58 protein-coding genes and 1 tRNA gene (2 of these 59 cut by a window edge) are annotated in these 56,614 nt (G+C 51.3%); 41 read left to right on the plus strand and 18 right to left on the minus strand.

Going from position 1 to position 56,614, the window contains the following annotated elements; all coding sequences use genetic code 11:
- From AC07N2_RS11335 to AC07N2_RS11345, 3 genes are all read left to right on the plus strand, one after another.
- On the plus strand, positions 1-86 hold the final stretch of the coding sequence (locus AC07N2_RS11335) for a hypothetical protein (RefSeq protein ID WP_076591820.1). 280 nt of this gene lie to the left of the window's left edge; only the last 86 of its 366 coding nucleotides appear in the window; its start codon lies beyond the left edge, outside the window; its stop codon occupies positions 84-86.
- Between the two features lie 419 nt (positions 87-505).
- Positions 506-1,843 carry a class I SAM-dependent methyltransferase gene (locus tag AC07N2_RS11340; protein WP_494778371.1) on the plus strand — a complete coding sequence of 446 codons (1,338 nt, stop codon included), beginning with the start codon at positions 506-508 and terminating at the stop codon, positions 1,841-1,843.
- A 217-nt stretch (positions 1,844-2,060) separates the two neighbouring features.
- Entirely contained in the window at positions 2,061-2,732 is a 672-nt protein-coding gene (locus tag AC07N2_RS11345) for a pseudouridine synthase (protein ID WP_494778372.1), read from the plus strand.
- Positions 2,733-2,833: 101 nt separating this feature from the next.
- On the opposite strand, the gene AC07N2_RS11350 is transcribed toward AC07N2_RS11345, so the two are convergent.
- Together AC07N2_RS11350 and AC07N2_RS11355 are read right to left on the minus strand one after the other, a co-directional pair.
- Positions 2,834-2,909, minus strand: a tRNA-Asn gene (locus AC07N2_RS11350).
- Between the two features lie 106 nt (positions 2,910-3,015).
- Positions 3,016-4,230: an amino acid aminotransferase gene (locus AC07N2_RS11355; protein WP_076591817.1), complete on the minus strand. Its 1,215-nt coding sequence runs from the start codon at positions 4,228-4,230 to the stop codon at positions 3,016-3,018.
- A gap of 117 nt (positions 4,231-4,347) precedes the next feature.
- Between AC07N2_RS11355 and uvrB the strand changes: the two genes are divergently transcribed.
- Together uvrB and AC07N2_RS11365 are read left to right on the plus strand one after the other, a co-directional pair.
- Complete coding sequence (gene uvrB, locus AC07N2_RS11360; RefSeq protein ID WP_494778373.1) at positions 4,348-6,432, plus strand: excinuclease ABC subunit UvrB; 2,085 nt, start codon at positions 4,348-4,350, stop codon at positions 6,430-6,432.
- A 112-nt stretch (positions 6,433-6,544) separates the two neighbouring features.
- Positions 6,545-7,327 carry a uracil-DNA glycosylase family protein gene (locus AC07N2_RS11365; protein ID WP_494778374.1) on the plus strand — a complete coding sequence of 261 codons (783 nt, stop codon included), beginning with the start codon at positions 6,545-6,547 and terminating at the stop codon, positions 7,325-7,327.
- A 3-nt stretch (positions 7,328-7,330) separates the two neighbouring features.
- Here AC07N2_RS11365 and AC07N2_RS11370 read toward each other — a convergent pair whose 3' ends face one another.
- On the minus strand, positions 7,331-8,059 hold the full coding sequence (locus AC07N2_RS11370; protein ID WP_494778375.1) for a TetR/AcrR family transcriptional regulator: 729 nt from the start codon (positions 8,057-8,059) through the stop codon (positions 7,331-7,333).
- 511 nt (positions 8,060-8,570) lie between these two features.
- On the opposite strand from AC07N2_RS11370, the gene iscR reads away from it, so the two are divergent.
- The 8 genes from iscR (at position 8,571) to iscX (ending at position 14,487) form a co-directional block, all read left to right on the plus strand.
- The gene (gene iscR / locus AC07N2_RS11375; protein WP_012079108.1) at positions 8,571-9,044 is read left to right on the plus strand and encodes a Fe-S cluster assembly transcriptional regulator IscR; all 474 of its coding nucleotides are present in this window, start codon (positions 8,571-8,573) and stop codon (positions 9,042-9,044) included.
- Positions 9,045-9,061: 17 nt separating this feature from the next.
- Positions 9,062-10,315, plus strand: coding sequence for an IscS subfamily cysteine desulfurase (locus AC07N2_RS11380; RefSeq protein WP_076593963.1), 1,254 nt, complete (start codon positions 9,062-9,064; stop codon positions 10,313-10,315).
- A 58-nt stretch (positions 10,316-10,373) separates the two neighbouring features.
- Positions 10,374-10,778: a Fe-S cluster assembly scaffold IscU gene (iscU, locus tag AC07N2_RS11385; protein WP_076591813.1), complete on the plus strand. Its 405-nt coding sequence runs from the start codon at positions 10,374-10,376 to the stop codon at positions 10,776-10,778.
- Positions 10,779-10,854: 76 nt separating this feature from the next.
- The gene (iscA, locus tag AC07N2_RS11390; RefSeq protein ID WP_494778376.1) at positions 10,855-11,178 is read left to right on the plus strand and encodes an iron-sulfur cluster assembly protein IscA; all 324 of its coding nucleotides are present in this window, start codon (positions 10,855-10,857) and stop codon (positions 11,176-11,178) included.
- Positions 11,179-11,334: 156 nt separating this feature from the next.
- Positions 11,335-11,850 (plus strand): Fe-S protein assembly co-chaperone HscB, encoded by a 516-nt coding sequence (gene hscB / locus AC07N2_RS11395; RefSeq protein WP_494778377.1) that lies wholly within the window; start codon positions 11,335-11,337, stop codon positions 11,848-11,850.
- Between the two features lie 114 nt (positions 11,851-11,964).
- Positions 11,965-13,827 (plus strand): Fe-S protein assembly chaperone HscA, encoded by a 1,863-nt coding sequence (gene hscA / locus AC07N2_RS11400; protein ID WP_494778378.1) that lies wholly within the window; start codon positions 11,965-11,967, stop codon positions 13,825-13,827.
- A 115-nt stretch (positions 13,828-13,942) separates the two neighbouring features.
- The gene (gene fdx / locus AC07N2_RS11405; protein WP_076591810.1) at positions 13,943-14,281 is read left to right on the plus strand and encodes an ISC system 2Fe-2S type ferredoxin; all 339 of its coding nucleotides are present in this window, start codon (positions 13,943-13,945) and stop codon (positions 14,279-14,281) included.
- Positions 14,282-14,292: 11 nt separating this feature from the next.
- The gene (gene iscX, locus AC07N2_RS11410) at positions 14,293-14,487 is read left to right on the plus strand and encodes a Fe-S cluster assembly protein IscX (RefSeq protein WP_076591809.1); all 195 of its coding nucleotides are present in this window, start codon (positions 14,293-14,295) and stop codon (positions 14,485-14,487) included.
- Between the two features lie 71 nt (positions 14,488-14,558).
- Here iscX and AC07N2_RS11415 read toward each other — a convergent pair whose 3' ends face one another.
- From AC07N2_RS11415 to prfB, 3 genes are all read right to left on the minus strand, one after another.
- Positions 14,559-15,221 (minus strand): glycine zipper 2TM domain-containing protein, encoded by a 663-nt coding sequence (locus AC07N2_RS11415; protein WP_494778379.1) that lies wholly within the window; start codon positions 15,219-15,221, stop codon positions 14,559-14,561.
- A 190-nt stretch (positions 15,222-15,411) separates the two neighbouring features.
- A complete protein-coding gene (gene lysS / locus AC07N2_RS11420; protein WP_494778380.1) occupies positions 15,412-16,947 on the minus strand; it encodes a lysine--tRNA ligase in 1,536 nt (511 codons plus the stop codon).
- 59 nt (positions 16,948-17,006) lie between these two features.
- A protein-coding gene (gene prfB, locus AC07N2_RS11425) for a peptide chain release factor 2 (RefSeq protein WP_494778381.1) occupies positions 17,007-18,111 on the minus strand; the annotation gives its coding sequence in 2 pieces (ribosomal slippage) (positions 17,007-18,029 and positions 18,031-18,111; 1,104 coding nt in all).
- A 140-nt stretch (positions 18,112-18,251) separates the two neighbouring features.
- On the opposite strand from prfB, the gene AC07N2_RS11430 reads away from it, so the two are divergent.
- Complete coding sequence (locus AC07N2_RS11430; protein WP_494778382.1) at positions 18,252-18,977, plus strand: hypothetical protein; 726 nt, start codon at positions 18,252-18,254, stop codon at positions 18,975-18,977.
- Positions 18,978-18,982: 5 nt separating this feature from the next.
- Here the strand turns inward: AC07N2_RS11430 and recJ are convergent, their stop codons facing one another.
- Positions 18,983-20,680 carry a single-stranded-DNA-specific exonuclease RecJ gene (recJ, locus tag AC07N2_RS11435; protein ID WP_494778383.1) on the minus strand — a complete coding sequence of 566 codons (1,698 nt, stop codon included), beginning with the start codon at positions 20,678-20,680 and terminating at the stop codon, positions 18,983-18,985.
- Positions 20,677-21,723, minus strand: coding sequence for a hypothetical protein (locus AC07N2_RS11440; protein WP_494778384.1), 1,047 nt, complete (start codon positions 21,721-21,723; stop codon positions 20,677-20,679). The genes recJ and AC07N2_RS11440 overlap by 4 nt, the downstream gene beginning before the upstream one ends.
- Before the next feature lie 184 nt (positions 21,724-21,907).
- Between AC07N2_RS11440 and AC07N2_RS11445 the strand changes: the two genes are divergently transcribed.
- From AC07N2_RS11445 to ftsB, 7 genes are all read left to right on the plus strand, one after another.
- Positions 21,908-23,173, plus strand: coding sequence for a lipoprotein-releasing ABC transporter permease subunit (locus AC07N2_RS11445; RefSeq protein ID WP_076591802.1), 1,266 nt, complete (start codon positions 21,908-21,910; stop codon positions 23,171-23,173).
- Positions 23,166-23,852 carry a lipoprotein-releasing ABC transporter ATP-binding protein LolD gene (gene lolD, locus AC07N2_RS11450; RefSeq protein WP_076591801.1) on the plus strand — a complete coding sequence of 229 codons (687 nt, stop codon included), beginning with the start codon at positions 23,166-23,168 and terminating at the stop codon, positions 23,850-23,852. The genes AC07N2_RS11445 and lolD overlap by 8 nt, the downstream gene beginning before the upstream one ends.
- Before the next feature lie 97 nt (positions 23,853-23,949).
- Positions 23,950-24,747, plus strand: coding sequence for a TatD family hydrolase (locus AC07N2_RS11455; RefSeq protein ID WP_494778385.1), 798 nt, complete (start codon positions 23,950-23,952; stop codon positions 24,745-24,747).
- Positions 24,748-24,755: 8 nt separating this feature from the next.
- Positions 24,756-27,170, plus strand: coding sequence for a DNA internalization-related competence protein ComEC/Rec2 (locus AC07N2_RS11460; protein ID WP_494778386.1), 2,415 nt, complete (start codon positions 24,756-24,758; stop codon positions 27,168-27,170).
- 232 nt (positions 27,171-27,402) lie between these two features.
- A complete protein-coding gene (pyrG, locus tag AC07N2_RS11465) occupies positions 27,403-29,061 on the plus strand; it encodes a CTP synthase (RefSeq protein WP_494778387.1) in 1,659 nt (552 codons plus the stop codon).
- Between the two features lie 78 nt (positions 29,062-29,139).
- Positions 29,140-30,423, plus strand: a complete 1,284-nt coding sequence (eno, locus tag AC07N2_RS11470; RefSeq protein WP_494778388.1) for a phosphopyruvate hydratase — start codon at positions 29,140-29,142, stop codon at positions 30,421-30,423.
- Between the two features lie 55 nt (positions 30,424-30,478).
- Complete coding sequence (gene ftsB / locus AC07N2_RS11475; protein WP_076591774.1) at positions 30,479-30,811, plus strand: cell division protein FtsB; 333 nt, start codon at positions 30,479-30,481, stop codon at positions 30,809-30,811.
- Positions 30,812-30,860: 49 nt separating this feature from the next.
- Here ftsB and hslO read toward each other — a convergent pair whose 3' ends face one another.
- Both hslO and AC07N2_RS11485 read right to left on the minus strand, forming a co-directional pair.
- Positions 30,861-31,787: an Hsp33 family molecular chaperone HslO gene (hslO, locus tag AC07N2_RS11480; protein ID WP_494778389.1), complete on the minus strand. Its 927-nt coding sequence runs from the start codon at positions 31,785-31,787 to the stop codon at positions 30,861-30,863.
- Between the two features lie 2 nt (positions 31,788-31,789).
- The gene (locus tag AC07N2_RS11485) at positions 31,790-32,314 is read right to left on the minus strand and encodes a gamma carbonic anhydrase family protein (protein WP_076593959.1); all 525 of its coding nucleotides are present in this window, start codon (positions 32,312-32,314) and stop codon (positions 31,790-31,792) included.
- Between the two features lie 240 nt (positions 32,315-32,554).
- On the opposite strand from AC07N2_RS11485, the gene AC07N2_RS11490 reads away from it, so the two are divergent.
- From AC07N2_RS11490 to AC07N2_RS11545, 12 genes are all read left to right on the plus strand, one after another.
- Positions 32,555-33,388, plus strand: a complete 834-nt coding sequence (locus AC07N2_RS11490) for a ferritin-like domain-containing protein (RefSeq protein WP_494778390.1) — start codon at positions 32,555-32,557, stop codon at positions 33,386-33,388.
- Between the two features lie 195 nt (positions 33,389-33,583).
- The gene (locus tag AC07N2_RS11495) at positions 33,584-33,889 is read left to right on the plus strand and encodes a hypothetical protein (protein WP_076591771.1); all 306 of its coding nucleotides are present in this window, start codon (positions 33,584-33,586) and stop codon (positions 33,887-33,889) included.
- Positions 33,890-34,133: 244 nt separating this feature from the next.
- A complete protein-coding gene (locus tag AC07N2_RS11500) occupies positions 34,134-35,006 on the plus strand; it encodes an alpha/beta fold hydrolase (protein ID WP_494778391.1) in 873 nt (290 codons plus the stop codon).
- A 93-nt stretch (positions 35,007-35,099) separates the two neighbouring features.
- The gene (locus tag AC07N2_RS11505) at positions 35,100-35,936 is read left to right on the plus strand and encodes a 3',5'-nucleoside bisphosphate phosphatase (RefSeq protein WP_494778392.1); all 837 of its coding nucleotides are present in this window, start codon (positions 35,100-35,102) and stop codon (positions 35,934-35,936) included.
- Positions 35,937-36,032: 96 nt separating this feature from the next.
- Positions 36,033-36,914 (plus strand): protease HtpX, encoded by an 882-nt coding sequence (gene htpX, locus AC07N2_RS11510; protein WP_494778393.1) that lies wholly within the window; start codon positions 36,033-36,035, stop codon positions 36,912-36,914.
- 59 nt (positions 36,915-36,973) lie between these two features.
- Positions 36,974-37,597, plus strand: coding sequence for an L-threonylcarbamoyladenylate synthase (locus AC07N2_RS11515; protein WP_494778394.1), 624 nt, complete (start codon positions 36,974-36,976; stop codon positions 37,595-37,597).
- A 142-nt stretch (positions 37,598-37,739) separates the two neighbouring features.
- A complete protein-coding gene (locus AC07N2_RS11520) occupies positions 37,740-38,396 on the plus strand; it encodes a site-2 protease family protein (protein ID WP_494778395.1) in 657 nt (218 codons plus the stop codon).
- Between the two features lie 6 nt (positions 38,397-38,402).
- On the plus strand, positions 38,403-39,608 hold the full coding sequence (locus AC07N2_RS11525) for a tryptophan--tRNA ligase (protein WP_494778396.1): 1,206 nt from the start codon (positions 38,403-38,405) through the stop codon (positions 39,606-39,608).
- Positions 39,608-40,192 carry a class I SAM-dependent methyltransferase gene (locus AC07N2_RS11530; protein ID WP_494778397.1) on the plus strand — a complete coding sequence of 195 codons (585 nt, stop codon included), beginning with the start codon at positions 39,608-39,610 and terminating at the stop codon, positions 40,190-40,192. Before AC07N2_RS11525 ends, AC07N2_RS11530 begins: the two co-directional genes overlap by 1 nt.
- Positions 40,193-40,278: 86 nt before the next feature.
- A complete protein-coding gene (dapA, locus tag AC07N2_RS11535; protein WP_494778398.1) occupies positions 40,279-41,157 on the plus strand; it encodes a 4-hydroxy-tetrahydrodipicolinate synthase in 879 nt (292 codons plus the stop codon).
- A gap of 116 nt (positions 41,158-41,273) precedes the next feature.
- Positions 41,274-42,401 (plus strand): NlpB/DapX family lipoprotein, encoded by a 1,128-nt coding sequence (gene bamC / locus AC07N2_RS11540; protein WP_494778399.1) that lies wholly within the window; start codon positions 41,274-41,276, stop codon positions 42,399-42,401.
- A 30-nt stretch (positions 42,402-42,431) separates the two neighbouring features.
- Positions 42,432-43,211 carry an MBL fold metallo-hydrolase gene (locus tag AC07N2_RS11545; RefSeq protein ID WP_494778400.1) on the plus strand — a complete coding sequence of 260 codons (780 nt, stop codon included), beginning with the start codon at positions 42,432-42,434 and terminating at the stop codon, positions 43,209-43,211.
- An 84-nt stretch (positions 43,212-43,295) separates the two neighbouring features.
- Here AC07N2_RS11545 and AC07N2_RS11550 read toward each other — a convergent pair whose 3' ends face one another.
- Together AC07N2_RS11550 and AC07N2_RS11555 are read right to left on the minus strand one after the other, a co-directional pair.
- Positions 43,296-43,526: a hypothetical protein gene (locus tag AC07N2_RS11550; RefSeq protein WP_494778401.1), complete on the minus strand. Its 231-nt coding sequence runs from the start codon at positions 43,524-43,526 to the stop codon at positions 43,296-43,298.
- Positions 43,527-43,813: 287 nt separating this feature from the next.
- Entirely contained in the window at positions 43,814-44,935 is a 1,122-nt protein-coding gene (locus AC07N2_RS11555) for a JmjC domain-containing protein (protein WP_494778402.1), read from the minus strand.
- 104 nt (positions 44,936-45,039) lie between these two features.
- On the opposite strand from AC07N2_RS11555, the gene AC07N2_RS11560 reads away from it, so the two are divergent.
- Entirely contained in the window at positions 45,040-45,585 is a 546-nt protein-coding gene (locus tag AC07N2_RS11560; protein ID WP_076591760.1) for an FKBP-type peptidyl-prolyl cis-trans isomerase, read from the plus strand.
- Between the two features lie 143 nt (positions 45,586-45,728).
- On the opposite strand, the gene AC07N2_RS11565 is transcribed toward AC07N2_RS11560, so the two are convergent.
- From AC07N2_RS11565 to AC07N2_RS11580, 4 genes are all read right to left on the minus strand, one after another.
- Complete coding sequence (locus AC07N2_RS11565; RefSeq protein WP_494778403.1) at positions 45,729-46,673, minus strand: hypothetical protein; 945 nt, start codon at positions 46,671-46,673, stop codon at positions 45,729-45,731.
- Positions 46,670-49,339, minus strand: coding sequence for a DNA mismatch repair protein MutS (gene mutS, locus AC07N2_RS11570; RefSeq protein ID WP_494778404.1), 2,670 nt, complete (start codon positions 49,337-49,339; stop codon positions 46,670-46,672). The genes AC07N2_RS11565 and mutS overlap by 4 nt, the downstream gene beginning before the upstream one ends.
- A 183-nt stretch (positions 49,340-49,522) precedes the next feature.
- Positions 49,523-50,866: a DEAD/DEAH box helicase gene (locus AC07N2_RS11575; protein WP_494778405.1), complete on the minus strand. Its 1,344-nt coding sequence runs from the start codon at positions 50,864-50,866 to the stop codon at positions 49,523-49,525.
- 244 nt (positions 50,867-51,110) lie between these two features.
- On the minus strand, positions 51,111-51,428 hold the full coding sequence (locus AC07N2_RS11580) for a DMT family transporter (RefSeq protein WP_494778406.1): 318 nt from the start codon (positions 51,426-51,428) through the stop codon (positions 51,111-51,113).
- 81 nt (positions 51,429-51,509) lie between these two features.
- On the opposite strand from AC07N2_RS11580, the gene AC07N2_RS11585 reads away from it, so the two are divergent.
- A complete protein-coding gene (locus AC07N2_RS11585; RefSeq protein WP_494778407.1) occupies positions 51,510-51,935 on the plus strand; it encodes a winged helix-turn-helix transcriptional regulator in 426 nt (141 codons plus the stop codon).
- An 81-nt stretch (positions 51,936-52,016) separates the two neighbouring features.
- Here AC07N2_RS11585 and AC07N2_RS11590 read toward each other — a convergent pair whose 3' ends face one another.
- Positions 52,017-52,811, minus strand: coding sequence for an inositol monophosphatase family protein (locus tag AC07N2_RS11590; protein WP_076591754.1), 795 nt, complete (start codon positions 52,809-52,811; stop codon positions 52,017-52,019).
- A gap of 131 nt (positions 52,812-52,942) precedes the next feature.
- Between AC07N2_RS11590 and AC07N2_RS11595 the strand changes: the two genes are divergently transcribed.
- Positions 52,943-53,707 (plus strand): RNA methyltransferase, encoded by a 765-nt coding sequence (locus AC07N2_RS11595; RefSeq protein ID WP_494778408.1) that lies wholly within the window; start codon positions 52,943-52,945, stop codon positions 53,705-53,707.
- A gap of 29 nt (positions 53,708-53,736) precedes the next feature.
- Here AC07N2_RS11595 and lexA read toward each other — a convergent pair whose 3' ends face one another.
- Complete coding sequence (lexA, locus tag AC07N2_RS11600; RefSeq protein WP_494778409.1) at positions 53,737-54,399, minus strand: transcriptional repressor LexA; 663 nt, start codon at positions 54,397-54,399, stop codon at positions 53,737-53,739.
- Positions 54,400-54,672: 273 nt separating this feature from the next.
- Between lexA and rpsF the strand changes: the two genes are divergently transcribed.
- From rpsF to AC07N2_RS11625, 5 genes are all read left to right on the plus strand, one after another.
- Positions 54,673-55,041 carry a 30S ribosomal protein S6 gene (gene rpsF, locus AC07N2_RS11605; protein ID WP_076591751.1) on the plus strand — a complete coding sequence of 123 codons (369 nt, stop codon included), beginning with the start codon at positions 54,673-54,675 and terminating at the stop codon, positions 55,039-55,041.
- A gap of 24 nt (positions 55,042-55,065) precedes the next feature.
- A complete protein-coding gene (gene priB / locus AC07N2_RS11610; protein ID WP_494778410.1) occupies positions 55,066-55,359 on the plus strand; it encodes a primosomal replication protein N in 294 nt (97 codons plus the stop codon).
- Between the two features lie 15 nt (positions 55,360-55,374).
- A complete protein-coding gene (gene rpsR, locus AC07N2_RS11615) occupies positions 55,375-55,659 on the plus strand; it encodes a 30S ribosomal protein S18 (protein ID WP_076591749.1) in 285 nt (94 codons plus the stop codon).
- Between the two features lie 25 nt (positions 55,660-55,684).
- Positions 55,685-56,137, plus strand: a complete 453-nt coding sequence (gene rplI / locus AC07N2_RS11620) for a 50S ribosomal protein L9 (protein ID WP_494778411.1) — start codon at positions 55,685-55,687, stop codon at positions 56,135-56,137.
- A gap of 110 nt (positions 56,138-56,247) precedes the next feature.
- Positions 56,248-56,614 carry the 5' portion of a replicative DNA helicase gene (locus AC07N2_RS11625; RefSeq protein ID WP_076591747.1) on the plus strand. The gene runs 1,019 nt beyond the window's last position, so the window shows 367 of its 1,386 coding nt (coding positions 1-367); the start codon lies at positions 56,248-56,250; its stop codon lies beyond the right edge, outside the window.

Genomic DNA, 56,614 nt, shown 5'->3' on the forward strand with positions numbered 1-56,614 from the left:
TCGCAGCGAAAGAAGCGGATGGCGGTTTCGACATCACTGAAAAAGGCCGGGAATGCCTGGCTGATATTGATGCTCGTAGTAAATAATTTCAGTTTTTCTTGCAGGTCATATTTGCACGCTCCATGCGTTTCAGCGTGAGCGGCAGATATTCAAACATGATCGTATAATCGCCTCTAGCTACCATGTTGCCATTCCGATGGCATCATGGCGCGGTTAAGTTAATGAGTATGGTTGGGTGTGCTGAGCGCCTGATGAAGTCGGAGTAACTGTTTTTCTGCTTTTAAAAAAAAGAGGAAAGTTACATGAAATCTGATTACTTACTTGTATCAAACCTGCTCCAGTCGATGACTGGCGGTAGGAGAAGTAGAATCGGCTGCGTATTACAGGCAGCGATTATCTCCAGGTTCAATGAACATCGGGCCGCGTTTCATGTCTATACCATTCTTATTGCAGCCGCACGAGCGCGTGCGGTCCCGTCAGGATTTTTTCAGATAGGGCTTAAGCGATGAACGATCGAAACAACAATCTCGTAACATCTTCTTCCTTGTTACCAGAATCTTTCAGTACTCCGCAGACAGATGCCGCGCTGCGTATTCTGAAACATCTCTTGCATAATTTTCCAGGTGCGACAGCATTTCGTTTGATGGGTGAAAAGCTCGACGAAATCGAAATTACCACACCTAAATTCACGCTGCTGCTGAGAGATCCAGCCGTCTTGCGCAAGCTGGTATTCGGCCGTAGTCCTTTACCGCTGGCCGATGCGTATATCAATGGTTTGATCGATATTGATGGCGATCTGTATGCCGCGCTTGGCTTGAAACAGTATTTTGCATCCTTCGATTTCTCACTGGGGACGCGCTGGGCCTTGTTGCGTGATGCATGGCGTCTTCCATCCAAGCCAAAAAATTTACCGACCACACCTTTTGGCTCTGGTGATTTTGCGCACAAGCATTCCAAGAGTAGTGATCAGGCTGCAATTTCTTTTCACTACGATGTGTCGAACTCCTTCTATAAATTGTGGCTGGATAAGCAGATGGTGTATTCGTGCGCTTACTTCCATACGCTCGATGACACGTTGGAACAGGCGCAAGAAAACAAGCTGGATCATATCTGCCGCAAATTGCGTTTGAAGCCCGGTGAACGCTTCCTCGATGTTGGTTGTGGCTGGGGTGCAATGGTGTGTTGGGCTGCAAGCCATTATGATGTGAAGGCGCATGGCATTACATTGAGCCAGAAACAGTACGAGTATGCGCAAGCGCGTATTCAGGCAGAAGGTTTGAGCCATCTGGTGACGGTTGAACTACGTGATTATCGCGATCTGGAAGGTGAGTCTATCTACGACAAGATTTCCAGTATCGGCATGTTTGAACATGTGGGTTTGGCTAATCTGCCGGTCTATAACGCCACGATCAAACGCGTGTTGCGTCCGGGCGGTTTATTCCTTAATCACGGCATTACGCATGATGAGGAGGGTTGGCAACGCACGATAGATACTGAATTCATTAATCGTTATGTCTTCCCGGATGGCGAGCTAGATACGGTTAGTAATATTCAACGTCGTATGGAACAGACTGGTTTTGAAATTCATGATGTAGAGGCGCTGCGTCCGCACTATGCGCTTACGCTCAGACAATGGGTCAGCAGACTGGAAGAGAAGCGAGAAGATGCGCTGCAGTATGTTGGCGAGTCAGCGTATCGTGTCTGGCGTCTGTATATGGCTGCGTGTGCACTGGAGTTTGAGTACGGTGGGACCGGTATCTATCAAATCCTTGCATCGAAACCAGGCGGGCCAGTTCCTGCTGTGCCGTTGACGCGGAGTGATATTTACGCGGCAGGTAGTTAGAAATCGAGAATTAAATCTATCTGAAAAGACAAAAGAAAAGGGCCTGGTTCTTACACTAGGCCCTTTGTGTTTTGTAGCTCGATTTCTTAATGGAGTTATCGCCGTATCTTTTCTGTAAGATGAGCCCCGAGTTGGGCAATATTTGTAGTTGTTCAGTAGTAATGTGCAGTTCGTCTTATCGACGTTTGATCAGATCAAGGAATGATTCGTAATAATAATGACTGCTTGCATAGATAACTTTGTGGCACCACCCTGTATAGATGACATTGAAATCATCTATCAGGATGAAGCCTTCTTGCTGATTAATAAACCCAGCGGTTTGTTGTCGCTGTCGGGAAAGAATCCGCTCAATTTGGATTCCGTACATTACCGTCTGGTACAACAGTTTCCGACGGCCGTGATGATACACAGACTGGATCTTGGTACCTCGGGTTTGCTGGTGGTTGCACTTAGCAAAGCGGTTGCGGCCAATATCAATCGGCAATTTCAGTTGCGCACAGTAATCAAAACTTATCAGGCAGTGTTGGCCGGGCAGGTTGATGCGGACGTCGGTGATATTGAATTGCCGATCGCCAAAGATCTAGTCAACTTCCCAAAACTAAAAGTTTGTTTTGATACAGGCAAGGCTGCGAGTAGTCATTACCAAGTCCTGGGTAGGCAGAGAGAACAGGACACCACTCGAGTATTGTTCACACCGCATACAGGGCGCACTCATCAATTGCGTATACACAGCGCAGGGCTGGGACATCCCATTCTCGGCTGCGATCTTTACGGCACGCCTGAGAGCGAGCAGATGGCTGCCAGACTTCTATTGCACGCAACTACTTTGGAGTTTGATCACCCGATCAGCGGCGAGCGCTTTTACGGTATGAGCGACTGTCCGTTTTAAACGGCGGAGTGAGATGTGTATGCTTACGTAGAAAACGCATGCACGGATTGAAAGGACAAAAGAAAAGGGCCTAGTTTTTCAACTAGGCCCTTAATATTCTGTGGCTCCCCGACCTGGACTCGAACCAGGGACCTGCGGATTAACAGTCCGTCGCTCTACCAACTGAGCTATCAGGGAACAGAAGCGAGATTATAAGATGATTCTTGCTCGCTTGTCAAAGCTTGTGCGATAAATTTCTTTGCTTCGTTTTGCTGCCACTCAGAAATTTACCGCAGGCCGAATATTAAAGAACTTTTGCGATTGCCGCAATGACGTAATCAATATTTTTTGTGTTCAGCGCAGCAACACAGATGCGACCAGTATCGATAGCGTAAATCGAGAACTCATCACGCAGGCGATTCACTTGTTCTTTGGTCAAGCCAGAGTACGAGAACATGCCGCGTTGTTGAATGACGAAGTCGAAGTTATGCGCAGGTGCTTGTTCTTTCAGCTTCTGTACAAACGCTTGACGCATGTCGCGGATGCGAACGCGCATGCCAGCCAATTCTTCTTCCCACAGTGCGCGCAGTTCTGGTGTTGCCAGAGCTGTTGCAACGACTTGACCGCCGTGAATAGGTGGGTTGGAGTAGTTGGTGCGGATGACGCGTTTCAATTGCGACAGGACGCGTGTTGCTTCTTCTGCGTTGACAGCAACGATGCTCAGAGCACCAACGCGTTCGCCGTACAAGGAGAACGATTTGGAGAACGAGTTAGATACGAAAACCGGGCCGCCTGCTTCAGCGAACTGGCGTACAACTTTACCGTCGGATTCGATACCGTCGCCAAAGCCTTGGTAAGCCATGTCGAGGAATGGAATCAAGCCGCGTTTCAATACAACTTCAATGACTTGCAGCCATTGTGCGTCGGTCAAATCTGCGCCGGTTGGATTGTGGCAGCAAGCGTGCAACAGAACGATCGAGCCGCTAGGGATCGATTTCAATGTGTCGAGCATGCCGGCGAAGTTCACGCCGCGGGTTGCTGCATCGTAGTACGGGTAGTTGTTGACGACGAAACCAGCCGATTCAAACAGTGCGCGGTGGTTTTCCCAGCTTGGATCACTGATCCACACTTGCGCGTTAGGCGCAAAGCGTTTCAGGAAGTCAGCGCCGAGTTTCAATGCGCCTGTACCGCCGATTGCTTGTGCGGTCACTGCACGTTTTTCCTTGACTACTGCGCTATCGGCACCAAATACGAGTTCTTGTACTGCTTTATCGTAAGCAGCGAGGCCGTCGATAGGCAAGTAACCGCGTGGCGACAATTTTTCCGCGAGCAGCACTTCGGCTTTGCGTACGCATTCGAGCAGCGGCAATTTGCCGTTGTCGTCGTTGTATACGCCAACGCCAAGATTGATCTTATTTGGATTCTTGTCGGCATTGAATGCCTCGGTAATACCAAGAATCGGGTCACGGGGCGCCATTTCGATGGCGTTGAGGAGCGAAGCAGGAATAGGTGCGTTCATCGTGATAACATCAAAAGTTAGCTGCAAACGGTGGTGTTGCAGACGGGTTGTGTGAAGCGCAAGACCATAAGTCCTGCGGAAAATGCGACTCACTATTTTACCAAAGGTCGGATTTAAATGGCTGATTTATCCCAGGTTTCCAATTCCGTTGACGAATCGAAATTTGTCACCTTCCCAGACTCCCCATTTCGTTTGTATCAACCGTTTCCTCCAGCGGGGGATCAGCCGACTGCAATTGCAAAATTGACGGAAGGTATCGAGGACGGTTTGTTCTATCAGACCTTGCTGGGTGTTACCGGATCGGGCAAAACTTATACAGTTGCCAATGTGATCGCCCGTATGGGGCGGCCGGCGATAGTGTTTGCGCCGAACAAGACGCTGGCGGCACAGCTTTACAGTGAATTCCGTGAGTTTTTCCCGCAGAATGCGGTGGAATACTTCGTCAGCTACTACGATTATTACCAGCCAGAAGCTTACGTTCCACAGCGCGACTTGTTCATTGAGAAAGATTCTTCGATCAACGAGCATATCGAGCAGATGCGCTTGTCCTGCACCAAATCCTTGATGGAGCGCCGCGATGTGGTGATTATCGCGACTGTCTCGGCGATTTACGGTATCGGTAATCCTAGTGAATACCACCAGATGATTTTGACCTTGCGTGCCAAGGACAAGGTCAGCCAGCGCGACGTGATCGCGCGCCTGATTGCGATGCAATACACCCGTAATGAAGTCGATTTCGGCCGCGGCACCTTCCGTGTACGCGGCGACACGATAGATATCTTTCCTGCAGAACATGCAGAATTGGCAATTCGTCTGGAAATGTTTGATGACGAAATTGAAAGCTTGCAACTATTTGATCCGCTGACCGGCCGCGTCAAGCAAAAGATCCCGCGTTTTACCGTTTATCCAGGCTCGCACTATGTAACGCCACGCGCGACGGTGTTGCGTGCGATTGAAACGATCAAGGATGAGTTGCGTGATCGCCTTGAATTCTTCCGCAAGGAAAACAAGCTGATTGAAGAGCAGCGACTGGAACAGCGCACGCGCTTCGATCTGGAAATGATGCAGGAAATCGGCTTTACCAAAGGCATCGAGAATTACTCGCGTCACTTGAGTGGCGCCAAGGCCGGCGATCCGCCGCCGACGCTGGTCGATTACCTGCCGCAAGATGCCTTGATGTTCATGGATGAGTCGCATGTACTGATGGGGCAACTCAACGGTATGTATAACGGCGATAGAGCGCGCAAAACCAATCTGGTTGATTACGGCTTCCGTTTGCCGTCGGCACTGGATAATCGTCCGTTACGTTTCGATGAATTTGAAGGGAAAATGCGGCAAATGGTGTTCGTTTCCGCGACGCCAGCTGATTATGAAAATACACATGCCGACCAAGTGGTCGAGCAAGTGGTGCGTCCGACAGGCTTGGTTGATCCATTGATCAGCGTGCGCCCAGCATCGACTCAGGTCGACGATCTGATGTCGGAAATTACTGATCGTGTGAAGAAGCATGAGCGCGTGTTGGTCACGACGCTGACCAAGCGCATGGCAGAACAATTGACGGAATTTTTGACGGATAACGGCATCAAGGTGCGTTACCTGCATAGCGATATCGATACGGTAGAGCGCGTGGAAATTATTCGTGATTTGCGTCTCGGCACATTCGACGTGCTGGTCGGCATTAACTTGCTGCGCGAAGGTTTGGATTTGCCTGAAGTATCGCTGGTCGCGATTCTGGATGCGGACAAGGAGGGCTTCTTGCGTTCCGAACGTAGCTTGATTCAAACCATAGGTCGTGCTGCGCGTAACCTGAACGGGATGGCGATTCTGTACGGTGACAAGGTGACTGATTCCATGCGTCGTGCGATTGATGAAACCGAACGTCGTCGCGCCAAGCAGATCGCTTTTAATACCGCCAATAACATTACACCGGTAGGTATCAAGAAGCACATACGCGAATTGATCGATGGTGTGTACAGTCCGCAAGAAGCGCGCGAAGAATTGCACGCGGCGCAGGAGCACGCCAAATACGAGGCGATGAGCGAGAAACAGGTCAGCAAGGAAATCAAGCTGCTGGAAAAACAAATGCTCGGCCACGCAAAAAATCTGGAGTTCGAGAAAGCTGCGCAGGTACGCGATCAGTTGCGAATACTGAAAGAGCAGTTATTCGGTGCGCCGGGTGAAGATCATATAGTGCCAACTTGATCAGATAGAGCGTGCAGGGATGAGTTGCAACACTTTGTACTGAGTCACAAAGTGTTGCGGCTACAATCGCTGCTTTCGCCCGCACGCATCAATCCCTGTCTTTATAAAACTCATGCAAACAATCCCACCGTCTTTTATTGCCATGCTGGATGCTGCCGATGCATCCTGGCGTCCTACCTTGTTGGCTGGCTTGAACGCAGTCAACAAAGCCTTTCCCGATTACCTGCCGACGCTGGCGAGCGATGATTATCTGCCGAACGGAGGTCGTTTGTTTGCCGCGTTTGCGCAGCCTTTGGATGCGGTGCGTTATGTATTGGTAGGCGAGGGACCGTATCCGCGTGCTGATAGTGCGACTGGCGTTTGCTTCATGGATGGTGCGGTATCTTCGCTATGGTCGGAAAAAGGCTTGTCCAAGCAGGTGAATCGCGCGACATCCTTGCGCAACTTTATGAAGATGCTCTTGGTTGCAGATGGCCAACTGGCAATTGAGCAGACGACAGGCGATGCATTGGCTGGCGTGTCGGAGGCGGCGCAGGCAGCACCGACAACAGTGATTCAAACCTTGCCTGAGTTGCAGAGCAATCTCACGCAACATGGTTTTCTTTTGTTGAATGCATCGTTGGTATTTCGTGCACATGTTGCACCGGTCAAAGATGCGAAGGCTTGGTTACCGTTCTTGCAAACCGTGCTGGCAGCATTGGCGGATCATGCGCAGCAGTCGGGAGAGGCGCCGCCGACGCTGGTGTTGTGGGGCAAGATTGCGGTGCAGTTGGAAGCGTTGCCCGAGAGTGCGCGTTTCTCCAAGAAGGTTTCCGAGCACCCGTATAACTTGAGCTTCATTGCAAATTCAGTGATGCAAGAGTTGTTTGGCTCTATGCATCTGCTGCGGAAGTAAGATTTAGATCAGACTGAGCTGGCGCAGGTCGGCTGCTTGTTCTTTCGTTTCAGCAGTCGGTGCGACAACATTGGCTTGTGCGGCTGATGCTGTTTTGCCGATTTTTTCTGGTTTGCCTTCTCGTGCCAGCAGGCGCGTAATCATTATTTCAAAGAAGGCAGGCAGCGCGTGTTGGTCTTCATGCGCGTGAAAATGCTGGCGTATAACCATTCCATCCCACATTCCTGTCAGGAACAAGGCCGTTTGTGCCGCATCCAGCGAGGCATCGATCTGCCCACGTGCTTGTGCCGTGCGCAGCAGATTGGTCAGTCCCATAATCCATTCGGCTTCGATTTTGCGTAATACGATGCCGACGCGCTTGCTGCGCATTCCTTCTGCATAGACTTCCGTCATTAAGCTGGCGTCGCCGCTGGCACGATAGCGTTCGGCAAACAGACGCGTTGTCGCGCTTAGTGCTTGCTGAATGGATTCTGTCTCGCGCATTTGCAAGAGCATGGCGCGGGTTTGGCGGCGTTCATCTTCCACCATGGCTTCAATGATGGCTTCTTTTCCAGTGAAATAGCGATAGACCGCGCCTGGCCCGAGTCCGGTTTCTGTACAAATTTGCTGCATGGAGGTTTGGTGGAAGCCGTTTTTGCGGAAGCATTTGCCGGCCGCTTTGAGGACTTCGATGCGTTTCTTGTCAGCTTTTTGGGTGGGCGATTGCGGAGTCTTGGAAATGCGTGTGGCCATTGCGAATGCGAAACGTGGTTTCAATTAATGAACGAAGCGTCAATTATAAATTGAATATTCGCTCAAATATATTTTGAGGGTGAATAGAATGAAATTTCCATGAGTTTTCTCTCTTTCTATTCTGCTTGTATGCGCCTGATTTCTTTAATTTTAAAATTGAATAATCATTCAATATTTAATTTTTTAGGAAGGAAATCCCTGTTGAATCAATTTGTGATGAGGAGGATGTTGATGAAAATGTTTCCTCTGGAAAATTAAATAGATATGTCTTTTGCAATCTTTAATTCTTGCTATTTGTTGGGCAATATCCCGCTTGGTGACTTCGGTCAAGTCTGGATGGGCTGGTTTTCGATAAAATCGAGGCGTAGGAATTGAACGCAGTTTGTGCTGTTGAGCGAGGCTGGCTGCGGGAAAGTGGGTACCTGACAGAATCAGTCAAGTTTGTTATACTTGACCAAATCGATCAACAACTCAGGTTATTCATTTCTGTTGATCACTGGAGGCAAGATTCATGCGTTTGACGACTAAAGGCCGTTTTGCTGTAACAGCAATGATTGACTTGGCATTACGCCAGGACAATGGTCCTGTCACGCTCGCCGGAATCAGCCAACGGCAAGAGATTTCGCTATCGTATCTGGAGCAATTGTTTGGCAAGTTGCGCCGTCACGAAATCGTTGAATCGGTGCGCGGACCGGGTGGTGGTTATAACCTGGCACGCCGTGCAGAAGATGTGACGGTGGCAGACATCATTATTGCCGTCGACGAGCCGCTGGATGCGACGCAATGTGGCGGCAAGGAAAATTGCCACAGCCCTGAGCATGAGCATGGTGGTCGCTGTATGACTCATGATCTGTGGGCAACGTTGAACGCCAAGATGGTGGATTACCTGGATTCTGTGTCGCTGAAAGATTTGGTAGACCAGCAAAAACAAAAGATTTCTGAACAATGCGTGGTGGTCGTGCACCGCAACCACGCAGCCGTTTGATTATTGGAGCTAAAAAGATGAATGCCCCGTTAGACAAAAGCCTGATAGATACGATCAAGGCGCCGCATTTCCCAATTTATATGGATTACTCGGCGACTACGCCTATCGATCCACGTGTCGCTGACAAGATGATTCCTTACTTGCGTGAGCAGTTCGGCAATCCGGCTTCGCGCAGCCATATGTATGGTTGGACCGCAGAAAAAGCAGTTGAAGATGCGCGCGAACAAGTTGCTGCGCTGGTCAATGCTGATTCGCGTGAAATCATCTGGACTTCAGGTGCAACGGAAGGCAACAACCTTGCACTCAAGGGCGCTGCACAATTCTACAAAACCAAGGGCAAGCACATCATCACGGTAAAGACCGAGCACAAAGCTGTGCTGGATACCGTGCGTGAATTGGAGCGCCAGGGTTTTGAAGCAACTTATTTGCAACCGCAAGACAATGGCTTGATCACCATCGAACAACTGGCTGAAGCAATTCGTCCAGACACGATTCTGGTATCGGTCATGTTGGTCAACAATGAAATCGGTGTGATCCAGCCTATCGACGAGATCGGCGAATTGTGCCGCAGCAAGGGCATCATTTTCCATTGCGACGCAGCACAGGCAACCGGCAAAGTAGAGATCGATTTGGAAAAAACCAAAGTCGACTTGATGACTTTCACCGCACACAAAACCTACGGTCCTAAAGGTATTGGTGCCTTGTACGTACGTCGCAAACCGCGCGTGCGTATCGAAGCGCAAATGCACGGCGGTGGTCACGAACGCGGCTTGCGTTCCGGCACGCTGGCAACCCACCAGATCGTTGGTATGGGTGAAGCTTTCCGTATCGCAAAAGAAGAAATGGCTACGGAAATTGTCCGTATCCGCGCTTTGCGCGATCGTCTGGCCAAGGGCTTGCAGGATATGGAAGAGGTTTATATCAATGGCGATATGGATCACCGTGTACCGCACAATCTGAACGTCAGCTTCAACTATGTTGAAGGCGAATCGCTGATCATGGCGATCAAGGATTTGGCTGTTTCTTCAGGTTCGGCTTGTACTTCGGCCAGTCTGGAACCATCTTATGTATTGAGAGCGCTGGGTCGTAGCGATGAACTGGCGCATAGCTCGATTCGTTTCACCTTTGGTCGCTTTACGACGGAAGAAGACGTCGACTTCACGATCAAGCTGATGAAAGAAAAAGTGGCCAAGCTGCGCGAATTGTCGCCACTGTGGGATATGTATAAAGACGGGATCGATATCAGCACGATCCAATGGGCAGCGCACTAATATCTTTCTCGTTCCTGTTGTTGATCAACAGGAATAAGGCTTAACAAGGAGTATCAAAATGGCTTACTCAGACAAAGTTCTCGATCACTACGAAAATCCACGCAACGTTGGTGCGTTTGACAAGGGTGATGAAACAATTGGTACCGGCATGGTTGGTGCGCCGGCTTGCGGCGACGTGATGAAATTGCAAATCAAGGTCGGCGCTGATGGCGTGATTCAAGATGCCAAGTTCAAAACCTACGGCTGCGGTTCGGCGATTGCTTCGTCGTCGCTGGTGACCGAATGGGTCAAGGGCAAAACGCTGGATCAAGCAATGGCGATCAAGAATACGCAAATCGCTGAAGAGTTGGCACTGCCACCAGTGAAAATTCACTGCTCGATCCTGGCGGAAGATGCGATCAAGGCAGCAGTGCTGGATTACAAAACCAAGCACGGCGTAGCTGAATCGAAAGAAGCGGCTTAAGCTTGTTAAGCGTCTGTACCACGCGTGTCAGTAGGATGCGCGTTGTACAGCCAAACAATCTTTTTGAGCAAAGATCATGGCAATTACACTGACTGAAAAAGCAGCGAAGCACATTACTCGCTATATGGAACGGCGCGGCAAAGGTATCGGCCTTCGTTTCGGCGTGCGCACGACTGGTTGTTCCGGTCTGGCCTACAAGCTGGAATACGTGGACGAAAGCGCAAACGAAGATAGCGTGTTTGAATCGTATGGCATCAAGGTCTTTGTCGATCCGAAAAGCTTGCCGTATATCGACGGTACCGAGCTGGATTTTGCACGCGAAGGTTTGAACGAAGGCTTCAAATTCCGTAATCCGAATGTCAAGGATGAATGCGGTTGCGGCGAAAGTTTCCGTATTTGATAGCTGGCTGCTGGGCGTTCGCGCCTGGCGGGAACACCTTATTCTGATTGAGCCTGTCGAATGTGCGCAGGCTTTTTTATTGAATAAACCGAATATTTTCACCACGCGATGAAGTTTGCATCGCCTTAAAAGCCAGCAAATAGCCAGCGCACAAGAATGCAAAACCACTTCGATCTCTTCCACCTGCCGCAACGCTTTGCCATTGATTTGAAGGCACTGGACGGTGCTTATCACAGCGTGCAGAACCAGGTGCACCCGGACAAGTTCGCACATGCCTCGGATGCCGAGAAGCGCGTCGCGATGCAATGGGCGACTCGCGCCAATGAAGCCTACCTGACGCTGAAGAGCCCTTTCAAGCGAGCCGCCTATCTGTGCGAGCTGAATGGTGTCGATTTGCAGGTTGAATCGAATACCGCGATGCCGGTCGAATTCCTGATGCAGCAAATGGAATGGCGTGAGGCGCTGGACGATGCGCGTGCGCACAAAAGTCGCGATGAGCTGGACGAATTGGATAGCGCGATTCGTGCTGCGCGCAAAACCACAGTCGCCGAGATAGGCGTATTGCTGGATGCCGACGATTTTACGCAGGCGGCCGGATTGGTGCGCCAGTTGATGTTTCTGGAAAAATTTGCCGAAGAAGTTTCTTATGCACTGGATGCATTGCCGGACTGATATGGCGCGGTATCGATGTGCAGCAAAACCGATTAATGCGCGAGTAATGCAGTAACGCGCTAACGATGATTGCCCATGGTAGTCATCTCATCTTGAGATAAGTTACAAACGAATATGGCTCTTCTTCAAATCGCCGAACCTGGCATGTCTACCGCACCGCATCAGCATCGGCTGGCAGTCGGTATCGATCTCGGCACGACTAATTCCCTGGTTGCAACGGTACGCAATAGCATTCCTGAAGTATTGACCGATGAAGAAGGGCGCGCACTGCTGCCGTCCGTCGTGCATTACATGAAGAATGGTAATGCGCAAATCGGTTACAAGGCGCTGGCGGCACAGAATACAGATCCAAAGAATACGATCGCTTCGGTCAAGCGCTTCATGGGCCGCGGCTTGAAAGACATCGCTTACGTCGAGAACCTGCCTTACGACTTTCTCGATACGCCCGGCATGGTGCAGTTGAAAACCGTCGCTGGTGTCAAAAGCCCGGTTGAAGTTTCGGCAGAAATTCTGGCGACCTTGCGTCAGCAAGCAGAAGATGCTTTGGGCGACGATCTGGTCGGTGCAGTAATTACGGTGCCGGCATATTTCGATGATGCACAACGTCAGGCTACCAAGGATGCCGCGCAATTGGCCGGTTTGAATGTGCTGCGCTTGTTGAATGAGCCGACGGCAGCAGCGATTGCCTACGGTTTGGATAATGGTTCGGAAGGTGTGTTTGCCGTCTACGATTTGGGCGGCGGTACTTTCGACGTTTCCATACTCAAGCTGACGAAGGGTGTGTTTGAGGTCTTGTCTACCGGCGGCGATTCCGCGCTCGGTGGCGACGACTTTGATCATCGCCTGCTGTGCTGGATCATTGAACAAGCCAAATTGTCGCCTTTGTCGGATGAAGACCTGAGCGTGCTGATGGTGAAGTCGCGCGAAGCCAAGGAATTGTTGTCGACCAAGGTGGAAACGCAAATCGATGCGGCCTTGGGTTCAGGTGAAGAGGTGCACGTTACCGTCACTGCAGCCGATTTTGTAAAGATGACGCAGCATCTGGTGGCGAAGACGATCACGCCAACCAAGAAAGCATTGCGCGATGCAGATCTGACCGTGGACGATATCGATGGCGTCGTCATGGTTGGCGGCGCAACGCGTATGCCGCATATCCGCAAGGCAGTCGGCGAGTTTTTCCAGGCAACGCCTTTGGCGAATATCGATCCAGATAAAGTCGTGGCGCTGGGCGCTGCAATACAAGCCAATTTGCTCGCAGGTAATCGCGCTGCTGGCGACGACTGGTTGTTGCTGGATGTGATTCCCTTGTCGCTCGGTATCGAAACGATGGGCGGCTTGGTAGAAAAAGTTATTCCACGTAACTCGACGATTCCATGCGCGCGCGCGCAAGAGTTCACCACCTTCAAAGATGGTCAGACCGCGATGGCCGTGCATATCGTGCAGGGTGAACGCGAACTAGTGACGGATTGTCGTTCGCTGGCGCGTTTTGAATTGCGCGGTATTCCGCCTATGGCTGCTGGTGCCGCACGCATACGCGTCACGTATCAAGTGGATGCAGATGGCTTGCTGTCTGTGTCAGCACGTGAGTTGCGTTCGGGCGTGGAGGCATCAATCAGCGTCAAGCCATCGTACGGATTGGCCGATGATCAGATTGCACAGATGCTGCAAGACTCATTCAAGTCTGCCGATATCGATATGGTTGCGCGTGCTTTGCGCGAAGAACAGGTAGAAGCCGAGCGCATTGTGTTGGCAACGCAATCGGCGCTGGACGCGGATAGTGCTTTGTTGTCGGACGACGAACGTAAAGATGTATTCGCTTTGCTGGAATCGGTTAAGCAGAGCAGCAGTGGCAGCGATCACGTGGCAATCAAGGCGGCTGTTGATGCGCTGGCGCACGGTACTGAAGAGTTTGCTGCACGCCGCATGGACCGTAGTGTGCGTACGGCGCTTTCCGGTAAAAAGCTGGACGAGATTTGATTCATCGCTCTTCATTCATTTTTATGGATGAAGAGCCGGTTGGCGTTGGAATGAAGTCAGTAATGAGAGACTTTTTATTCAGCGTTTTAATACTTAAACTTTCGAGGTAAACCAAGTGCCCCAAATAGTTGTTCTTCCTCATCATGCCCTGTGCCCAGATGGTGCTGTTATCGATGCACCAGCTGGTAAGTCGATATGCGATGTCTTGCTTGAAAACGATATCGATATCGAGCACGCTTGCGAAAAATCCTGTGCATGCACCACCTGTCACGTGATTGTGCGTGAAGGATTCAAGTCCTTGAATGAAGCGGGCGATACAGAAGAAGATTTGCTGGATAAGGCTTGGGGACTGGAAGCGTCATCGCGTCTGTCATGCCAGGCGATTGTGGCAGAAGAAGATCTGGTAGTTGAGATTCCACGCTATACAATTAATCACGCCAGCGAAAATCATTAAGGAGAGCTGAGATGAAATGGACAGATACCATCCGCATTGCGGAAGAGCTGAACGATAAATTTCCTGACATCGATCCATTGACGATACGCTTTACTGATCTGCATCGCTGGGTTTGCGAACTGGATGGTTTTGACGATGCGCCTGACCATTCCGGCGAGAAAATCCTGGAAGCCATACAAATGGCGTGGATAGAAGAAGCGCAATAATCGATTCGTATTTTTACGATGACAATAAAAAAAGCGACCCGTGGGTCGCTTTTTTTTATTGTTGAGAAGAATTAACGTGCACGCAGATAACCATCTACGACACGGACTGGATCACCAGTGTTCCAGTTAGGTGGGTTGTTGTACGGGAAGGTACGGATGCGGCCATCTTCCATACGTACGCGTACTTCATAAGCTGTTGCTGTACGTGTACGTTTTTCAATTTCATTACCGGCAAATCCGCCGCCAACTGCGCCAGCGACTGTCGCCAGACTACGTCCGTTGCCGTTACCGATCTGATTGCCCAGCAAGCCACCAACCACTGCACCGCCAACGACACCTACGCCGCTAGGTTTGGCTGCTACTTGTACACTACGGATCGATTCGATACGACCACAATTGCTGCAAATCTGGGCGACTGGAGCGGCTTGTGCCACCTTGTTGTTTGCGTTCTCGCGAGCTTGCGCCTGTTTGGCTGCTTTGGCAGCAGCTGCCTGACGTTCGTCAGCTTCCTGGCGCGCCTGATCTGCTTTTTCTTCTGCTGCTTGCGCTGCCGCTGCTTTATCTGCAGCATCTTTTTCCAATGCGGCAATCGCTTCTTTTTGCGAGTCGTTACTGTGCGAGTTTGGCAGCATGCCTGTCATGGCAGCTACGCCAACCAGGCAGACTAGCAATATTGCAACGGCAGCAGCGGCGATGAGCGGATGAATGCGACTTGTATTAGTGTTGGTTTCCATGGTTTCCCTCCGGCTAGATGGATATTGTTGATTTGTGATGACAAAGTATTACCCGCCATGACGCGAATAAAAAGCCGAAACCTGTGTCAGATGTAAGACTATGTAACGCTGTGAGTGTTAAAACAACACTTAGTTTCTACCAAATAAAAAAGGACTGCCTGAACAGTCCTTTTTGTTGGTTTCGAGAAACTTAATCTTCGCGGCGCAAATGCGGGAATAGCAGTACGTCGCGGATGTTTGGCGAGTCGGTGATGATCATCATCAGGCGATCGATACCGATGCCGCAACCGCCAGCTGGCGGCATGCCGTATTCCAGAGCACGGATGTAATCGGCATCGTAAAACATTGCTTCTTCATCGCCAGCATCTTTGGCTGCAACTTGTGCCTGGAAGCGCGCTGCCTGATCTTCGGCATCGTTCAACTCGGAGAAGCCGTTAGCGATTTCGCGACCAACCATGAACAATTCGAAGCGCTCGGTAATGCCAGCAACGGTGTCCGATGCGCGTGCCAATGGCGACACTTCAACCGGGTAGTCGATGATGTAGGTTGGTTCCCACAACTGCGCTTCTGCGGTTTCTTCAAACAGTGCCAGTTGCAATGCGCCGAGGCCTGAGTGTGCGTGTGGTTTTACGCCAAATTTTTTCAACTCAGCTTTGATGAATTCCACATCGTTGAGTTGTTCAGCCGTATAGCCAGGTGCGTACTTGTTGATGGCTTCAACGATGGTCAAGCGGTGGAATGGCTTGGCCAGATCCAGCTCACGGCCACCGTAGGTCAACGTCGCTGTACCGTGTGCATCGATGGCTGCCTGACGAATCACCGCTTCGGTGAAATCCATCAGCCATTTGTAATCGGTGTAGGCCGCATAGAATTCCATCATCGTGAATTCCGGGTTGTGACGGATCGATACGCCTTCGTTACGGAAGTTGCGGTTGATCTCGAACACGCGATCAAAGCCGCCAACGACCAGACGCTTCAGATACAGCTCAGGTGCAATACGCAGGAACATTTGCATATCGAGTGCATTGTGATGCGTGATGAAAGGCTTGGCCGCTGCGCCGCCTGGAATGGTGTGCAGCATCGGTGTCTCGACTTCCATGAAGTCGTTCTTGGCCATGAAGTTACGTATCGATGTGATGGCAGCAGTACGCGCTTTGAAGGTGCGGCGCGTTTCTTCATTCATGATCAGATCGACGTAACGCTGACGGTACTTGGTTTCCTGATCTGCGAGGCCGTGGAATTTATCCGGCAGCGGACGCAGCGATTTGGTGATCAAGCGCAGTTCGCTCACCTTGATCGTCAGTTCATCGGTCTTGGTTTTGAACAGTGTACCGACTACGCCCAGAATGTCGCCCAGATCGTAGTGATGCAGTGCTGCCATCGCAGCTTCGCCGGTCAGATCCAGTGTTGCGTAGATCTGGATGCGGCCGTCAGCTTTCGGACCGGACGCATCTTGCAGGGTGGCGAATGCGGCCTTCTTGCCTGCTTCACGTTTCAACATCATGCGGCCTGCCAGCACGACGGTGACTGGTTCCGCTTCCAGTTCTTCGCGTGTCTTGCTGTCGTACTGCGCGTGCAGATCGGCGGCCTTGTGCTGTGGACGGAAGTCGTTAGGGAAGGCGATACCTTGTTCGCGCAATGCGCTCAGCTTGGCGCGGCGTTCGGCGATGATTTTGTTTTCGTCGATCGGTAGCGATGCTGCAGCGTCGTCGTTATGCGTAGTCATGGGGTAACAATCTGTTAGGGGATGCGATTAAAAATTAAACAGCAAGGCGTGCAAATGAATTACACGCCTTGCTTCAGCGATGCAGCGATGAAATCGTCGAGATCACCATCGAGCACTGCTTTGGTATTACCGGTTTCGAAGCTGGTGCGCAAATCCTTGATGCGTGACTGATCCAGTACGTAGGAGCGGATCTGGTGACCCCAGCCGACGTCGGTCTTGGAATCTTCCAGCTTTTGCTGTTCGCTCATGCGGTTGCGCATTTCCAGCTCAAACAGCTTCGCTTTCAACATGTCCCATGCTTCGGCCTTGTTGCGATGCTGCGAACGGTCATTCTGACACTGCACAACAATGCCGGACGGACCGTGCGTCAGACGCACTGCGGAATCGGTTTTGTTGATGTGCTGACCACCCGCGCCGGACGCGCGATAGGTATCGATACGAACATCGGCCGGATTGATGTCAATCTCGATCGAATCATCGACTTCAGGATAAACAAACAGACTCGAAAACGAGGTATGACGGCCGTTGGCAGAATCGAATGGCGACTTGCGCACCAGACGATGTACGCCGGTTTCTGTGCGCAGGAAGCCGTAGGCATAGTCGCCTTCGACTTTGATGGTCGCGGTCTTGATGCCGGCAACTTCACCGTCGGATTGTTCGAGTATCTCTGTCTTGAAGCCTTTGCGTTCGCAATAGCGCAGATACTGGCGCAGCAACATGGATGCCCAGTCTTGCGCTTCGGTACCGCCGGCGCCAGCTTGAATATCGATGAAGCAGTTGTTCGCATCCATAGGATTGCTGAACATGCGGCGGAACTCCATGCCTTCTACCAGCTTGAGCAATTCCTGCGCATCGGCCTCGATGGCTTCGATGGTTTCTTCGTCTTTTTCTTCACGCGCCATCTCGAACAGATCGCGGGCGTCATTCAGCTCGGCGTCGATCTTGATCAGCGTGTGGACGATCGCTTCCAGCGATTTCTTTTCTTTACCCAATTCCTGGGCGCGTTTCTGGTCATTCCAGACTTCTGGATCTTCCAGTTCGCCGTTGACTTGGTCTAGTTTCTCTGACTTGATATCGAAGTCAAAGATACCTCCGAAGTTCGGTCGCGCGAGTCGTGAGATCGGCGAGCAGGGATTCTAGGGAATTTAAACGTTCAGCTTCCATGATATTTCTTCAACAATCAAACCGTGAATTATACCTGAGCTACACTGCGCTTTTAAGCACGTTTCGAGGGGCACCTTGTCAGGTGAACCGTTTTCCCGTTTTGCTGTCTTCTTATAAATATTATTAAGGGAGTAATAAATATGGAGCGGTCGCAACGCGCTTGGGCATTCTTGTGTGTGTGCGCGGCATTGGCAGGCTGTTCTTCGACACCGGCCCCACGAGGGGAAGTCAAGGGCATGTCGGCCAGCGGCAAGGAGATGGGCCAGTCTGATACCAACCGCATCGCAACCATAGGCATGAAGGACAATCTGGACAGCCTTTATCTGCTGATGGACAAGTTATATCGGCGTAATCCCGCTGAATGGAAAAAAACAGGCATTAGCCGGGAAGAGAGCATCAAGCGGGTGCGCGAGGCGGTCGAGCAAAGGCAGCCGTGGCCGGGATTGCAGGGGCAGCGCGATATCAAGGCTTTATCGCTGGCTTTGATGCCGGATTTCAGCGGTGATCGCGTGGCGGCGTTCATTTACAGCAGTGCCGATATGATCATTGCTGCACACGGCGGCAAGACGGAATTTTTCCTGGTAGACGCTCTGGATGCACAGCATATCTATAACGCGGGACGCAATATTGAAGTCGCGGTCTGGTTGCTGGGTAGCCGTCGCAATACCACGGGTAAGGTCCTGCTCTTATCCGACGATATGAGCGAGGCCAGCCGTAATCTGAGCTTTGAGCGCGAATTTGGCAAAGTCGTCGGGCGGCTTGATTTGCTGGCTGAATTTCTGACTGAAAGATATCGCCGGGCTGGCATCAACTATGTGCAGAATCTGGTCGGTGGCTCGTTCCTGCAATTTCTGCCAGTGCGTTGAAAACCTTATTCAGCAGCCTCGGCATGCTCGACCAACAGCTGCACGCGCGTTCTTCCATTGAATTCATTGGCATCCAGGCGGTAGGCGACTTTAGCTCTGGCTGGCAAGGAGTCGATATGACCAAACCAGATGGCATCGTAACTTTGCCCTTCTTTTTCCAGCGTCAATTTCAGATGGCGTTCTTTCAGAATGCGTTGATTCACAACGCGGAACTCATCGCAGAATAACGGTGGAGCAAAGCCCTGGCCCCAGACCTGTGCTTCCATCAATTCGATGAATTGTGTAGTGAAGTAGGCTGATTCGAGCGGGCCGTCGGTTTCTACTACGCGCTCTAATTGATTTGGATTCAACCAATCCTTGCCGACTGCTTCAAATGCCTGCGTGAATGCGTCTAGTGCGTCGGCGCGTATCGTCAAACCAGCTGCCATCGCGTGACCACCGAATTTATCAATCAGCGTCGGTGCGTGTTTGGAGACGAGATCCAGCGCGTCACGCAGATGGAAGCCAGCAATTGAGCGGCCCGAACCCTTGATCCAGCCATCGCCTGCATCGGCGAAGGTGATGGTCGGACGATAAAACTTGTCCTTCAGGCGCGAGGCAACGATGCCGATCACGCCTTGATGCCAGGTTGGATCGAACACGCTGATGGTGGTCTTGTCTTGCGGATTGAAGTTTTCTAGCAGGATGAGAGCTGTGTCCTGCATATCGGCTTCGATAGTGCGGCGCTCGCGATTGATTTCATCGAGTTGCTGGGCGATGGCCCAGGCGCGACCTTCGTCATCGGTGGTCAGGCATTCAATGCCTAGCGACATATCGGACAAACGTCCGGCAGCATTCAAGCGCGGACCTAATGCAAAACCGAGATCAAATGGAGAGGCGCGACGTGCTTCACGTCCGGCGGCGCGAAATAGTGCAGCGACGCCTGCATGCATACGTCCGGCGCGCATGCGCTTCAAACCTTGTGCGACCAAAATGCGATTGTTGGCATCGAGTTTGACCACGTCAGCGACGGTGCCGAGCGCGACCAGGTCGAGCAGAGCATCCAGCTTGGGTTGTGTCTGTGCATCGAATATGCCGCGTTTACGCATTTCCGCACGCAAGGCGAGCAGTACGTAAAACATCACGCCTACGCCAGCCAGATTCTTGCTCGGGAAACCGCAGTCTGGCTGGTTCGGATTCACGATTACGCGCGCAGCCGGCAAGGTATCAGCTGGCAAGTGATGGTCGGTAACGACGACATCAATGCCGCGTCGATTGGCTTCGGCTACGCCGTCTATGCTGGCGATGCCGTTATCGACGGTGACGATAATGTCTGGCGATTTTTCGCGTACGGCTAGTGCGACGATTTCCGGCGTTAGACCGTAGCCGTATTCAAAGCGATTCGGCACGATGAAATCGACAATAGCGCCCATGGAACGCAGGCCGCGCAGCGCAACAGCACAGGCAGTGGCACCGTCACAGTCGTAATCGGCAACGATGACCAGCTTCTTTTTCGCTGCAATCGCATCAGCGAGGAAAGTCGCCGCGACATCAATTTTCAGCAAACCGGGCGGCGGGATCAGTGCTGTCAGCTCACTGGTCAATTCCTTCATGTCGAGCAAGCCGCGTGCGGTATACAGGCGTGCCATGACCGGATGTACGCCGCTTTGATGCATGCGTTCGGCATCGCGGAATGGATAGGGGCGTGTGGTAATACGTGTCATGGAACTAGTCGTGCGAGTGATGGTTTGCGCCAGAATTTGCGCAGCGATGATTTCTGGACGGCGATAGTCGATAGAGCAGTGTTATGGCTGAGTGTGAGGTTCAGTTGATCAAGCTGATCATTCTTTATCGCTTCCAGCAAAGGCGCGAACCATTCTGTTTCCATAGCTTGCAAACGTCCCAGCCACTCTGCCCAATCACCTGCCATGGCGGGTGCTATCAAGCTGTTTAGCACTAACAAACCTTGTTGTGGTTTGGCTGCGATCAAATTTGTCGCAGAGTTTGCCGGAATTTGTTTTGCGGTCGAAGAGGCAAACAAGTGATGGGTCCCAGCTAAAGTGAACGTTTCTTCAATTTTATGAGGCGTAGATATTTGAACAGTGGACGTGCCGCCCCAGAGCCAGACAGAATTAACCGGCTTCAAACCTCTTGCTTCACGCCCGTCATTGATTGCGTGTCCATGCCAATGCATCTGGACTTCGTTTTGCAATCTGCGCCAATCGCGCTCGTTCTGCCCTTTCGGCATCCAGATGTCGATGTTGTGGCCGCAAGCCGCATCCGGCGTGGAGGTATGCAGTGCCTGCAGATCATCGGCGCGCAAGAACCATGTGCTTGCATCGCCGTAGAGCAAAGTTCTGCCGGTTTCTTCAAATAGCGGCTGGACGGTATCAAACAAGCCGCGTGCATCCTGCTCCGAAAGTTGTAATTGCTGTGGGTCGGTCAGCACCAGATGGTCGCGCGCGATATGCAAATGCACAGGTTGCAAGATAAACCAGGCACCTGCATCGGCTTGCAAGCCGAAAGTCGACATCGCATTGACGGCGACTGAGGGGCTGGAATTGCTATCCGTTGCCAGGCCGAATTGCTGTGCCAGCCAGTTTTCATGCGGCGAGGCGCGGGAAAAGCCATCGGATATTTGTTGCTCTATCAGATTGCCGCGTGCCAGCAGGGTGGCGAATGCAGGCATTTTCAGTTCGCGCAGGAGATCACGTGCCAATTCTTTCTGTGGCAGGGCGAAAGGTAAAAGGAGTGCAAGTTGAGTCATGCCGCGATTGTAGGGCAATTGCAGGATCCGCCGCTATCAAGATCGTTATCTGTATTTGATTTGCCGGGGAACGTAAGGGATGTAGGCATAGTCAACGATGGGTACGCTTGCCGCTTTTCATCTCTGTGCTTTGCTGGCACGGGAGAATGTATGGCAAACTGCGTGCTGCATTCAGGAGCCTTCATTGAGCATCATAAAAAATCTATCTTTCGAGTGGCTGGTCGGCATACGCTATACGCGCGCCGGGCGACGTAGTGGTCGTAACAGCTTCATTTCATTTATTTCGCTGATTTCCATGGCGGGCATTGCGCTGGGCGTGGCGGCATTGATCATTGTGTTGTCAGTGATGAACGGCTTCCAGAAAGAGGTGCGCGATCGCATGCTCTCGGTACTGGCGCATATAGAAATCTTCGAGCCGCAAGGTGCTTTGCCTGATTGGCAAGCGACTGCACGCGAAGTGTTTACCAATAAGGAAGTGCGCGGGGCGGCTCCGTATGTCGATGCGCAGGCCATGTTGACGCGGGATCAAACCTTGCGCGGCGTTGCTGTGCGTGGCGTGTTGCCGGCAGAAGAGCCTAAGGTTTCTGATGTGGCATCGCAGGTGCGGCAGGGTAGTTTGAACGACCTGCGTTCAGGTGAATTCAATATCGTGTTGGGGAATGAACTGGCGCGCAGCATGGATGCGCAGCTGGGTGACAAGGTCACGATGATTGCGCCGCAAGGGCAGGTCACGCCGGCCGGTGTGATTCCGCGACTCAAGCAATTTACTGTGGTTGGCATTTTTGATTCCGGGCACTTCGAATATGATTCGACGCTGGCCTTCATTCATATCGACGATGCGATGAAGATGTTCAAGCTGCCGGCACCATCCGGTTTACGCTTGAAAATAGACGACATGCAACGAGCGCCGCAAGTAGCGATGGATTTGTCGCGGGTGCTCACCGGTAACCTCGTAATACGCGATTGGTCCAAGCAAAACCGTAACTGGTTTGCTGCCGTTCAGACTGAAAAACGCATGATGTTCATCATCCTGACCTTGATTATTGCAGTGGCCGCTTTCAATTTGGTCTCGACACTGGTGATGACGGTCACCGATAAGCAGGCTGATATTGCGATCCTGCGCACACTAGGTGCATCGCCAGGTTCGATCATGAAGATTTTCATGATTCAAGGCGCGCTGGTAGGTTTGATAGGAACTGCATTAGGTGTAGGCGGCGGTGTGTTGATCGCATCCAATATAGACGTGATCGTGCCGTTCATCGAGCGACTGCTGCATGTGCAGTTCCTGCCGAAAGATATTTATCTGATTAGTGAGTTGCCATCCGATCTGCGCTGGAACGATGTCTGGACTATCGGTAGCGTGGCGGTTGTACTTTCATTTGTTGCGACGCTGTACCCAAGTTGGTGGGCTGCCCGCGTAAAACCTGCGGAGGCATTGCGTTATGAGTGAACATGTATTGTCGTGCCGCGATCTTGCGAAGACTTTCACGCAAGGAAAATATTCGGTCAATGTATTGAGAGGCGTGAGCCTGGACATCGTCAAGGGCGAGCGAGTGGCGATCGTCGGCGCATCCGGTTCGGGCAAGTCGACCTTGTTGCATCTGCTCGGTGGCTTGGATACGCCGACTGACGGCTCAGTTACTTTGCTGAACAAGGACTTTGCGACGCTGGATGAAAAGACGCGCGGCAATTTGCGCAATCAATCTTTGGGCTTCGTTTATCAATTCCATCATTTGTTGCCGGAATTTTCCGCGCTGGATAATGTGGCGATGCCGCTGATGATACGTCGCGTGCCTCGTTCAGAAGCGCACGAGACAGCGCGTGCGATTTTGACGCGTGTCGGACTTGAACATCGCGTAACGCATGTGCCGGGCGAATTGTCCGGTGGCGAACGTCAACGTGTTGCGTTGGCACGTGCGCTGGTGACGCAGCCAGCTTGCGTGCTGGCAGATGAGCCGACAGGTAATCTGGATCGGGCAACTGCGCAGAAGACGTTCGATCTGATGCTGGAATTGTCGCGTACGCTGGGTACGGCTTTCGTGATCGTCACGCACGATGTCGAGCTGGCGACGCATTGCGATCGGATACTGCGTTTGTCTGAACATGGCTTGCAGCCGTATACAGATTAAGTACCGCGACTAAATTACCGACTAAATTTATCTGGTGCCTGGATCAATATGCATGATTCTCGCGTTTGCTTTCATCACTACACGTTCATAGACTGATATGTGGACCGATACACATTGTCATCTGGATGCGGCTGAATTCGCCGGTGAGGAAGATGTCATCGCGACTCAGGCATTGCAGAAAAATGTCAGCATGATAGTGATACCAGCTGTCGCGCGCGATAACTTCGCGACGGTGGCTGGTTTGGCGCATCAGCATGCCAATTGCACGTATGCACTTGGTATCCATCCGATCTTTGTACCGCAGGCGCAAGAGAGCGATCTTGCTGTGTTGCGCGAGGCGGTAGAAGCGGCGATGAACGATACGCGTTTTGTTGCGCTGGGTGAAATCGGTCTGGATTTTTTTGTGCCCACGCTGACTACACCGGAGATGCGTGAGAAGCAAGAATTCTTCTATTCAGAACAGCTCAAGATTGCCCGTGATTTCGGTTTGCCGGTTTTGCTGCATGTACGTAAATCGCAAGACAGCATACTTAAATATCTGCGACGCATCCAGGTTATAGGCGGAATTGCACACGCATTCAATGGCAGTTTTCAGCAGGCCGAAACTTTCATTTCTCTCGGATTCAAATTAGGTTTTGGCGGTGCCATGACGTTTACGCGTGCGCTGCAAATCCGGCGCATGGCGGCAACTTTGCCTATCGAAGCTATTGTGCTGGAAACCGATGCGCCTGATATTTCTCCAGCATGGTTGCATCCGCAACGTAATAGCCCGGAAGAGTTGCCACGGATAGGGCAGGTACTAGCCGAATTACGTGAGATGTCGTTGGAAGACATCGCGCGCGTGACCTCTGCCAATGCACTTGCAGCCATGCCGCGGCTGAGTCATTTCAGTTAAGCGGTCGGATGCGTAGCGCGATCATCGGCTTTGTCATTGGAGCTGCGTGGCTGCAGACACAAGCATCGCTACCCAAGTATTTTTCCCTTCTGCTTTTGCTTATCGCGGCTTGTGTGCTGGCAGCACTCGTTCGCTACTCTCTTCTGCATAAATTAAAAATCCCTCTGCTTGCAATGATGGGCGCAGCGCTGGGATTTGCCTGGGCTGCTTTGTTTGCCCAGTATTATCTGACGCAGAAATTGCCGAAAGATTTGGAAGGGAAGGATGTCACCATCGTCGGTACGGTAGATAGCTTGCCTAGTTATTTCGAACGTGGTGTGCGCTTCAATTTCGCGGTTGAAAAGGTCATGCCGTTGGATGGCGTGGTTCCTGTTATTCCTTCCAAATTGTCGTTGTCCTGGTATTCCGCTTTTAATCCAGATGAGATGCAGGCAGTTGGTGAAGTGCATCCGGGTGAGCGCTGGCAATTAACGGTGCGCTTGCGTCGTCCGCACGGCAATGCCAATCCGCATGGCTTCGATTATGAAGTGTGGTTACTTGAACAAAATATTAGGGCAACTGGTTATGTGCGTCCTGATCAACGTTCTGAATTCAAGAATGAGCGTCTGGATACTTTTGTCTACAGCTTCAATAATGTGGTGGAACGTACGCGCGGCTGGTTACGTAGTCGGATACAGCAAGCCTTGCAGGATAAACCGTATGCCGGTGTGATCGTGGCTTTGGTTGTTGGCGATCAGCGAGCCATCAGTCAAGCGGATTGGAATGTGTTCAATCGCGCTGGTGTATCTCATCTGATTTCGATTTCTGGACTTCATATAACAATGATTTCGGCATTGTTTGCCGGATTGATCTTTGCATTGTGGCGTCGCTCATTTTTTACATCTGCCAGATTGCCCTTGATCTTGCCTGCGCAGAAAGCCGCTGCGGTGGCAGGTGCGCTCACGGCGGTAATTTACGTATTACTGGCGGGATCGGGTGTACCGGCTCAACGTACTTTATACATGTTGACGGTGGTGGCGCTGGCCTTGTGGTACGGCCGCATTACCAATGTCTCTTATGTGTTGTGTCTGGCTCTGGGCGTTGTCGTCCTGCTTGATCCGTGGGCGGTGCTGGGGCCGGGGTTCTGGTTGTCGTTTGGCGCGGTGGCGGTGATTCTGTATGTGAGCGTCGGGCGCGCATATACGCCAGAATATTCGGGGCAACCGCGCTGGCGTATCGCGTTGAAGAATGCCACGTTGACGCAGTATGCGGTGACGATAGGTTTGGTGCCGATGACTATCTTGCTGTTTGGTCAGGCTTCGCTGATTAGTCCGGTGGCGAATGCGATTGCCATTCCCTTGATCAGTTTCTTTGTCACGCCGTTGGCATTAATCGGTAGTGTGCTGCCGTCGCCGCTTTCGACATGGTGTCTGGAATTTGCACATTTCCTCGTGGCGCAACTCGCGCAATTGCTGAACTGGATGAGCGCGTTCCCTATGGCGGTGTGGACGACGCCTATTCCTAGTTGGTGGATGTTTGTGCTGGCTTTGATAGGAACGATCTGGATGCTGGCGCCGCGCGGATGGCCTGCGCGTTATCTGGGATTGTTCGCATGGTTGCCGCTGATATTGAATGCGCCTACGCATCCACGAGCGGGAGAAATGTGGGTTACTGCATTTGATGTGGGGCAAGGCATGGCACTCTTGATTGAAACGGAGAAGCATCGCTTCCTCTATGACACCGGGCCTTTCTATTCGCCAGAGTCGGATGGTGGTAATCGCGTGATCCTGCCTTATCTGCGTGCACGCGGGATTAATAAACTGGATGGCGTGATGATCTCGCACAGCGATATGGATCATGCCGGCGGTGCTTTATCTATCTTCAAGGAAACTAAAGTGGGATGGGTTTCATCCTCCTTGCCTATGGAGCATCCCATTGTTGGTAGCGCGCCTGCGCATCAGCGTTGTGCGGCGGGCCAGTCATGGAATTGGGATGGTGCCAGTTTTGACATGCTGCATCCAACCACAGGCAGTTACGACAGCACGAAATGGAAGCCGAATGCGCGTAGCTGTACGTTGAAAATCACCATGGGGGAGCATGCGATTTTGCTACCTGGTGATATAGAAGCCGTGCAGGAAGCAGAATTGGTAGAAGGTCAGCCCGAGATGTTGCGCGCCAATGTGCTGCTGGCACCACATCATGGCAGTGGTACTTCATCGACGGAGCCGTTTTTGCGTGCGGTCGGGCCGCAGATGGCTTTGTTCCAGGTTGGTTACCGCAATCGATATCGCCATCCCAAGAAAGAAGTCTATGAGCGCTATGGCGCTTTGGGCATCTCACGCTTGCGCAATGACGAAACCGGCGCAGTCACGCTACGCTTTGGCTCCAAGATAGAAGTGCATGAGTATAGAACTGAGCATGCCCGTTATTGGTACGGCCGCTGATATATCTGAATTGATTGAAAATTGCGATTTTTGTATTTTTAAGAAAAAGGGAATCGGGCCGCTGAAGAGTCTATGTTCTGAGCGAGCCAGCACATTTGAGAGAAGAGTGCAACGCTAATCAATAGGGGTAATTCGTAAAATCCTGTTTAAAATCCTCTGAAAACCTCAAAGAACTGCGGGGGTTTGAGGTATAATTTGAATTTCCCGCACGTGCCATTCGGCACCTTCTGTAATGACCAAGTTTGTATTCGTCACTGGCGGCGTTGTGTCTTCCCTTGGTAAAGGGATTGCCGCCGCCTCTCTCGCAGCGATTCTCGAATCGCGCGGCCTCAAAGTCACTCTTCTCAAGCTCGATCCGTATATCAACGTTGATCCAGGCACGATGAGTCCATTCCAGCATGGCGAAGTCTTCGTTACTGAAGATGGCGCTGAAACGGATCTTGACCTCGGTCACTATGAACGTTTCATCACTGCCAAGATGCGCAAGGTGAATAACTTCACGACTGGCCAGATTTATGAATCCGTGATCCGCAAGGAACGTCGCGGTGAGTATCTGGGCAAGACCGTGCAAGTGATTCCGCACATCACCAATGAAATCCAGGATTACATCTATCGTGGCGCCGAAGGTTTCGACGTTGCGTTGGTAGAAATCGGCGGAACCGTTGGTGATATCGAATCCTTGCCTTTCCTCGAAGCTGCTCGTCAGTTGAGTTTGCGCGCTGGCCGTAATGCCGCAGCATTCGTGCATCTGACGCTGGTGCCGTATCTGGTATCTGCCGGCGAACTGAAAACCAAGCCAACTCAGCATAGTGTGCAAAAGCTGCGCGAAATCGGTATTTCGCCAGACGCTTTGTTGTGCCGTGCCGATCGTCCGATTCCGGATGATGAGCGCGCCAAGATTTCCCTGTTCTCGAACGTGCAGGAAGATGCGGTGATCTCGGTCTGGGATGCAGACACGATCTACAAGATTCCACAAATGCTGTTCGATCAAGGTTTGGATCGCATCGTTTGCGAAAAACTTGCTTTGTCGCCTAAGCCAGCTGATCTGTCGATCTGGACCAAGCTGGTGCATGCACTGGAAAATCCAAAAGACAGCGTCACCATCGGTATGGTCGGCAAATACGTCGATCTGACTGAGTCGTACAAATCGTTGACGGAAGCATTGCGTCACGCCGGTATTCATACCGAAAGCCGCGTCAATATCGAATATCTGGATTCCGAAGAAATTGAGGAAAAAGGTCCGGAATGTCTCGCTAAATACGATGCGATTCTGGTACCAGGCGGTTTCGGCAAGCGCGGTGTAGAAGGCAAGATCGCTTCCGCTCGCTTCGCACGTGAAAGCAAGATTCCATATCTCGGTATCTGCCTCGGTATGCAAGTCGCGTTGATTGAATACGCACGTAATATGGCTGGCCTGAGCAAGGCTAACTCGACCGAGTTCGATCCGGACACCGAGCAGCCAGTCGTTGCGCTGATCAATGAATGGCAAAACCACGACGGCAAGGTTGAGCGTCGCGATGCCAATTCCGATCTGGGCGGCACCATGCGTTTGGGCGCGCAAACTTGCGCAGTCAAGCCAGGTACATTAGCTGCTGAAATCTACGGTGCTGAAGTGACCGAGCGTCACCGTCATCGTTATGAAGCAAATAACCATTATCTTGGTCGTGTTGAAGATGCGGGCTTGATCGTTTCTGCACGTACGCCAACTGAGTCCTTGTGTGAAATCATGGAATTGTCTCGTACCGGCGACAATGCGCACCCTTGGTATGTGGGTGTGCAGTATCACCCAGAGTTCAAGTCAACTCCACGTGATGGACATCCATTGTTCATCTCGTTCATCAAGGCGGCACTGGCGCATAAACATGCTGGGCAGGCTAAGAAAGTGGCATGATGCCGAGGCATCGTGTCAGGTAAGACAGCTTCAGATTCATACAAACGTTAAAAAAGAATTTGTGATTAGGAGAAATAGATGAGTGCAATTGTTGACATCATTGGTCGCGAAATTATTGATTCGCGCGGCAATCCAACCGTCGAATGCGACGTATTGCTGGAATCCGGCGTCATGGGACGTGCTTCCGTACCGTCTGGCGCATCGACCGGTTCGCGTGAAGCGATTGAATTGCGTGATGGCGACAAGAGCCGCTATTTCGGCAAAGGTGTGTTGAAGGCATGTGAGCACATCAATACCGAAATCTCTGAAGCGATCATGGGTTTGGATGCCAACGAACAGGCTTTCCTCGACCGTACTTTGATTGACCTCGACGGTACAGACAACAAGGCTCGCCTTGGTGCGAACGCTACGCTGGCGGTATCGATGGCGGTTGCCAAAGCTGCTGCTGAAGAATCCGGCTTGCCGCTGTATCGCTACTTTGGTGGTTCAGGCGCGATGCAAATGCCAGTGCCTATGATGAACGTCATCAATGGTGGTGCACACGCCAACAACAATCTTGATCTGCAAGAATTCATGATCATTCCAGTTGGTGCTCCTAGCTTCCGCGAAGCAATTCGCTACGGTGCAGAAGTGTTCCACACACTGAAAAAAATCATCAACGACAAAGGTCTGTCGACTTCGGTTGGTGACGAAGGTGGTTTTGCTCCTTCAGTTGAAAACCACGAAGCAGCGATCAAACTGATCTTGCAAGCGATCGAACAAGCTGGCTACGAGCCAGGTACACAAATCGCGTTGGGTCTGGATTGCGCCGCCAGCGAATTCTACAAAGATGGCAAATATCATCTGGCGGGCGAAGGCATGGCTCTGTCGAGCACTGACTTCACCAATCTGCTGGGAACCTGGTGTGACAAATACCCAATTATCTCGATCGAAGACGGCATGGCCGAAAACGATTGGGAAGGCTGGGCCACACTGACACGTTCACTGGGCAAGAAAATCCAGTTGGTTGGCGACGATCTGTTCGTTACCAACACCAAAATCCTGCGTGAAGGCATCCAGAAAGAAATCGCCAATTCGATCCTGATCAAGATCAATCAAATCGGCACCTTGACGGAAACTTTCGCTGCGATTGAAATGGCAAAACGCGCTGGTTACACAGCCGTCATTTCGCATCGTTCGGGCGAAACCGAAGATTCGACGATTGCAGATATCGCGGTTGGTACCAACTCCCTGCAGATCAAAACCGGCTCGATGTCGCGTTCGGATCGTATGGCGAAGTACAACCAATTGCTGCGCATTGAAGAAGATTTGGGCGATATCGCGAGCTACCCAGGTCGCGGTGCATTCTACAATTTGAAGTAATCGATCTCCGGTCATATAGCAAACTGTGTGACCGGATTTTTCTTGTACATGTCCGATGCGTCTCATCATTCTTTGCCTTGCAGCGCTGGTATTGCTGATTCAGTTCCCGTTGTGGTTGGGGAAGGGCGGCTGGCTGCGCGTATGGGATCTCGATCAGCAAGTGATCGCGGCACAAAAGAAGAATGACGAATTAAAGGCGCGTAACGCCAAGCTTAATTCCGAAGTGCAGGATTTGAAGGAAGGTACTGGTGCCGTTGAAGAGCGCGCCCGTTACGAGCTGGGCATGATCAAGGAAAATGAAGTTTTTGTTCAAGTGCTGGATCCGAACAAGAAATCCTCATTCGTCTCTATCCCACCACCAGTACCTGAACCCAAAGAAAAGCGTTGAACGATGCGCGTGAGATTTAAATACTCCGCACGCATCGTTTTTGTATGGCTTAGTGCTTGATCGGACTTGCTGGAATCAAGGCTTCGACTGGAGCTTCCGTCACAAAGATTTGTGCGCAATCAACCGGATCGAACTCGTAGTGCTGACCGCAAAAATCGCAATCAATCGCCAGTTTCCCCATTTCTTCCAGCGCTGAATCCACTTCCGCTTGACCCAGCATCTTCAACATCGAACCGACTTTTTCACGTGTGCAGGTGCACAGGAAGTGTGGATGCTTGGGATCGAAAATACGAATATCTTCTTCCCAGAACAAGCGTCGCATCAAGGTTTCGATATCGGTAGAAATCAATTCTTCGGTACGCAGGGTGGATGCGAGCATGACTGAGCGATCCCAGGTTCCCAAATCGCCGGTACCGGTTGCTGTGATGCCGCCTTCGTGTGGCATTTTCTGCAGCAGCAAGCCGCGCGATACATTGTCGTCAGCGGCGAGCCACAGTCTGGTGTCGAGTTGCTCTGAACGCAGCATGTAATTCTCGATCACGGTCGCAACCGTATCGCCATCCAAAGGCACGATGCCTTGGTAGGCTTGCTGCCCAGGTAATTTTTCCTTGGGATCAAGCGTAATGACAAAACGGCCTTGGCCATTAACGTTGACTAATTCTGTTAGGGTAGTCTCATCACTGATGACGGCACCATCGACCAATTTGGCAGTTGCGCGCATGTTCAATTCGGAGTCGCATTCAACGACCAGCAAGCGCAAAGGGCCATCGCCGTAAATTTGCATGACGATCGCGCCATTGAATTTCAGATTGGCGGAGAGCAGTGCTGCTGCTGACAGCATTTCACCCAAAATCGTTTTCACGGCTTTGGGATATTCGCGGCGTGCTTGTACGTGCTTCCATGTTTCTGAAATGTCGACCAGTTCGCCACGTACTACTGTGTCTTCGAACATGAATTTTTGGAGTGTATCGGCCATGCTTATCCTATCCGTTTCAATGTATTTTTAAAGTCGCGACCGCGTTCTACGTAGCTGGCTGCGATGCGATGCAGATTAGCGACGTCAGCCTCGCTCAAGGTGCGTGCAACTTTGGCTGGTGTGCCTAGTATTAGTGAGTTATCCGGGAATTCCTTGCCTTCGGTGACCAGTGCACCGGCACCGACCAGACAGTTTTTACCGATTTTTGCGCCATTCAAAATGACGGCCTGTATGCCGATCAAGGATCCTTCGCCGACGGTACAGCCATGGATCATCGCTTGATGACCGACGCTCACATTGTTTTCCAGCGTGAGAGGGAAACCTGGATCGGCATGCAGCACGGCACCTTCTTGCAGATTGCAGTTTTCACCTATCGTGATGTCTTCATTGTCACCGCGCACGGTCACTTGAAACCAGACGCTGGAATTTTCCTTGATGGTGACACGACCAACAATGGTTGCCGAATCGGTGATGTAGGCAGATGCGGCAATGTTGGGAGCGTGTTCGCCTAATTGGTAGATAGCCATGTTGTCAGTAAAATGGGTGGTTGCCGGCTGCGGGCATATTTCCAGATGAGTAGAAATATTGCTCACAGTTTTAATCGTGCTTGTTGGTTGGGCCAAATAGCGGCCAAATAAATCAATTTACTTATGTGGGGCCAACTCCTTGAATTGGAAGGCCCGGCACATTCAACGAATCGAATATTCAAGCCATGCATCTCTTTGGCTGCGCGATTCACTACAAAGGCAGCATTTTACGTTACTCACATGAATATCCCTCATTCTGTACCAACTGATAACACCGAATTACGGGCCTTGTCTCTGTACTGGCTGTGCGAGACCGATGCAAGGCGCAAGGCAAATGGCGTGATCGAATTGGCAAGATTAGGGGCTGAGGGCAGATTGAGCCTGAATACCGATGATGGTCTGCAAGCGCAGCAAGTCATACCCGGTCGTCCTGCCTTGCCAGAATTGATATCCCCCAAGTTTGTGAAGCATCGCTCCATGCGTACGACGGAAGGGCGTGCTGCAATGATCCATGCGCTCACACATATCGAGTTCAATGCGATCAATCTGGCCTTGGATGCGATCTGGCGCTTTGCCGGGATGCCGTCTGCATACTATGCCGATTGGCTAAAGGTGGCCGGCGAGGAGGCTTTGCACTTTTCTCTGCTGGCGGGGCATTTGCAGAGTTTGGGTTATCAATATGGCGATTTCCCTGCGCATAACAGTATGTGGGAGATGGCGGATAAAACCAGCGGCGATATTCTGGCAAGAATGGCCTTGGTGCCACGGACGCTGGAAGCGCGTGGGCTGGATGCTACGCCGTCGACGCGTGCCAAGCTGGCGCAGGCGGGTGATCAGGCTGCAGCGGAGATTCTGGACATCATTTTGCGTGATGAAATTGGTCATGTTGCAATCGGCAATCATTGGTATAAAGTGCTATGCGATGAGCGTGAACTTGATCCAGTGACAACTTATGCTCAATTGGCTATACACTACAAGGCACCAACTTTGCGCGGACCGTTCAACTTGGAAGCTAGGCGAGCAGCCGGGTTTAGCGAGTTGGAGTTAAGGGCATTGGCGGGCGAGTTACCCTAGATTTCGGTTTTACCTGTTTTTTCGTTGTTGTTACACCTTGTTACTGCATGGATGGAAACTTGATTAGAAGTTCATTGTCAGATCGGAAGATTGCTGTTTAGGCAATCCAATGTGCGGAAAATGCAATCGAGGCTAGCAGCGCATTATTGGCTTAAGGCATTTTTTTCATATAACTTCAATTTAAAAGGGAAAATCATGAATTCAAGCAAAACTCTCGGCACCATACTCGTAGCGAGTTTGTTGATTGCAGGTCTGGCCGCCTGTCAGAAAAAAGAAGATGTTGCTGGCACGGCTGAAACCGCTGGACAGAAAATTGATGCTGCAGCCGCAGCAGCATCTCAAAAAGTAGATGAAGCCGCTGCCAAGGTCGGTGAAGGTGTTGACAAGGCTAAAGCTGATGTCGCTCAAGGCGCTGCGAACCTGACTGACGCAACCGGCAAAAAGGTTGAAGAAGTCGGTGTAAAAATGCAGGATGCTGCCAAAGACGGCACTAGCAAGTAATTTACTTACCTACAGCGCGCCGATGATCGTTGATCGTCGGCGCGCTTTGTTGTTTACAGGCTGATTGTGCGAATCTGAATCTGGAATTTTCTTGTTTTTGCTTTGTCTCATAGTGAAGAAATAGCGAGTTGCAGTCCGAGCATTGTTTAGATGGAATGTAAAATGACCATCTGATACAGATCAGCGATGTCTTGCGTCGCGTCTTTCCACATTTTTTACACCCCGTATTTATCGGTCACTTTGCATGAAGTCTTCGCGTTCCGAATTTATTAATATCCGTGGTTTGAGCTATCACATACGACATTGGGGCAATCAGGATGCCCCGATGCTATTCATGTTGCACGGCTGGATGGATATGTCCGCTTCGTTCCAGTTTCTGGTCGATGCCTTGCAGCGTGAGTGGCACGTGATTGCGCCGGATTGGCGCGGTTTTGGCTTAAGCGATCATGCGGGTACGAATTACTGGTTTCCTGATTATCTGGGCGATCTGGATGCGATCTTGCAGCATTATTCGCCCACACAGCCTGTCTATCTGCTCGGACATAGTCTGGGAGCGAACGTTGCTGGAGTTTATGCTGGCGTGCGGGCAAGCCGAATCAAGAAATTAGTCAATCTCGAAGGTTTCGGCATGCCGACCACGCGGCCGGAAGATGCGCCTGCGCGTTTTGCCACATGGCTGGATGAGTTGCAGGGCATACCCAGTTTGCGTAGCTATGCGACGCAAGAAGAGGTTGCGGCTCGCTTGCAAAAGACGAATCCACGCTTGAGCGATGAACGCGCGGCATTCTTGTCTGCACATTGGGCTGCACCGAACGAGAGCGGCGCATGGGAAATTCAAGCCGATCCGGCGCATCGCTTGTCCAATCCGTATTTATATCGGGTGGAAGAAGTGTTGGCATGCTGGAAGCTGATCACAGCGCCGGTCTTGTGGGTGGAAGCGAAGAATAGTGAATTACTCACGCGTATGGGATCTAAAGAAAAAGCGCGCGCAGAAATAGACCGGCGTATTGCATCGATTCCAAATGCCACCATCTTGATGGTGGATAACGCCGGCCACATGCTGCAGCACGATCAGCCGGAAATTCTGGCGGCGGCAATTGATCAATTTCTGGATTGAGTGCTGGCCCCGCATTTGCTTTAGGGCAAATAGCGCTTATCGCGCGTACAATTCAACCATGCGTTGCTTCTAGCGCTATATAACTGATTTTGCATGCTAAACGTAGATCTTCACTGCCACTCTCATTTTTCTGACGGTACCTTGACACCGACGGCGCTGGCTGCCCGCGCCAAAGCGAATGGCGTCGATGTATGGGGAATGACAGACCACGATGAAATCGGTGGCATTGCAGAGGCGCGTGCCGCTGCTGCTGCACTGGATTTGCCATTTGTACCTGGTGTGGAGATTTCAATTACGTGGTCTGGCCAAACTGTGCACATCGTCGGTTTGCAAATCGATGAAACGAATGAGGTGCTGGTTAAAGGGCTGGCAGCAACCCGTGGTGGTCGTGAGCCGCGCGCGCGCGAAATCGCCGAACAACTGGAAAAAATCGGCATTGCAGGAGCGTATGAAGGCGCACTCAAGTTTGTCGATAATCCGGATTTGATTTCCCGCACACATTTTGCCCGTTACATTATCGAGTTGGGTTTGTGTGACAACCTGCATGATGTCTTTGATAATTACCTGGGTGAAGGCAAGCCGGGTTTTGTGCCGCATCGCTGGGCAAGCTTGCAAAATGCGGTGGAGTGGATACGTGCTGCAGGCGGTGTGGCAGTGATAGCCCATCCGGGGCGCTATAAATTCAGTGATCTTGCATTTGATGCTTTATTTAATGAATTTAAAGGCTTCGGCGGTGTCGGAATTGAGGTGACGACGGGTAGTCATACTGTCGATCAATATGATTATTATGCCAAGATAGCGAACAGCTACGGTTTCCTGGCTTCGCGCGGTTCCGATTTTCACGGTCCCGGCGAATCGCGTGTCGATTTGGGTGCACTTCCGGCATTACCGCTCGGTGTGCGTCCGATTTGGCATGATTGGCGTTTGTGATAGCTGAGCAATTTCTGATCAGTATGTTGCGCTCTTGAAATTTTTGATTGCGGCCTTATTTAGGAATCGCTCTTAACCCCCTTTGGAGGCTATTGAATGAAACGAATTTTCCTCTTCATTGCAACGAATATTGCAGTGATTGCGGTGATGTCTGTGGTGCTGTCGCTCTTGGGCGTGGACCGCTTTATTACACAAGCTGGCTTGAATTTGCCGATGCTGCTGGCATTTTCGCTGGTGGTTGGTTTTACCGGTTCGTTTATCTCGCTGTTGATCAGCAAGCCTATGGCTAAATGGTCGACTGGTGCGCGTGTCATTACGGCGCCATCGTCGAGCACTGAACTGTGGCTGATTGATTCAGTTCGCAAGCTGTCGGAGCGCGCTGGTATTGCGATGCCGGAAGTAGCTGTCTATGACGGCGAACCGAATGCATTTGCAACCGGTGCTTTTAAAAACTCCGCTCTGGTTGCGGTATCGACCGGCCTGCTGCAAAGCATGACGAAAGATGAAGTCGAAGCTGTGCTGGCGCATGAAGTTGCTCACGTTGCCAATGGCGACATGGTGACGATGACTTTGGTGCAAGGCGTGGTGAATACCTTTGTCGTATTCCTGTCACGTGTGGTTGGTTACTTTGTTGATCGTGCGCTTTCGTCACGCGACAACAATAACAACGGCGGTCAAGGTATTGGTTACATGATCACGGTCATGGTGTGTCAGGTCGTGTTTGGTATCGCTGCTTCGGTGATCGTTGCATGGTTCTCGCGTCATCGTGAGTTCCGCGCTGATGCAGGCGCAGCTAAATTGCTGGGTAGCCCGCAGCCTATGATGAAAGCGCTGGCACGTCTTGGCGGTATCGAACCTTCGAGCTTGCCGCAAGGTTTAGCTTCGCTGGGTATTAATGACAAGCCTGGATTTGCTGCTTTGTTTTCGAGCCATCCACCGATTGAAGACCGTATTGCAGCATTGCGCAATATCCAATAATTCTTTATCGGGAACGTATGGCGGCGGTGGCCTGAGGGCTGCCGCCGCTCTTATTTTTTATGAGCCAATTCTTTCAGATTCATCCGGAAAATCCGCAGGCGCGCTTGATCACTCAAGCCGTGCAAATCGTCAGAGATGGCGGGATCGTCGCTTTGCCTACCGATTCCTGTTATGCCTTGGTATGTCATCTCGACGATAAGGATGCTGTTGCACGTTTGCGCCGGATACGTAATGTCGACGACAAACATCATCTGACATTGTTATGCCGTGATTTGAGCGAGATTGCGCTCTATGCGAAAGTCGATAATCAGCAATATCGCCTGCTGAAGTCGGCAACGCCTGGACCGTACACCTTTATTCTGGAAGCGACCAAGGAAGTCCCGCGTCGCCTGAGTCATCCTTCACGCAAAACCATAGGGCTGCGCGTACCGGAAAACCGCATCGTGCATGCTTTGCTGGAAGAACTCGCGCAGCCATTGCTCGGGACTACGCTGATCCTGCCGGGTGAAGATGAGCCGCTGACCGATCCGGAAGATGTGCGTGATCGCTTGAACAAGGTGGTGGACTTGGTAATCGATGGTGGTGCTTGCAGTTTTGAGCCGACCACCGTCATCGATTTGACGAGCGGTGAACCTGTGCTGCAGCGTCAAGGGCGCGGCGATGTATCGCTATTCGGTCTGTAATTCAAACTATTCAATCACGGTTGGTGACTGATGTCGTCAACTGTGTCTTGTATGCTGCCGTTCATCCCAATGAGAGTGCGCATATCCGATTGCTTTATCTGTTGTCACAAACGACAGCATCCCCTCTGATAAAATCCTACCGATGAACGATCTTATTCAAACTTTTGCTGTTTATGCATTGCCTATCGTATTCGCGATTACCTTGCATGAGGCTGCACACGCGTATGCGGCCAAATACTTTGGCGATACCACTGCTTATGCGCAAGGTCGCATGAGCTTGAATCCGATCAAGCATATCGATCCTATTGGTACTTTGCTGATTCCTATCGCGCTGTATTTCGCAGGTAGCCCGTTTCTGTTTGGCTATGCGAAGCCGGTGCCGGTCAATTTCGGTAATTTGCGCAATCCGAAAAAACAGATGGCATTTGTGGCGCTGGCTGGACCTGCGGCAAATCTGGTGATGGCCTTGATGTGGATGCTGATGGAAATTTCGTTGCGTGCTTTTGGTTCAAATGAAGAATTTCTGATACGTATGGCGCAGGCCGGTATTTTTACAAATTTGGTGATTTTTGCCTTTAATTTGTTCCCGATTCCTCCGCTCGATGGTGGGCGTGTTATGACGAGCATTCTGCCGCATAAATATGCGTATAAATTTGCGCAGTTGGAGCCGTATGGCTTCTTCATCGTGCTGGCGCTGGTATTCCTGAAAGTGCTGCACTTCTGGATGGTGCCAGTGATGGCTATTGCCGAAATAGGATTACGACTGCTTGTTTCCCCTTTTACTTTTTTACTGAACTGAGTTTTTATGTCTATCGATCGCGTTGTTTCCGGTATGCGCCCGACGGGTGCGCTGCATCTTGGCCACTATCATGGTGCGCTGAAGAACTGGGTCAAATTACAAGATGAAGTTCCTTGCCTTTTCTTCGCCGCCGATTGGCATGCATTGACGACGCATTACGACGATCCTAGTCTTATCGAAAGCAGTACTTGGGAAATGTTGATCGACTGGCTGGCGGCCGGTGTCGATCCGATGAAGTCCAGCTTATTCATCCAGTCCCAGGTTCCTGAGCATGCCGAGTTGCACCTGCTGCTCTCCATGATCACGCCACTGGGTTGGCTGGAGCGTGTGCCGACTTATAAAGATCAACAGGAAAAATTGTCGGAGCGTGATCTCGCGACTTATGGTTTCCTCGGTTATCCCTTGCTGCAAGCGGCAGACGTATTGATTTATCGTGCGACGCAGGTGCCGGTTGGCGCCGATCAAATTCCACACATCGAAATGATGCGCGAGATCGCGCGTCGCTTTAATCATATGTACGGCAAGGAAAAAGGCTTTGAAGAAAAAGTCGCCGAAACATTGAAGAAATTAAGCAGCAAGCAAGGCAAGCAATACAAGGAGTTGCGTGCTGCGTATCAAGAGCAGGGCAATGCCGAAGCTTTGGGCTGGGCGAAAACTTTGCTGGATAGCGTGCAAAGCATCAGCGAAACCGATCGCGAACGCTTGTTCGGTTATCTGGCAGGCACCCGCAAGCAGATTTTGCTCGAACCACAAGTGCGCCTGACGGAAGCATCGCGCATGCCTGGGCTCGATGGACAGAAAATGTCCAAGAGCTATGGCAATTCGATTACCTTGCGTGAAGACAAAGAATCGCTGACCAAGAAAATTCGTACCATGCCGACCGATCCAGCGCGTGTGCGTCGTACCGATCCAGGTGACCCGGAAAAATGCCCAGTATGGCAATTGCATCTGGTGTATTCCGACGCGGATACCAAGGATTGGGTCGTCAAGGGCTGCAAGTCTGCCGGGATTGGTTGCATCGAATGCAAACAGCCTGTCATCGACGGTGTGTTGAAAGAGCAGGAGCCTATGCGTGAACGTGCACAAAAGTACATCGATGATCCGTCATTGGTACGCGCGATTGTGGCAGATGGACGTGACAAAGCGCGTGTATTGGCGCAGGAAACCATGCGCGAAGTTCGCGATGCGATGGGTTTGAGCTACAACAACTGATGATTGCCCAAGGTACCAATGCGCACAATGCGCTGGATCAGCCATCGACTTGGGTGGCGCGTTTTGCGCCCTTGATTCCTGCTGGTGAAGTGATGGATTTGGCTTGCGGTGCAGGGCGTCATAGCCGACTGTTGGCGCAACACGGGCATCCGGTGTTGGCGGTGGATCGTAATGCCGATGCGTTGACGCTGGCAGCGGGCAAAGATATCCAAACCTTGCAACTGGATCTGGAAACGGACAATCCGGCTCAGACATGGCCGTTTGCAGACTATCGTTTTGCCGGAATAGTCGTTACCAATTATCTGCATCGCCCACTCTGGGCGCTCATGGTTGCCAGTCTGGCTGCGAACGGTGTCTTGATTTATGAGACTTTCGCACTGGGAAATGAGCAATTTGGCAAGCCTTCCAATCCTGACTTTTTGCTGAAACATGGCGAATTGCTGGATGTCGCCCGTCAGTATGACTTGCAAGTCGTCGCCTATGAGGATGGCTATATTGCAGAGCCAAAACCGGCAATGGTGCAGCGGATTTGTCTGATCAAGGCTGAAAATGGCCTTGCGGCTGAGAATCTTCGCTTAATTTGATCTTCTATTCTAGGCAAGACAACACCACACAAGCGGGCTATCCGCTACAATCTAATACTCTCTAATTTTTTCGCTCACACACTATTATGATTCAGGGCAGCATAGTCGCAATCGTTACTCCCATGCACGCTGACGGCTCACTCGATTTGCCGGGCTTGCGTAAATTGATTGATTGGCACATCGCCGAAGGTACGGACGGCATCGTGATCGTCGGTACTACTGGTGAATCGCCTACCGTCTCGGTTGACGAACATTGTGAACTGATCCGCGTCGCGGTTGAACATACCGCTAAGCGTATTCCTGTGATCGCTGGTACCGGCGGTAACTCCACTTCAGAAGCGATTGAATTGACTCAATTCGCCAAAGATGTCGGAGCGGATGCTTCCTTGCTGGTCGTGCCTTACTACAACCGCCCAACGCAAGAAGGTATGTATCAGCACTTCAAGAAAATCGTTGAAGCAGTTGATCTGCCTGCGATTCTCTATAACGTGCCAGGTCGTACCGTGGCGGATATGTCGAACGAAACGATACTGCGTCTGGCGCAAATTCCAGGCGTGATCGGTGTGAAAGATGCGACTGCGAATATCTCTCGTGGCATTGATTTGTTGCGTTTGGCACCAAAAGGTTTCCTGGTGTATTCGGGCGACGATGCAACTGCGATGGCATTGATGTTTTGCGGCGCTAAAGGCAATATTTCCGTTACCGCAAATATCGCACCGCGCGCCATGCATCAATTGTGCGATGCTGCGATGAACCAGCGCGTAGCTGAAGCTGTCGAAATCAACAACAAGGTTTCCCCTCTGCATAACAAGCTGTTTGTCGAGCCGAACCCAGTGCCAGTGAAATGGGCGATGGCCGAAATAGGCTTGATCCCAACCGGTATGCGTTTGCCTATCGTGCCATTGGCTGCGGAATTTCATGATGTCGTGCGCGCAGCAATGCGTGAATCGGGTGTATTACAATAAGTCCCGATTTGGCACGTGCCTCTGATATCGACGGCTGAACCTGCTTTTAAAAAGTATTCAACATTATGACTCGGAAGATTTCTTACATGGCTCAATGCAGCTTCGCAAAACGTGGAATGGCTTACGTGCTCGTGCTCTCCGGCCTGGCTGGATGTAGCTCTATCAATTCGATGCTGGAACCAGGTCGTATCGATTACAAAAGCGAGGGGAGCAAGACCAAAACGCCTACGCTGGAAATTCCTCCGGATCTGACTCAGCTCCAGCGCGAAAATCGCTTCGGCCTGCCGGATGCGAGTCGCGGTACGGCAACGGCATCTTCCTATAATCAGCAGCAAGTCACGCGTCCTGCCGAGGTAGCAGCAACGGTTGCACCGAAAGCGCTAGCCGATGTCCGCATCGAACGGGATGGCATGCAGCGTTGGTTAGTCATTAATGAGTCGCCTGAAGTGTTGTGGCCGAAAATCAAGGATTTCTGGCAAGACAATGGCTTCCTGATCAATCTCGATTCGCCACAGTCCGGTGTGATGGAAACCGATTGGGCAGAAAACCGCGCAAAAATTCCACAGGATTTCCTGCGTTCGACACTGGGCAAGGTATTCGATTCCCTGTACTCGACCGGCGAACGTGACAAGTTCCGTACCCGTCTTGAGCGCGGTCCTAATGGCACTACCGAGGTCTATGTTAGTCATCGCGGTGCTGAAGAGGTGTTGACCGGTTCGGATAAATCAAACACCGTCTGGACTGCACGCCCATCTGATCCAGAGCTGGAAGCAGAAATTCTATCGCGCATGATGGTGGCTTTGGGTGTGGAAGGTACACGTGCCAAGGCAGCCGTCGCCAATGTCGTTGCGCAATCGTCACGCGCCAAATTGGTCAAGGCGCCAAGCGGTGATTACGTTCAAGTTGATGAAGGTTTCGAGCGCGCATGGCGTCGTGTCGGTTTGGCACTGGATCGCGTCGGCTTTACCGTAGAAGATCGTGATCGCACACAAGGTTTGTATTATGTTCGTTACGTTGATCAAGGTGATGATTCAAAAGTGACCGAGAAAAAAGGTTTCTTTGCGAATCTCTTTACCTTTGGTTCAAGCAAGGCTGAGAAAGATAAAGCTGCTGCGCGTTATCGCGTTTCCATCAAAGGCGCTGCCGATTCCAGCCAGATTTCTGTGCTGAATAACGACGGCAAGCCGGAAACATCGAAAACAGGCGAGCGCATTCTTGCTCTGTTGAATGAGCAACTGAAATAATTTGTGTATGCCGACTGACGAGGTTTGCGCTTGAAGTTTGCCAGCCTCGGCAGTGGCAGTGAAGGAAACGCTCTACTCATTTCTACCCAATCCAGCACGACAAGTACGACGGTCATGCTGGATTGCGGCTTCGGGATACGGGAAACCGAACGACGTCTGGCAAGACTGCAGATGGTTCCAGGCGATCTTGCCGGAATAATCGTCACCCACGAACATCAAGACCATGTCGGCGGCGTATTCAAGTTCGCGCGACGTCATAAGCTCCCTGTTTGGATCAGTTACGGCACCTATCAAGCTGTGCATGATAAATGCGATGGCGTAGCGCTCAATTTTTGCCGTGATAGCGAACCGTTCACGATCGGCGATCTTCAATTATTGCCTTACACGGTGCCGCACGATGCGCGAGAGCCGGTGCAGTATGTGGCAAGCAATGGTGTGGCCAAGTTGGGTGTATTGACTGATGCCGGGCATGCAACGTCACATGTGATTGCGGCCTTGGGTGGATGTGATGCACTGATGCTGGAGTGTAATCACGATAAACAGATGCTGATGGACTCAACCTATCCGCCATCGCTGAAGCAGCGTATAGGCGGTGCTTACGGCCACTTATCCAATCAGATGGCAGGGGAAATATTGGCCGCGCTGGATAAATCGCGTCTGAAGCGTATTGTAGGCGCGCATCTCAGTCTGAAAAACAATACGCCCGATCTTGCGCGTGCGGTATTGACGCATGAGGTATCTGATCAAGTTGAGGTGAGAATTGCTTGCCAGGAAGATGGTTTCGACTGGCTGGATGTCGCGCCCTATTGACGGACGTCTTGAGGCGATAAGATAGATTTGAAATAGGCATAAAAAAGCCGACCTAGTGGTCGGCTTTTTCATCCAAAAAATGGATTACTTAGCTGCAGGAGCGTCAGCTGCTGGTGCTGCTGGAGCAGCAGGAGCTTCTGTTGCTGGTGCTGCTGGAGCTTCAGCTGCTGGAGCTGCTGCTGGTGCTTCTGGAGCTGCTGCTGGAGCTGCTGGAGCTTCAGCTGCTGGAGCTGGTGCAGGTGCTGCTTCTTCTTTTTTGCTGCATGCGGTCAAAGCGATAGCTAACAGGGATGCGATCAGCAGGGATTTTGTCATGATTATCTTTCAATAATGAATCTAGGTTGATATTAATGTGCGATGAATAATTACCGGTAATTATCGCTCTATAGGGTGCTTCGTATGTATTTCGAACCATAATGCTGCGGTGCGATGAAACGAAACCTTCCTAACCGATAATTATAGTCCTTCTTTTTGCTTGTGACACAACACTTTTACATTTTGGTAAGTGCAATGTTGTAACAAAATATGAAAATTGGCGTTCAAATTTTGCCGCGTCCCATCTTCCATGCGAAATAACTCCGGGTAATTTCGTTTATTTGGCGTTATCCCAGAGTTAGCCAGCCATCTTTGTGCCATGTATGGAAGGCATCAATGACATCTGCAGAGGCAGAAGCGATAATCGTTCCACTCAGATGCCGTTCATTGGCCAATTCCTTCAAAATGGTTAAATCTTCCTCACCAACCTCAAACGAAGTGCCATTTATGAAGATGTAATTGCTGCGATGCAGCATTTGCGTCTTGAGTGAAAGTTTGATGCCGCTTTTCTTTGCATTCTGCAAAAAGCGAGTTCTGGTCAGGTTCTCTTCTGGCGCGTCGAAATACACTTGCGCCTTGGGTTCGGACAAATATTCGCCGAGGAAGAGAGCAATATCTTCCTGAGTAAAACGCACTTTGTTCAATTCGGCAGTCACGCGAGACAACATCGCGCTGCTGATTTCAGCACGGTGTTTGGATGGTTTCAAATCAGGGTCGGCATAACGGCCCGGCAAGTCTATGGAATCGATCATCGATTCCAGGAATGCTTCGCCCAACTCCTGATAGGACGGCGCACGGAAGCCGATGGAGTAAGTCATGCATTCATCCATCGCCACGCCTTCGTGTGCGTACTGCGGTGGCAGGTACAGCATATCGCCGGGCGCGAGTATGAATTCTTCTTCTGCTTTGAAGTTTTTCAGGATCTTTAGCGGCATGTCTTCGACTAGCGTCAGATCTGTTTGTGCACCGATGCGCCAGCGTCTATGTCCATGCGCTTGCAGCAGGAAGACGTCATACGAATCGAAATGCGCGCCGACGCCGCCGGTTTCGGTTGCATAACTGATCATCAAGTCGTCGAGGCGTGCATCCGGCACGAAGTCGAATTGGCGCATCAGAGCATCAACCTTCTCATCGACCAAATTGACGCCTTGCACCAGCAAGGTCCAATCTTTTTGCGTCAATGGAGGAACCTGGTCGAAGGGACCGTTGTCCATGTTCCATTGGCGTTTGACGTGTGTAATCAAGCGCGATTCAACGTCATCGCGTTTGACGAGATCAAATAATTCGTCGCGTGTAAGCAATGCTTGGAAATCAGGAATAGCTTGGCGTATCAATAATGGTTTTTTATGCCAGTAGTCGCGGAGAAATTCTGCAGCGGTCAGGCCGCCTAAAAGAGTCAATTTTTTCATGGCGTCATTATATAGGTAGGTGTATTACGCTGGAGAGTAGAGTAGCGATGCTATCTGGCAGGTGCGCGGGTATAATTGCGGCCATATTAAATGAAAGGATCATCATGAAGATTGCCAAAAATACGGTCGTGACCGTGGAATACAAATTGTCAGACGCGCAAGGCGATTTGATTGAAGACGGCCGTGAGCCTATGGTGTATTTGCACGGCGGCTACGAAAACACGCTGCCTAAGATTGAAGAAGCGCTGGACGGCAAGGAAGTCGGCTTTGAAAACACTATTCAAGTCGAGCCTGAGGATGCTTTCGGCGAATACGATCCTAATCTGGTCAAGATCGAGCCACGCGGCCGTCTGCCGACACCTCTGGAAGTAGGCATGCAGTTCGAAGGTTCGCCAGAAACGGAAGATGAAGATGAGCAACCGCTGATTTTCACCGTGACCGATATCGCTGATGACAAGGTTGTGCTGGACGGCAATCATCCATTGGCTGGGATGGCTTTGCGCTTCACCTTGAAAGTAACGGAAGTGCGTGAAGCAACTGAAGAAGAAATTGCACATGAGCACGTACACGGCGCACATGGTCATCATCATGGTTCGGAAGATGATGAAGGCGAAGAAGGCGATCACTTCCGCACACATCCAATTCACTAATTCGATTTATTCGTCGTGAATGAGTGCAGCCCGGAATAAAACGGGATGCCACTTGATGGAAATAAAAAACGGATGCTTAAAGGCATCCGTTTTTTTATTGCTGCGATGTATGCTGATTTGAATAACGATGCAATCTGTATCCGTTATCGACGTGTCGCTTGTACCGTAATCGGATTCACCAGCGCGAATAATTCAGGCAGTGCGGGGTTGACCATGATCTTGCGCCAAGGTGGATCCACGCGTAAGGCGCCGACATTACCGTGCCAATCTATCCCTTTAGGCGACGTGACCGGACGAGAATTTTGATCGCTGTGAACGATCAAAATCTTGCCGTGGAATTTTTCGCCGAAAGCCAAAATCTGTTTTCGGATATCGGCGAATCCCTCACGTTTCCCGGATGAGAACATCGATGAATGTTCTGCCTTCAGCAGCGGATTGCCATCGCAGAACAAGACGATGCCATCGACCTTGCTGATTTTTGCGGTGAGGAAGAGGCGTTTCAGCCAGTCACTGTTGGCGGTTTGTCTGTCTTCAAATTCACTGTTACGACCAGCTGCATTCAAATAATTATTGTTGTTGGCCGGCAGGTTGATGGTGGCAAACATCACGTCACCGATACGCCAGCGCATGTTTTCTCCGTAAGAACGGAATTGCGGCATCATCGATTGGCGAACCAATGGAAGCTTGCTATCGCCGAAGGAAAATTCATCAGTGAAAAACAGATCACGGATACGGTTCATGTGCTCTGTTGCAGTGATGCGATTCTTCGTATTGCCGCAGCGTGTCCAGTCATTGCCGGTAATCGAAACGATGACACCATTTTTCGCGCTATCGAGCAATGATCGACGTTCTTTGTACAGCGCGTCACTGCATGCTTCGTTGTCGGCCTTGATGCCGCTCACAACGACGAATGCCAGATTATCTGTGTCGCTTTCTTCTATCGACTCACGCAAAGTTGTTTCACTATTAGCTGATTGAACCGGCTTGGCAATCACGCCGAAGCTGAACGGCGTCGCGTCCACAGCATGCGCCAATGCCGGATGGGCGAGCGCAAGGCAAATCAGTAATTGTGAAACAGAATTTTTCATTCTGACGTGTGCTGATTACTCAGTTCCTTCAAGCGATAAAGTGCATCCAATGCTTCACGCGGTGACAAAGCGTCTGGATTGATCGCTGCAATGGCGTCATCAATCGCGGACGCTTGCTGATGCGCAGGCATGATCTCTTCAGATGCCGACGCATTGCTTGTGCTGGCGAATAAATCAAACTGTGGCGTAACCTGCATCGAATTAGCCTCTAAAGAAGCAAGATGTTTCCGTGCGGCACGAATAACTGGTTGCGGTACGCCAGCCAGTTGCGCCACCTGCAAACCGTAGCTTTGTGAAGCAGGGCCTGCCTGTACTGCATGTAAGAACACAATACTGTCTTTATGTTCCACGGCCGACAAATGAACATTGGCGGCAGTCGGGTGAATTTCCGGCAATTGCGTCAATTCAAAATAATGCGTGGCGAACAGAGTGAAGCTTTTGGTTGTATCAATGAGGTGCTTGGCAATCGCCCATGCCAATGCAAGGCCATCGAAGGTCGACGTGCCGCGGCCGACTTCATCCATTAAGACCAGTGAGTTTTCTGTCGCACCATTCAGGATGGCGGCAGATTCCGTCATTTCCACCATGAAGGTAGAACGACCACCGGCTAGATCATCGGCGGCGCCTATGCGCGTAAAGATGCGGTCGATAGGACCGATCACGGCGCGACTGGCAGGGACAAAGCTGCCGACGTAAGCCAGCAGCGTAATCAAGGCGACTTGTCGCATATACGTTGATTTACCGCCCATGTTCGGGCCTGTGATCAACAGCAATTTGCATTCGCTGGAAAGCAGGCAATCGTTGGCGATGAAGCGTTCGATGTGATTTTCTACAACTGGATGGCGACCTTGTTCGATCGTGATCGTCGGTTCGCTCACCAATTGCGGTGCGCACCAATTGTGACGCATGGCATGTTCGGCGAGTGCAACCAGGGTATCGAGTTGTGCCAGTGCATGTGCGATGTTTTGCAAGGTGGCGATGTGCTGCGTCATTTGTTGCAGCACTTGTTCGTACAGGTATTTTTCACGCGTTAGCGCGCGTTCCTGTGCAGACAAGGCTTTATCTTCAAATGCCTTGAGTTCTGGCGTGATGTAGCGCTCGGCATTCTTCAAGGTTTGACGGCGACGATAGTCATCCGGCACTTTGTCAGTTTGACCGTGAGTGACTTCGATATAGAAACCGTGCACCTTGTTGTACTCAACGCGCAGATTGTTGATGCCGGTACGTGCGCGTTCGCGGGTTTCCAGATCAACGAGGAATTGCCCTGCGTTTTCCGACAGGCCGCGCAGCTCATCCAGTTCTGCATCGAAGCCGCGTGCAATCACGCCGCCATCACGCACCATCGCGGCTGGCTCCATTGCAATCGCACGTTCAACCAGATCGAGGCAATCGGTCGGTGTGGCGAGTGCACCGTGTATTGTTTTCAGCAAAGGTGCATCGGCATCCTTGTTGCACATGGACACATAGGCGCGCAACGAAGGTAATTGCTGCAAGCCGCCGCGCATGCCAGCCAGATCGCGTGGACGGGCTGATAACAGCGCGATACGCGTAGTAATGCGTTCCACATCGGGTACCGAGGCTAAGGTGGAGGCGAGGCCACTACAGGCGTCTGCACGCATCAAGGCATTGATGGCGGCATGACGTGCCATTGCGACTGTTTGATCGCGGCGTGCGTGATGCAGCCAGTGACGCAACAGACGCGAACCCATCGCGGTGCGGCAGTGATCGAGTAAGGAGAACAGCGTCGCTGAATTGGCATCCTGACCGCGTATGGTTTCTGTCAGTTCCAGATTGCGTCGCGTGGCGGCATCGAGGCCGATGAATTCGTTTTCTGTTTCAACCGTCAGCGTACGTACATGCTGCAAGCCTTTGCCTTGCGTCGACTGTGCGTAACGCAGCAGTGCACCGGCTGCACCGATGGCGGCGCTTAGATTTTCTGCGCCGAAACCAGTCAATGTTCCTACACTGAGTTGCTCGTACAAAGCTTTGGTGCCATGCGCAATATCGAAGTGCCAGTCGGGGATCGTGGTGTTTTTTGCGTAAGCAAATTCATTGAACAGATCGTTGACGCTGCCGGGCAATAAAATTTCGGCAGGTGCAATGCGTTCCAGTTCATGCTTCAGACGTGCTTCTGCATTTTGCGCATCGGTGGAAAATTCCATCAACTTCAATGCGCCACTTGCCATCGACAGCCATGCGAGACCTATCGTGACAGTCTTGCGTTGTGTCGTGCTGTAGAGCGCGAGCAAGGGTTGCTCGGATTTTTCCGGCAGTAGATCTGAGTCGGTCAATGTGCCCGGCGTGATGACACGCATCACTTTGCGTTCGACGGGACCTTTGCTGGTCGCCGGATCGCCGATCTGTTCGCAGATCGCAATCGATTCGCCTAGTTTGACCAGCTTGGATAAGTATTGATCAACTGCGTGGAAGGGCACACCCGCCATCTTGATCGGATTACCGTTAGATGCGCCGCGTTGGGTCAGCGTGATGCCAAGCAGACGGGATGCTTTTTCCGCATCATCAAAAAATAATTCGTAGAAATCGCCCATCCGATAAAACACTAGCGTGGTCGGATGCTCAGCTTTGATGCGCAGATATTGCTGCATCATCGGTGTGTGCTTCTCGTTCGGAAGAGGGATGTTTGTTTTTTCGGTTACCGACGACATAGTTGATTCCAAAGTTTCTTCAGCACGTTTTGCTTCTCGGCTCAGCTATTGCAACTGAGCACGGGAAGACAAAAGTAAAGATGACATTGTATTCGACGAGATCGATTTTGTTGGCACCGCAATGCAATAGATATGCTGTCTTTGCCCAAGGGCTGCAACATTTAATGCTGCAGCCTCTGGGGCTTAACGACCTCGGCCGCCTGAACGGTGTGGTGCTGCCGGACGTGCGGTCGAGTTGCCACCAAAACTACGCGATGGACCATTCGGTTTTGGTGCAGGTGCTTTGCCGGATTTTGCCGGGGCATTGCGTCCTTGACCTTGTGGGCGACGACCTTGTACATCGTTGCTGCGACGTTGTATCGGTTGTGGTTTCGCGTTCAGATCAGGCTCGAAGCCGGGAATTACTTCCGATGGCAGCTTGCGCTTGATCAGCTTTTCAATATCTTTCAACATGTCCAGCTCATCGACGCAAACCAGCGACACGGCTTCGCCGGTAGCGCCAGCACGACCGGTACGACCGATACGATGGACATAATCTTCTGGCACATTAGGTAAATCGTAGTTCACGACGTGTGGCAATTGATCGATGTCGATACCGCGTGCGGCGATATCGGTAGCCACCAAGACTTGCAAACTGCCATCCTTGAATTCACTCAATGCGCGTGTGCGTGCCGACTGGCTCTTATTGCCATGGATTGCCATGCCGCTGATGCCGTCTTTTTCAAGTTGCTCTACCAGCTTGTTCGCACCGTGCTTGGTACGTGTGAAGACCAGTACTTGTGACCAGTTATTGGTCTTGATCAGATGCGCGAGCATAGGGTGTTTCTTGTCGCGGTCAACTGGATGAATTTTTTGTTCGATCACTTCAACGGTCGAATTGCGACGTGCCACTTCGATCATGGCTGGTGAGTTTAGCAAGCCATCTGCCAATGCTTTGATCTCGTTGGAGAACGTAGCGGAGAACAACAGGTTTTGACGATTCTTAGGCAGCACTGCGAGTACGCGGCGGATGTCCTTGATGAAGCCCATGTCGAGCATACGGTCGGCTTCGTCCAGTACCAGAATTTCAACCTTGGTCAGGTTGACGGTGCCTTGCTGCATGTGATCCAGCAGGCGACCTGGCGTAGCAACGAGAATATCGACGCCGTGCTTGAGCATTTTGATTTGTGGGTTGATGCCGACGCCGCCGAAGATAACAGCGGAGTTCAGATTCAAATACTTGCCGTAGGTGCGTACGCTTTCTTCAACTTGCGCTGCCAGTTCGCGGGTAGGTGTTAACACCAGGGCGCGGATAGGACGTTGGGCAGAAGCTGATGCATGCGGCACGCCGCTGGTAGCAAGGCGATGCAAAATCGGCAGGGTGAAGCCTGCGGTTTTACCCGTGCCGGTTTGTGCGCCAGCCAGCAAGTCGCCGCCAGCCAAAACAGCCGGGATAGCTTGTGCTTGAATCGGGGTTGGATTGGTATAACCGCTTTCGGTAACGGCGCGAACAATTCCTTCGGCTAAGCCGAGGTCAGAAAAAGACATGAATACTCAATAGAAAATTATCGGCCTGTCGCCGCAGAGGGCGCCAGTCGCAGGCAAACGGGATTAGGGTGCGGAAATCGCGAGACAGCGGCAAGGTGACTGGAGGTATGCCGTGTGCGGCGAGTATAACAGGGCAATGCTGCAGTGCAGATTAAATCTGCCTGAGTGATCTTCCATGGACGCGATGAGGATGCAGAAGCATGTTCAAAATGTCATCAGTGTTTCAGCATTGGCATTGCAGAGCTCACGCATCCAGTACGCGCAGGCCTATCGTACCGCTGACGATCAAGGCGATGCAGAGCAAACGCAAAGGCGACAAGGCATCCTGGAACAGAAAAATGCCGAGTATGGCGACACCAACAGTACCCGTGCCAGTCCAGATGGCATAAGCAGTGCCGGCCGGCAAGTTGCGCATCGCCAGTGTCAAAAACAATACGCTGGCAGCAGCGGCAGCAATGCCGATGACGCTGGGCACCAATCGGGTCCAGCCGTGCGCATACTTCAATGCGATGGCCATCATGATTTCCACTACACTTGCGATTAACAGATAGATCCACGCCATTGCTTGTCTCACGAAGAATTGAACAGGTGTTTAGAATATGTAGACACCTTCTCAGCAACAAGTACGCACTTTTTGGTAACCATGGAATCGACAAAAAAAATCGACATTGAAGCAGTACGATCCGACGTTTTCAGCGCGGCATGTCCGTCCAGAAAAGTATTGGAACTGCTCGCGAGTAAATGGGTTTTGCTGATTTTTCCGGCACTGGATGGCGGGCCTATGCGCAATAGCGAATTGCTGCGCAGGATAGAAGGTATTTCGCAGAAGGTGCTGACGCAAACCTTGAAAGAGTTGGAGCGTAATGGCTTGGTGACGCGATGCGATCTGGAAACCAGTTCACCGCACGTTGAATATGAACTCAGCCCTTTGGGCAAGTCTTTAAGCACGACCTTGGTGGCATTGGATAGATGGACGAATCAGCATTATCCTGAGCTGATGCAGGCAAGGGAAGATTTTGATGCCGAGGATGAGAGCATCGCCGGGCGCATCGTGCACAAATTGAGGTGAGATGCGTTGAAATGATTGGCTTGTCTTGCTGAATACTGTCGACGAACTTCCAGCTTGGTCTGCCGGAAGTTCGTCATCAAACTATCGGGCAAATTCCGACAGCAAATTCACTTGTTGCGAGAACACTTTTGGATTCCCAGCCATTACATCGCCTTTGTACAAATAATCTGCTTCGCCTTTGAACGTACCGACGATGCCGCCAGCTTCGGTTACCAGCAAGGCACCTGCGGCGATATCCCACGGTTGCAAACCTTTTTCGAAGAAGCCGTCGAGACGACCGCAAGCAACATAAGCCAGATCGAGCGCTGCAGAACCTGGACGGCGCAGACCGGCGCAGCTTTGCGTCATGATCTTGAACATTTTCATGTATTCATCAAGGTTGTCGGTAGTGCGGTAAGGGAAGCCTGTACCGATCAACGCATCGGCAATCTTGTCGCGTTTGGTAACGCGGATACGCTTTTCATTCAGATACGCACCTGCACCTTTGGTGGCGGTGAACAAGTCATTGCGAGTTGGGTCATAAACCACCGCTTGCGTGATTTGGCCACGCTGTTGCAGGGCGATGGAAACGCAGTACTGCGGAAAGCCGTGGATGAAGTTGGTGGTGCCGTCGAGTGGATCGATGATCCAGACGTTGTCGTTTTCGTCGTGCAGATTGGCTGAGGCGCCAGATTCTTCCGCCAGGATGGCGTGATCTGGATAAGCGGTTTTCAGAACCTCTATGATCGCCTGCTCGGCAGCCTGGTCGACTTCTGTCACAAAGTCGTTTGGATTTTTTTCCGTGACTTTGACGCGATCGAGATCGAAGGATGCACGATTGATGATGGCAGCGCCGCGGCGAGCAGCCTTGATCGCCGTATTAAGCATGGGATGCATAGAGTTTCCGTTAAAATGGCGGTCCCATCGCCTGAGGGCGAGTGGATCCACCTAAATTGAAATTAATGAGCGATGCGGTATAGAGTTGCCATTTCTGACATGATTCCTACCGCGCAATGCCGCTATTTTAAATGAACCAGCCACAAACTGACACGCCTCTTTTCAATCGCCTGCGTTTTGTGCTGGTGGAAACCAGTCGCCCCGGCAATATCGGAGCGGCGGCGCGCGCTATCAAAAACATGGGTTTTTCAGAGCTGGTGCTGGTCAATCCGCGCTTTCCTGATGCTGCTATGCAGGAGGAGGCGGTGGCTTTTGCCAGCGGGGCGCAGGATATTTTGACGTCGGCGCGCATAGTTGGCTCGATTGAAGAAGCGTTGACAGATTGCAACTATGCGGCGGCAGTGACGGCGCGTTTGCGTGAATTTTCACCGCCTATCATTTCACCGCGCGTATTGGCGACACGCTTGGTCGAAGAGACATCTTTGCGTGCGGCAGTGGTTTTTGGCAATGAGCGCTTCGGTTTGCCGAACGAAATTGTGGAAAAGTGCAATGTCTTGATTAATATCCCAGCAAATCCGGATTATTCATCGTTGAATCTGGCGCAAGCGGTGCAGGTTTTGGCTTACGAGGCGCGTATGGCAACGGTAGGAGATGCGCGCGTGGCGACGGATATCGGTTTTCAGGGCGAAGCTGCGAGCATGACGCAGATCGACGGCATGTACGCACATCTGGAGCAAGCGTTGGTAGCTATCGATTTTCTGGATGCGAATAATCCGAAGAAGTTGATGCCGCGCCTGAAGCGTTTGTTTGCCCGTACGCAGCTGGAAACGGAAGAAGTAAATATCTTGCGCGGGATAGCGAAGCAGATTTTAGCAAAGCAAAAAAATACCGGATAAGCCCGGTATTTTTTGTTTCAACTTTGGTTTTAGTTCCAGCTACGCATCAAACCTACTGCCAGACCTTCCAGCGCAAATTCATCGCGCGACAGATCGACTCGTATCGGTTCGAAATCCGGGTTTTCCGGTAATAACTCGATCAAGGAGCCAGACTTCTTGTAGCGCTTGACTGTGACGTCATCACCCAGGCGTGCAACCACGATCTGGCCATTTTTCGCAGCATCGATTTTTTTCACCGCCAATAAGTCGCCGTCCAGAATTCCCGCATCACGCATCGACATGCCGCGTACTTTCAGCAGGAAATCAGGTTTGGCTGAAAACAACGCAGGATCTACGTCGTAGGTCGCTTCGATATGTTCTTGCGCCAGGATGGGCGAACCGGCAGCCACACGCCCGACTAAGGGTAAGCTCAGTTGCATTAAAGCTGGATGTGGCAAGGCCAATTGTCGGCCGGGGAAGCGTTCCGCGCCATTGCTGCCCATGTCGCGTAAGCGTATGCCGCGTGACGTGCCGGGCGAAATTTCAATCGCGCCTTTGCGTGCCAGTGCTTGTAAATGTTCCTCTGCGGCGTTGGCAGAGCGAAAGCCGAGTTCTGTTGCAATTTCTGCACGTGTTGGCGGGAAACCGGTATTTTCGATCGCGTCGCGTATCAAATTCAGAATTTGCTCTTGGCGTGCTGTCAGTTTGATCATTGCGTAGCCTGGCTTGAAGTGGCGCGTGAGGAGGCACGTTGCCGTGGACTGTTCATATAAACAGTCTGTATTTTTATACAGTGCATGCCTAAATGCAAGCTGATTTGCTCAAATGTGGATGAAATCACTGCATATTCGGTGCAGATGGTTGCGATAAATGCTTGAAAGCGTTGAGTTTTCTGGCCCGTACGCGTATGATTGCTGGTTTTCCTCTTCCCACACTCGTCTTGACGCCGAGGTGGGCAATCTTCAATCCGTCCAAAAGGAGCTTACATGCGTCATTATGAAATCGTATTTATCGTCCATCCGGATCAAAGCGAGCAAGTGCCTGCAATGATCGAACGCTACAAAGGCATCGTCACCGCACGCGGTGGTGTTGTTCATCGCGTGGAAGACTGGGGCCGCCGTCAAATGGCGTACCTGATCCAAAAACTGGCTAAAGCCCACTACGTCTGCCTGAACATCGAATGTGACGGCGAAACACTGGCTGAAATCGAAACCGGCTTCAAATTCAACGATGCCGTTCTGCGCCATCTGACAGTGAAAATGAAGAAGGCTGAAACAGCGCCATCGCCAATGATGAAGGCTGTGCAGAAGGAAGATGCTGCCAAGAGCCATCGCGCCGAGGCACCTGCTGCCTAATTATTGCAACGACGTATCAGGAGAGTGAATCAACTTCAGTTTGTAGCCACCATCGCCGAGCGTGAAATTTTGCGCTACACCCCGGCAGGTGTCCCGATTGTGTCAGCAGTTTTGCTGCACAGTTCGCAACAGACGGAAGCAGGTGTTCCACGATTGGTCGAGTTTGAAGTTGCCGCGATTGCCGCGGGAGAAATTTCAGGCAGATTCAATCAAGCCGAATTAGGCGGAACATATCAGTTCACTGGTTTCCTGGCACGTAAGAGCCGTAACAGCAAAAGCCTTGTTTTCCATCTCACAGATTTCGAGACCCACATTTAGATACAGGAGCCCAAAATGGCATTCGGTAAAAAATTCGACAAAAGCAAACTCAAAGAAAAACGCAAACAACAAAACCCTTTGTTCAAGCGTAAAAAATTCTGCCGCTTCACAGCTGCACATGTAGAACAAGTTGACTACAAAGACGTGGACACCCTGAAAGATTTCGTTCAAGAAAACGGCAAAATCATGCCAGCACGCTTGACCGGCACCAAAGCAATCTATCAACGTCAAGTCGATACAGCAATCAAACGCGCACGTTTCCTCGCGTTGTTGCCGTACACCGATCTGCACCACGCGTAATAACGACTTGAAATAGGAGAAAAACATGCAAGTCATTCTGTTAGAAAAAGTCGTTAATCTCGGCAACCTCGGTGAAGTCGTTAAAGTAAAAGACGGCTACGCACGTAACTTCCTGATCCCACAACGTAAAGCCCGTCGTGCTACGACTGCTGCCGTTGCTGAATTCGAAGTCAAGCGCGCAGAGCTGGAAAAAATCGCTGCAGAAAAATTGGCAGCTTCGCAAGCACAAGGCGAGAAATTGACCGGTCAATCCGTTCAAATCACGCAAAAATCGGGTGTTGACGGCCGTTTGTTCGGTTCCGTTACCAATGCCGATATCGCTGAAGCGTTGACCAAGCAAGGTTTCGCAGTTGAAAAAGCACAAGTTCGCTTGCCAACAGGCCCGTTGAAAGTCGCTGGCGATCACGTTGTTGCAGTTGCATTGCACACAGACGTAGTCGTTGAAGTGACGATCACCGTAGTCGGCGATCACGCTTAAGTTGTATTAAAGTACCTCAGGCACTCGTTGCCTAGAAAAAGCCGGGTTTTCCCGGCTTTTTTATTGCCCATTTTCTTAAGCCGCCGCTCGCAACAGGTATAATTCGCGCCATGAACACCCGTGCCGATCCGCAATTAGAGTCCCTTCGCGTCCCCCCGCATTCGATAGAAGCTGAGCAATCCGTCCTCGGCGGCTTGTTGCTGGATAACGCAGCGTGGGATCGTATTGCCGATTTCGTCAATCAGGAAGATTTCTACCGTTACGATCATCGGATCATTTTTCAGCACATCGTCAAGCTGATCAATAACTCCAGACCGGCTGACGTGATCACCGTATTCGAGGCCTTGACCAATAGCGGCAAGGCAGAAGAAGTCGGTGGCGTGACCTATCTGAACGCGCTGGCGCAGAATACGCCTTCCGCTGCCAATATCCGCCGCTATGCCGAGATCGTGCGTGACCGCGGCGTACTGCGCAAGC

It is taken from the genome of Herminiimonas sp. GW821-FHT09C12, from assembly GCF_059416385.1.

What these genes read in the sequence shown, in the direction of transcription:
- AC07N2_RS11340 (WP_494778371.1), top strand. Translation starts at nt 506, where the DNA reads ATGAACGATCGAAACAACAATCTCGTAACATCTTCTTCCTTGTTACCA.
- AC07N2_RS11345 (WP_494778372.1), top strand. Translation starts at nt 2,061, where the DNA reads ATGACTGCTTGCATAGATAACTTTGTGGCACCACCCTGTATAGATGAC.
- AC07N2_RS11355 (WP_076591817.1), bottom strand. Translation starts at nt 4,230, where the DNA reads ATGAACGCACCTATTCCTGCTTCGCTCCTCAACGCCATCGAAATGGCG.
- uvrB (WP_494778373.1), top strand. Translation starts at nt 4,348, where the DNA reads ATGGCTGATTTATCCCAGGTTTCCAATTCCGTTGACGAATCGAAATTT.
- AC07N2_RS11365 (WP_494778374.1), top strand. Translation starts at nt 6,545, where the DNA reads ATGCAAACAATCCCACCGTCTTTTATTGCCATGCTGGATGCTGCCGAT.
- AC07N2_RS11370 (WP_494778375.1), bottom strand. Translation starts at nt 8,059, where the DNA reads ATGGCCACACGCATTTCCAAGACTCCGCAATCGCCCACCCAAAAAGCT.
- iscR (WP_012079108.1), top strand. Translation starts at nt 8,571, where the DNA reads ATGCGTTTGACGACTAAAGGCCGTTTTGCTGTAACAGCAATGATTGAC.
- AC07N2_RS11380 (WP_076593963.1), top strand. Translation starts at nt 9,062, where the DNA reads ATGAATGCCCCGTTAGACAAAAGCCTGATAGATACGATCAAGGCGCCG.
- iscU (WP_076591813.1), top strand. Translation starts at nt 10,374, where the DNA reads ATGGCTTACTCAGACAAAGTTCTCGATCACTACGAAAATCCACGCAAC.
- iscA (WP_494778376.1), top strand. Translation starts at nt 10,855, where the DNA reads ATGGCAATTACACTGACTGAAAAAGCAGCGAAGCACATTACTCGCTAT.
- hscB (WP_494778377.1), top strand. Translation starts at nt 11,335, where the DNA reads ATGCAAAACCACTTCGATCTCTTCCACCTGCCGCAACGCTTTGCCATT.
- hscA (WP_494778378.1), top strand. Translation starts at nt 11,965, where the DNA reads ATGGCTCTTCTTCAAATCGCCGAACCTGGCATGTCTACCGCACCGCAT.
- iscX (WP_076591809.1), top strand. Translation starts at nt 14,293, where the DNA reads ATGAAATGGACAGATACCATCCGCATTGCGGAAGAGCTGAACGATAAA.
- AC07N2_RS11415 (WP_494778379.1), bottom strand. Translation starts at nt 15,221, where the DNA reads ATGGAAACCAACACTAATACAAGTCGCATTCATCCGCTCATCGCCGCT.
- lysS (WP_494778380.1), bottom strand. Translation starts at nt 16,947, where the DNA reads ATGACTACGCATAACGACGACGCTGCAGCATCGCTACCGATCGACGAA.
- AC07N2_RS11430 (WP_494778382.1), top strand. Translation starts at nt 18,252, where the DNA reads ATGGAGCGGTCGCAACGCGCTTGGGCATTCTTGTGTGTGTGCGCGGCA.
- recJ (WP_494778383.1), bottom strand. Translation starts at nt 20,680, where the DNA reads ATGACACGTATTACCACACGCCCCTATCCATTCCGCGATGCCGAACGC.
- AC07N2_RS11440 (WP_494778384.1), bottom strand. Translation starts at nt 21,723, where the DNA reads ATGACTCAACTTGCACTCCTTTTACCTTTCGCCCTGCCACAGAAAGAA.
- lolD (WP_076591801.1), top strand. Translation starts at nt 23,166, where the DNA reads ATGAGTGAACATGTATTGTCGTGCCGCGATCTTGCGAAGACTTTCACG.
- AC07N2_RS11455 (WP_494778385.1), top strand. Translation starts at nt 23,950, where the DNA reads ATGTGGACCGATACACATTGTCATCTGGATGCGGCTGAATTCGCCGGT.
- AC07N2_RS11460 (WP_494778386.1), top strand. Translation starts at nt 24,756, where the DNA reads ATGCGTAGCGCGATCATCGGCTTTGTCATTGGAGCTGCGTGGCTGCAG.
- pyrG (WP_494778387.1), top strand. Translation starts at nt 27,403, where the DNA reads ATGACCAAGTTTGTATTCGTCACTGGCGGCGTTGTGTCTTCCCTTGGT.
- eno (WP_494778388.1), top strand. Translation starts at nt 29,140, where the DNA reads ATGAGTGCAATTGTTGACATCATTGGTCGCGAAATTATTGATTCGCGC.
- ftsB (WP_076591774.1), top strand. Translation starts at nt 30,479, where the DNA reads ATGCGTCTCATCATTCTTTGCCTTGCAGCGCTGGTATTGCTGATTCAG.
- hslO (WP_494778389.1), bottom strand. Translation starts at nt 31,787, where the DNA reads ATGGCCGATACACTCCAAAAATTCATGTTCGAAGACACAGTAGTACGT.
- AC07N2_RS11485 (WP_076593959.1), bottom strand. Translation starts at nt 32,314, where the DNA reads ATGGCTATCTACCAATTAGGCGAACACGCTCCCAACATTGCCGCATCT.
- AC07N2_RS11490 (WP_494778390.1), top strand. Translation starts at nt 32,555, where the DNA reads ATGAATATCCCTCATTCTGTACCAACTGATAACACCGAATTACGGGCC.
- AC07N2_RS11495 (WP_076591771.1), top strand. Translation starts at nt 33,584, where the DNA reads ATGAATTCAAGCAAAACTCTCGGCACCATACTCGTAGCGAGTTTGTTG.
- AC07N2_RS11500 (WP_494778391.1), top strand. Translation starts at nt 34,134, where the DNA reads ATGAAGTCTTCGCGTTCCGAATTTATTAATATCCGTGGTTTGAGCTAT.
- AC07N2_RS11505 (WP_494778392.1), top strand. Translation starts at nt 35,100, where the DNA reads ATGCTAAACGTAGATCTTCACTGCCACTCTCATTTTTCTGACGGTACC.
- htpX (WP_494778393.1), top strand. Translation starts at nt 36,033, where the DNA reads ATGAAACGAATTTTCCTCTTCATTGCAACGAATATTGCAGTGATTGCG.
- AC07N2_RS11515 (WP_494778394.1), top strand. Translation starts at nt 36,974, where the DNA reads ATGAGCCAATTCTTTCAGATTCATCCGGAAAATCCGCAGGCGCGCTTG.
- AC07N2_RS11520 (WP_494778395.1), top strand. Translation starts at nt 37,740, where the DNA reads ATGAACGATCTTATTCAAACTTTTGCTGTTTATGCATTGCCTATCGTA.
- AC07N2_RS11525 (WP_494778396.1), top strand. Translation starts at nt 38,403, where the DNA reads ATGTCTATCGATCGCGTTGTTTCCGGTATGCGCCCGACGGGTGCGCTG.
- AC07N2_RS11530 (WP_494778397.1), top strand. Translation starts at nt 39,608, where the DNA reads ATGATTGCCCAAGGTACCAATGCGCACAATGCGCTGGATCAGCCATCG.
- dapA (WP_494778398.1), top strand. Translation starts at nt 40,279, where the DNA reads ATGATTCAGGGCAGCATAGTCGCAATCGTTACTCCCATGCACGCTGAC.
- bamC (WP_494778399.1), top strand. Translation starts at nt 41,274, where the DNA reads ATGGCTTACGTGCTCGTGCTCTCCGGCCTGGCTGGATGTAGCTCTATC.
- AC07N2_RS11550 (WP_494778401.1), bottom strand. Translation starts at nt 43,526, where the DNA reads ATGACAAAATCCCTGCTGATCGCATCCCTGTTAGCTATCGCTTTGACC.
- AC07N2_RS11555 (WP_494778402.1), bottom strand. Translation starts at nt 44,935, where the DNA reads ATGAAAAAATTGACTCTTTTAGGCGGCCTGACCGCTGCAGAATTTCTC.
- AC07N2_RS11560 (WP_076591760.1), top strand. Translation starts at nt 45,040, where the DNA reads ATGAAGATTGCCAAAAATACGGTCGTGACCGTGGAATACAAATTGTCA.
- AC07N2_RS11565 (WP_494778403.1), bottom strand. Translation starts at nt 46,673, where the DNA reads ATGAAAAATTCTGTTTCACAATTACTGATTTGCCTTGCGCTCGCCCAT.
- mutS (WP_494778404.1), bottom strand. Translation starts at nt 49,339, where the DNA reads ATGTCGTCGGTAACCGAAAAAACAAACATCCCTCTTCCGAACGAGAAG.
- AC07N2_RS11575 (WP_494778405.1), bottom strand. Translation starts at nt 50,866, where the DNA reads ATGTCTTTTTCTGACCTCGGCTTAGCCGAAGGAATTGTTCGCGCCGTT.
- AC07N2_RS11580 (WP_494778406.1), bottom strand. Translation starts at nt 51,428, where the DNA reads ATGGCGTGGATCTATCTGTTAATCGCAAGTGTAGTGGAAATCATGATG.
- AC07N2_RS11585 (WP_494778407.1), top strand. Translation starts at nt 51,510, where the DNA reads ATGGAATCGACAAAAAAAATCGACATTGAAGCAGTACGATCCGACGTT.
- AC07N2_RS11590 (WP_076591754.1), bottom strand. Translation starts at nt 52,811, where the DNA reads ATGCATCCCATGCTTAATACGGCGATCAAGGCTGCTCGCCGCGGCGCT.
- AC07N2_RS11595 (WP_494778408.1), top strand. Translation starts at nt 52,943, where the DNA reads ATGAACCAGCCACAAACTGACACGCCTCTTTTCAATCGCCTGCGTTTT.
- lexA (WP_494778409.1), bottom strand. Translation starts at nt 54,399, where the DNA reads ATGATCAAACTGACAGCACGCCAAGAGCAAATTCTGAATTTGATACGC.
- rpsF (WP_076591751.1), top strand. Translation starts at nt 54,673, where the DNA reads ATGCGTCATTATGAAATCGTATTTATCGTCCATCCGGATCAAAGCGAG.
- rpsR (WP_076591749.1), top strand. Translation starts at nt 55,375, where the DNA reads ATGGCATTCGGTAAAAAATTCGACAAAAGCAAACTCAAAGAAAAACGC.
- rplI (WP_494778411.1), top strand. Translation starts at nt 55,685, where the DNA reads ATGCAAGTCATTCTGTTAGAAAAAGTCGTTAATCTCGGCAACCTCGGT.